Below are 55390 nucleotides of genomic sequence, written 5' to 3' on the forward strand. Positions count from 1 at the left end.
CCCCCCCCCCCCCCCCCCCCCCCCCCCCCCCCCCCCCCCCGCTCCCCCCCCCCCCCCCCCCCCCCCCCCCCCCCCTCCCCCGCCCCCCCCCCCCCCCCCCCCCCCCCCCCCCCCCCCCCCCCCCCCCCCCCCCCCACGACTGGTGATCCGAGCATCAGGGCCACCGCCAGGGCCGAGCCCGCCGCCTGCAAACGCTTCATCGCATCTCTCCTCGTTGCCCGCGACCGGCTTGTCGCTCTCCCCCCGTGAGGATACCAATGCAACAAGGCCGCCCTCAACTTGTCAACTGTTTGGTTGGAAATGCCCGCAAAACGATCAGGCGACACCGTGCCGCAGCGGCGCGACCCGGTCGCCACACGCAAGAAGCTGCTCACCGCGGCGCGCGAGGAGTTCGCCCGGCACGGCTTTGCCGGCGCCCGCGTCGACGAGATCGCAGAGCGCGCCGGTGTCAACAAGCAGCTCGTCTACCACTATTTCGGCGACAAGGACGCGCTCTATCTCGCCGTGCTCGAATGGGTTTACGCCGATATCCGCGAGCAGGAACGTCAGCTCAATCTCGAAGGCCTGCCGCCGGGAAAGGCGATCCGGAAACTGATCGAGGCCTCGTTCGATTACCTCGCGACGAACCCCGATTTCATCGTGCTTCTGAACGACGAGAACCGCGGCGGTGCCCGCCACGTCCGCGGCTCGACGCGGCTGGAGGCGATGCATTCGCCGCTGGTGAAGAGCGTGTCCCACATCCTTCACGAAGGCGTCCGCGCCGGCATGTTCCGCAAGGGGATCGACCCGATCCAGCTCTATATCTCCATCGCGGGCCTCAGCTATTTCTATCTCTCCAACACGCCGACGCTGTCGGCGATCTTCGGCAAGGACCTGTCGAGCCGGGCCGCGCGCCGCGCCCGCCGCCGGCACGTCGCCGATCTCGTGCTGCATTCGCTCCGGCCATAATCAACCAACTGGTTGAAACTTCCCTCCGGGACGGCTAGGCTTGCGACCAGCGGCAAGGTGGCCGCTGACAGCAGGGGGTAACCGGTGACAGGAGACGGCGCCCGCAATACGCGCAGCTTTGCGATCGTCCTAATCGTGCACTTCGCCGTGCTGGTGCTCTGGCAGGTGCTGGTCGATGCCTTCCACGTCCCGAAGTTCATCCTGCCCTCGCCGCTCGCGACAATCCAGACGCTGGGAACCGCGAGCTACGCCTGGGGCGCCAACACGCTGGTGACGGCGATCGAGATCCTCGGCGGCTTTGCGCTCGGCGCCTTCGTCGGCGTGACGCTGGCCGTCATCTTCAGCTGGGCGCCGCTGATCAGCCTCGTGCTGCTGCCGCTGTTCGTGACGCTGAACATGATCCCGAAGGTCGCGCTTGGTCCGCTCCTCATCGTCTGGTTCTCCTACGGCATCGTGCCGAACATCCTGATCGCCTTCAGCATCTGCTTCTTCCCGATCCTGCTCACCACCGCGCGGGGCTTGCGCGAGGTCGAGCCGGATCTGCTCGACCTCGTCAAATCGCTGCGCGGCTCGCGCTGGACGCTGTTCCGCAAGATCCAGCTGCCGGGATCGCTGCCTTACATCTTCTCCGGAATGAAGGTCGGCGCCATCCTCGCGGTCGCCGGCGCCATAGTCGGCGAGTTCATCGCCTCCGAGCGCGGGCTCGGCTACCTCATGATCCAGGTGCAGTCGTCGCTCGACACGCCCGCGATGGTGATGGCGGTCGTGCTGCTCACCCTGCTCGGCGTCGCGCTTTACGGCTTCGTGCTCGTCCTCGAACGCATCTTCGTCGTCGGCGACGCAAGACAAACTTGAAGATCAAGGACCAAAACCATGCTCCTCACCCGCCAGAACCTGCCGAAGACCATCCCTGATATCGCTGCGCTCGACGATCTCCTGTGCCGGCCGACCCAGGCATTGATCGACGACCTCGCCCCGGTCGACGGCGACATCATGATCCTCGGCGTCGCCGGCAAGATGGGGCCGACGCTGGCGGGGCTTGCCAAGGCCGCAGCGCCCGATCGCCGTGTCATCGGCGTCGCCCGCTTCAGCGACGCCGGCGTCAAGGACTGGCTGCACGCGCGTGGCGTCGAGACTATCAATTGCGACCTAATGGACGAGACCGCGATCCAGGCGCTGCCGAAGGCGCCCAACATTGTCTTCATGGCCGGCCGCAAATTCGGCGCTGAGGGCGATCTCTCGCTGACCTGGGCGATGAATGCGCACGTGCCGGCACTGATCGCGCAGGCCTTCCCCTCGTCGCGGATCGTGGCGTTCTCGACCGGCTGCATCTATCCGTTCGTCCCCGTCGACGGCAAAGGATCGGGCGAGGACATGGCGCCGAACCCGCCCGGCGAGTACGCCCAGTCCTGCGTGGGCCGCGAGCGCATGTTCGAGTATTTTTCGCGCAAGTTCGGAACGCCCGGGCGGCTATTCCGCCTCAACTACGCGATCGACATGCGCTATGGCGTGCTGCACGACATCGCCTTGAAAGTGCTCACGGGCACGCCGATCGACCTCAGCATCGGTCATGTCAATTTCATCTGGCAGGGCGATGCCTCATCGCAGGCGCTGCGCTGCCTCGCGCATTGCACAGCGCCGACCTCGCCGATCAATGTCAGCGGCCACGAGATTTTGGCGGTGCGCGACCTCGCAGCAAGATTCGGCGCCAGGTTCGGCCGTATGCCGGTGCTGACAGGAAACGAAGAGCCGACCGCGTGGCTGACCGACACGTCCAAGGCAGTCGAGCTTTTCGGCCTGCCGATCGTCGACACCGAGCAGCTGATCGCCTGGACGGCGGATTGGGTGTCGCGCGCCATGCCGAGCCTCGGCAAGCCCACCAAATACGAGGTGCGCGATGGACGCTACTGACGATCCGCGCATCATCCGGCTTGGCGTCGAGGATGCTGCGGCGGGCCTCGCGCTCTCGACAGAGGCGCACTGGAACCAGAATGAAGACGACTGGCGGTTTTTCCTAAGCGACGGCGTCGCGTTCGGCATCCGTGATGGCGCGCAACTGGTCGCGACCGCAGCACTCCTGCCCTACCCCGGCGACAACGCCTGGATCAGCATGGTGCTGGTGACGGCAAGCCATCGCCGACGCGGTCTCGCCACGCGGCTCGTCGACGCCTGCCTGGCGATGGCGCGCGAACGCGGCCTGACGAGCTGGCTCGACGCAACCCCGGACGGTGCTGCCGTCTATGGGCCGCTCGGGTTCACGCCGACCCTGCAATTGCGCCGGCTCAAGCTGGTGAAATCGGCATCCGCGTCCGGGCAGGCACCTTCGTCCGCGACACTCGACGCGCTCCGCGCGCGCGACCGGCGCGCCACGGGCCTCGATCGAACCGCCCTGCTCTCCAACTTCGCGCAGCGTTCCGGCTCGCGCATCGTCTCCGCGAACGGCGCCATCGCGCTGGTTCGCGACGGACGTACCGCCCGCCATATCGGCCCGCTGCTTGCCGACGACGCGGCAGCCGCGCTGACCCTGGTCGATGCCATCGCGCGATCGGAGACCGGACCGCTGCTGCTCGATGCCGTCGCGTCGCAAGCCGCGTTCCCTGAAGGATTGACCGCATCCGGCTGGATCATCGAGCGCCCGTTCCAGCGCATGCGGTTCGGCCCCGCTAAGACCGCGGGTGAAGACATGCCATTCGCCGTCGCCGGCCCTGAATTCGGATAGGACATCATGCACCACAGCCAGATCAACAGCGAGATCCGCAAGCTGATCGCCGACGGCACCGTGCTGCCGGCGCATCCCCTCGCGCTCACCGCCGAACGCCAGCTCGACAAAAAGCATCAGCGCGCGCTGACGCGCTATTACATCGAAGCCGGCTCCGGCGGCCTTGCGGTCGGCGTGCACACCACGCAGTTCGCGATCCGTGACGTCGGCCTCTATCGTCCCGTGCTGGAGCTCGCCGCCGAGACGGCGGCGAACTGGACCAAGCGTCCGCTGGCGCTGGTCGCGGGCCTCGCCGGTCCGACTAGGCAGGCCACCGCTGAAGCCCGCACCGCGCGCGACATCGGCTATCACGCAGGGCTCCTCAGTCTCGCTGCGATGAAGAGGGCGTCGGAGGACGAGATCATCGCGCATTGCGCAGCGGTCGCAGCCGAAATTCCGCTGGTCGGCTTCTATCTTCAGCCGACGGTCGGCGGCGTGGTCCTGTCGAGCCGGTTCTGGCAGCGCTTTGCCTCGATCGACAATGTCATCGCGATCAAGATCGCGCCGTTCAACCGCTACCGGACCCTTGATGTTTTGCGCGGCGTCGCGGCAGCCGGCGCGCTCGACCGCGTTGCGCTCTATACCGGCAATGACGACCACATCCTGCTCGACCTGATGCTGCCGTTCGACCTCCGCGACAACGGCGTCACCACGCGCACTTATTTCAAAGGCGGCCTGCTCGGCCACTGGTCGGTGTGGACGGCGAGCGCGATCAAACAGTTCGAGCGCTGCAAAGCGGCACGGCACAAGGACAGCGTGCCGGCCGATTTGCTCGCGCTCGATGCCCGCGTCACCGATTGCAACAGCGCATTCTTCGACGTCGCCAACGATTTTCACGGCTGCATCGCCGGCTGCCATGAGGTGCTGCGACGGCAGGGCCTGATGCAGGGCCTGTGGTGCCTCGATCCGAACGAGGGCCTGAGCCCCGGCCAGAAGGACGAGATCGAGCGCGTGTACCGCGAGCATTCCGACCTCAGCGACGACGCGTTCGTGGCCGCAAACTTGGATAAATGGCTGGCATGAGCTCAAGCCCCTTTATCAGCCTGCACGGCGTCCGCAAGGTCTATCGCAGCGGCGGCGCCGAATTCCTGGCGGTGTCCGACGTCACCATGGACGTGCAGGAGGGTGAGCTGGTCTCGCTGGTCGGCCCGTCCGGCTGCGGCAAGACCACCGTGATGAAGATTTTGGCCGGCTTGCACGACGCCGACGGCGGCACGGTGAAGATCGGCAACGCCAAAAGCCCGTTCGATCCGACCCGCGACATTGGCATGGTGTTCCAGCAGGCGTTGCTGCTGAAATGGCGGACCATCCTGGACAACGTGCTGCTGCCGGCAGAGATCGTCGGTCTTCCGATGAAGGCCGCGCGCGAGCGGGCGCGCGATCTGCTCAATCTGGTGGGTCTTGCCGGCTACGAGCAGAAATATCCGCGAGAGTTGTCCGGCGGCATGCAGCAGCGCACCGCCATCGCGCGCGCCTTCATTCACGACCCGAAACTGATCCTGATGGACGAGCCGTTCGGCGCGCTGGACGCGCTGACGCGCGAGCAGATGAATCTAGAGATGCTGCGGATCTGGCGCGAGAGCGGCAAGACCATCATCTTCATCACGCACTCAATCCAGGAGGCCGTGTTCCTGTCCTCGCACTGCGCCGTGCTGACGGCGGGACCTGCGAAGATGGCCGATTATTTCCCCATCGACCTGCCCTTCCCACGGGCTCTGCCGCTGAAGACGACGGACGCGTTCGGCGCCTATGCGCGCCGGATCTATGAGAAGCTGGGGCTGGGGGCGGCTTAATTCAGCGCACGATAGATGCCATAGGGTGGGCAAAGCGACTTGTCCGCCGTAGCTCGACGAGCGAAGGCGGAAGCGTGCCCACCATGGCGAGTCAAGCAAGCAGTGGTGGGCACGGCGCAAGTGCGCCTTTGCCCACCCTACGGGAGTTTGCGCGATCAAGCCTTGTTGCGCATCTTGCCGAGCAGATAATTGTCGTAAAAATTCTCCGCGATCTGCGTGTAGAACAGCAGCTCCTTCATATAGGCGTCGTGGCTTTCCTTGGTGCGCTTGAACAGGTCGCTCTTGATGGCGAGCTCGTTCAGATGGTCCTGGGTCGCGGTGTAGCAGGCCTCCAGCACCGGCTGCGGAAACGCCTTCAGCTCCGCGCCATTGGCGATCAGCCGCTTCAGCGCCGCCGGATTCACGCTGTCGTATTTCTCGAGCATCCAGGCGCCCGCGGCCGACGCGGCCTGGTTGACGATCGCCTGGTACTGCTTCGGCAGCGACGCCCACTTCTCGTCGTTGACGATCATGTGCAGCATGGCGCCGCCTTCCCACCAGCCGGGGAAGTAGTAATATTTGGCGACCTTCTGGAAGCCGAGCTTCTCGTCGTCATAGGGGCCGACGAATTCGACTGCGTCGATCGTGCCCTTCTCCAGCGCCGGATAGATGTCGCCGCCCGCGATCTGCTGCGGGACCACGCCGAGCCGCGCCAGCACATGACCACCCATGCCGGCGATGCGGAATTTCAGGCCCTTGAGATCGTCGACGGTCTTGATCTCCTTGCGGAACCAGCCGCCCATCTGGGTGCCGGAATTGCCGCAGAGGATGGCGTGCGCCTTGAACGGCTTCAGCGCCTCGTTGGTGAGGTCGGCGCCGCCGCCGAAATGCCACCAGGATTCCTGATGGCGATGGTTCATGCCGAACGGCGCGCCGGTGGCATAGGCCAGCGCCGGCTCCTTGCCGATGTAGAAATAGAGCGGGGTCTGCGCCATGTCGACAGAAGCGGTGCTGACCGCATCGAGCGCCTGCAGGCCGGGAACGAGCTCGCCGGCCGCGAAGGTCTGGATCTGGAATTTGTTGTCGGTGGCCTCGGCAACATATTTCGCAAAAGTCTGAGCGGTGCCGTAGATAGTGTCCAGCGACTTCGGGAAGCTCGAGGTCAGGCGCCATTTGATCTCGGGCGCGCTTTGCGCGATCGCAGGTGCGGCAACCAGCGTCGTCGCGCCGGCAACCGCGCCGCCCTTGAGGAATGTACGGCGTTTCATGATGGTCTCTCCCTGAACTATGTTTCAACGTATCGGCTTGAGCGCGATCTTCGCAGACCATGGCCTGTTGCTATAGCGGAGTTCAACTAGTGAGCGGTAGCCCGGATGGAGCGCAGCGCAATCCGGGAATCTTCCCAAATTTCCCGTGTCGCTCTCAGAGCAGCTTGGCGCTCACAAACAGCGCGCGCACGGCGTTGGTCGCCTGCACCACGAGCATGGCGTTCTCGGCGGCACCTTCGAGCGCCGCGACCGCGTCTTCATGCAGCGAGCGGAATTCCATCCACTCGACCGATTTGAAATTGGTGAGGAATTGATAGGCCTGGCCGACGGTCGCGATCGCCAGCGTGTCGCCGTTCAGCTTGATCTTGAACGTCGTGCGCAGCGGGGTCTCGGAACTTTGCGGATCACTCATGGGCTGCTTCTGGACGATGACGGCTTAACGAAAGGAAAACGGCAGCCCCGCCGTAGCAGGCCAATATCCGGAGCAGATATCAGGACTCGGTGCTCGCGCGCTGCGAGGCGGTCGCCGATGGGGTCAGCCTCGGCACCACGACCAGACGGTTGAACTCACCGTTGTCGTAGGCTTTCATGAATCGATCATAGTCCTTGATCGAAACGCAGCCGTTGGAGTCGCCACGAGGCCCGAGCATGTAATTGTGGGTGAGCAGGCCGACGCGGCCGAGCGCGCTGGTGCCCTCGGCGGGCGTCAAGCGCAGTGCGCGGACGCCGTGAAACAGTTTTTCGCGCGGCTTCAGGTCGTAGGTCGCAGGCGGGGTCGCGCCAACCATGCGCTGGTCGACGTGCTCCGGGTCGTCCATCAGCGCGCCCATGCCGGAATGCGCTTCCAGCGCGATGCCGCTCGGCAGGTAAAGCGCCTTGGCCGAGATGTCGTAGACCGCGGTGCGCGAATCGTAGCCAAGCGCGGCGAGATCCGGCGCCTTGCCGAACAGGCCGCTGTCGGGCGTCAGCGAGGCCAGCCTGATCTTGTCGGTGAATTTTTCGAAGAAATTGCGGTTGTCGACCCGGGGGTTGGTCTCGGCATAAGCCTGGCTCGAGGCAATCTGGGCGGAGATGTCCGCCTGGGGCGGGCGCGAGCGCGGCATCGGGATGGCGTCAGCACGCTGCGATTGTCTCGTCTCCTCGGACATATGCCGGTCGTCATCGGTCAGGGTCGAGCGCCAGTCGTCGCCCTGGAGCTTCTGGGCGAGCATCGCCTTGGCATCGCGCAATTTGAGCTGGACTGCATTGACCGCGGAGCGCTCCAGCGTTCGCAGGCCGAGCTCGCGGGCGGGCGGACTGCTGGAAGCCGAAGCGAATCGATCATCGAACGAAGGCGCATTGGCCGGCGGCAGTGCGGCGGTGACCAGCGAGGCCGAACCGCCGATATCCGCGACCCAGGCGGCAGCGCCCAGTGCCAGCGCGACGGCGGCCAGAGACAGCAATATCGTCTCGGCTCGCCCAATACGGCGGCGCGACAATAGCCCCTCGGCTCGTGCCCGGTCGGAAACCATCAGATCCCCAAAATCGACCCCCGAGGGGACCCACCCCCACCCGGAGATTCTCTACCAGCTACCACATTGGGAGCCAAAAGTTAGGCATAATCGCGGCCGGCAAGGGCCCCGGCAAGCCATTCCAGGGTATCCCAAGGTATCTTATGACCGATCCGTTCGATCTAGAGCGCTTTGTCCGGGCCCAGGACCCGGTCTATGGCGACGTCCAGGGGGAGCTGACCCGGGGCCGAAAGCAGAGCCACTGGATGTGGTTCGTCTTCCCGCAGGTCGCCGGTCTCGGCTTCAGCGCCATGTCCCAGCGCTACGCCATCACCTCCCGCGCCGAGGCCCAGGCCTATCTCGCCCACCCCATCCTCGGTCCGCGCCTGATCGAATGCACGCGGCTCGTGCTCGCCGTCGAGGGCCGGACCATCAACGCCATCCTCGGCGCGCCCGATGATGCCAAATTCCGCTCGTCGATGACGCTGTTCGACGCGGTGTCCGATGAGCCCGTTTTCGACGAGGCGCTCGCCCGGTATTTTTCGGACAAGCGCGATCAGGCAACGCTCGATATCCTCGCGGCCCTTGACCGACAGCCCAAGTGACCGCAGCCACCAGCGTAAACCCGGGATTAACATCGCCTGCCTATTGTCCGTGCAAATAATTTCCCGCGCCAGTTGCCGGACAGAATCATGAAAATCGGTACGCTCCTGACCACCGCCATCGTCTCGCTCTCGACAGTGGGCGGCGGCCTCGCCGTCTACGTCGCCGTGACGAAATACCAGACGATGGAACGGATCACCGAAGCGCAGGGGCGGCTGGCGATCGTCCGCGCCGTCAGCGACATCCCGCGCTACCTCAATCCCGAGCGCGGCTTTTCCACCAACATCCTCTACGGCCCTCCCGCGGTCGACCCGGCGCTGCTTGCCGAGCAGGACAAGCTGCGCAAGCAGACCGATGCCGCCCGCGACAGGATGAACGCGCTGCGCAAGGACCTGCCCGGCCCGTTCGATGACGGCAACACCACCGGCGGCAACATCGACGCCATCAATTCGAAGTTCACGGCGCTGCGCGAAGCCATCGACAAGGCGATGGCAGGCCCGCCGGAGGCGCGCAAGGATGCCGCCAAGAAGATCGTCGCCGACAACGCCGTGCTCAACGCCGGCGTGACCGCGCTGCTCAACGAGCAGGTTCGCCGCATGGCGATCCTCAACGGCGATGCCTACCGGCAGGCCAGCTACGCCAACATCGCGATGACATTGCGCGACGTGGGCGGCTTCAACTCCAGCCTGCACAAGAATCTCGTCGGCGGCAAGAAACCGGCGACCGATGCCGAGAAGGCCGAGATCAGCCGCTCGCAGGGCCGCAACGATCAGATCGTGATGTCGCTGCTGGAGTTGCGCGGCAATCCCGCAACGCCGGCGAACGTCGCCGCCGCGCTGGAAAAATTCAACGCGATCTACATCGAAGAGTTCGGCCGCGAGCTCAAGCTGGTGAAGGAGGGTGCGGTCACCGGCAAGTACGAACACGACATGGACACCTATTACACCGCCACGCAGCGCGGCCTCAGCACCATTATCGAGGTCCGCGACGCCTTCTACGACAACGCCGAGCAGATTCTCGCCGGTGCCTCCACTGCGGCCCACACCAGCTTCACCATCGCACTCGCGGGCCTCCTCGCCGTGCTGATCGCCAGCGCCGGCCTCATCGTCACGGTCCGCCGCCGCGTCTGCGCCCCGATCGTCAACCTGACCACGCGGATGTCGCGGCTCGCCGACGGCGAGGTCGCGGAAGAGATTCCCGGCGCCGAACGTTCCGATGAAATCGGCGCGATGGCCGCAGCCGTCCGGGTGTTCAAGGACAACATGATCCGGGCCGACAGCCTCGCGGCGGAGAAGCAGGCCGAGAACGACGGCAAGATGCGCCGCGCACAGGCGCTCGACGGGATCACCCGCGCGTTCGAAGCCAAGGTCACCGAGCTCGTCGGCGGCTTGTCCCGCGCTTCAGCCACCATGGAAAGCACGGCGCAGTCGATGACCTCGACGGCTGCCCAGACCAACAGCCAGGCCGCCGTCGTCGCCGCCGCCTCACAGCAGACATCGAGCAACGTGCAGACGGTCGCGAGCGCCACCGAGGAGCTGACCTCTTCGATTTCGGAGATCGCCCGTCAAGTGGCCCAGTCCACCGAGATCGCGGCCCGCGCCGTCGACAACGCCCGCCGCACCGGCGACACCGCCCGTGCGCTGGCCGAGGGCGCGCAGAAGATCGGCGACGTCGTCACGCTGATCCAGAGCATCGCCGAGCAGACCAATTTGCTGGCGTTGAACGCGACCATCGAGGCCGCCCGCGCCGGCGACGCCGGCCGCGGCTTCGCGGTAGTTGCTGCCGAGGTGAAATCGCTGGCGGGCCAGACCGCCAAGGCCACCACCGAAATCTCCGAGCAGATTTCGGCGATCCAGGCCGCGAGCGACGAGACCGTCACCGCGATCCGCAACGTCGCCGACGTCATCGGCGAGATCGACCAGATCGGCACCGCGATCGCGGCCGCGATCGAGGAACAGGGCTCGGCGACCAAGGAGATCGCCCGCAGCGTCCAGGAAGCCGCGCGCGGCACCCAGGAGGTCAACACCAACATTTCAGGCGTGCAGCGCGCCGCCGACGACACCGGTACGGCCGCGCGGGAGGTGCTGGGCGCAGCCGAGCAGCTCTCGTCCCAGTCACGCGATCTCGCCGGACAGTTCGACCGCTTCCTCGGTGAGGTCAGGTCGGCGTAAGGACTTAGTACGGCGGCGCCTTGCGCGCCCGCTGCGCCTTGGCCGCCTCGATCCACCATGCGAGATCGTCGGCGAAGCGCGGGAACGAGCGTTCCAGCGCTTTGCCGCCCTCGCCGATCGGTTCACCCGCTTCCGACAGCGTCTGTGCGATCGGGCCGACGCCGATGGTGCTCGACACCACCACCATGCCCATCTCCGACAACGTGCCATGCCAGGCGGTCGAGGCACGCGCGCCGGACAGGCGGCCGGCCGAGTAGCTCACGATCGCGGCTGGGCGCCAGAACCACTCCTCGAGGAAGTGGTCGGTAAGATTCTTCAGGCCCGGCTGGATGCCCCAATTGTATTCGCCAGTGACGAAGACGAAACCATCGGCGCCGCGGATCTCTCCGGCGAGCTTCTCCAGCGCCTCGGGTGCGGAGCCCTTGGGGTATTCCTTGTACATGCGATCGAGCATCGGCAGGCCGATCGCCTTGGCGTCGATAAACACGACGTCGTCGCCGCGGGCGCGCAGGCGATCGATGACGAAATTCGCCAGGCGTATGCCCATGCGGTCGGAACGGTAGGAACCGTAGAGGACGAGAATGCGATTGCTCATGGGCAGCAGTCTAGCACGGATCATCAGGCCGGCCCTCAACGTTTTGACGCGCTAAGTTCGCCGTCCGGATTCAAGCGTTTGCGACGGTGTCTCGCCGAACTGGTCGCGATAGCTTCTGGAGAAGTCGCCGAGATGCCAGAAGCCGAACGCCAGCGCGACGGCCTTGACACTATCGGCACCCGCGAGCAGCCGCTGACGCACCAGCCACAGCCGCCGCAGGCGCAAGTAGCGGTGCAGGCTCATTCCACGATAGCGGCGGGCGACGTCGTGCATGGTGCGAACGGACAAGCCGAGTTTGCGCGCGATCTCGTCGCTGTAGATGGGCAGCGAGAGGTCGTCGGAAAGCAGCGCGCGGATGTCCTGAAAGACTTTGAAGTTGCGCTCGTCATTGGGGCGCAGGGTCCATCGCGCGGGAACGATACTTTCGAAAATTGCGTCCACAGCGCCGAGCAGGGTCTCCTTCATGCCGGCCGCCTTCAGCGGCAAGTCGGGCGAGGCGACGGGCTCCGACGCGGCTTCCAAGACTTCCCGGACCACACCGCGAAGCCGGCTCAAGCCCGCAGCGGTCGTTTCGAAGATGTTGAAGCAGAGGGTTGCTTGTGGCCAGCCGCGATCCGTCACCTCCGGCCTGAACACCACCGAGGCGATTTGCCGCTGCACCTCCTCGATGATGGTGTAAGCCGCGCCGCCGCTGCCGATGACGATAACGGGTCGTATACGCCGCGCGCCGTTGAATCGAACGGTCACGTCCAAATCGTCCATCGTGAATCCGATCGCGGTACAATTCTCGACGAGCTGTGCGTCGACGACCCGCGGAAATGCCCGCGTCAAATTCAGGTCGCAGCCGGGTAGCGACAGAATACTCTGCTCGGCCGAAATCCTCCGTACAAAAGGCGTGAACTCGAAGTCGAGCCCTCGTATGGCGTTTCGAAATTCATCGACGTCGGAAGCGAAATACCTTTGGCGCCAGCGTCGGCGGATCATCACTTCTATTCATGGCAATATGAACTTCGCGTCGCAACACACGCGTCCGGCGACGATGCCGGCCCGCTTCTGCGCTCCGTGTGCCTTAAGTCTGAAAGAATCACTTCGAACTATGCCGACCAGTTGGCGAGCGTCGAAGTCCAAGGACAAGGCGGCGCATCAAATCTCGCCAATTTTCGATAGCGTTTTCCGTGTGGCCAGCGGTGCAGATATACCTAGACGAGCAAAATCCAAACTTCAAATTAACGTCTGTCGGGCGGAATAGGTGCAGTTCGATAGTCCAAATTAATTTTAGGTCAGGCCCCTGCCATGATGGCAAATTCGCCTGCTGATATTCTTGCTGAATTGGAAGAGGTGGTCGCAACCTACCCACCGCACCGTTGCGCACGCATTCTCGCCGGCATGGTGCAGTTGCTCACTGGCAGCCGCGGCCAGTGCCGGGAATTGCTCGTCAACGTGGTCGACGGTGTTCTGCTGCGATTGACGGAACGGGTCGAGGCCAGCGCACTGGTTCAGCTCAGCACGGCGCTCGCGGAACTTGACATCGCGCCTCCCGAAACATTGTGGCGTCTCGCCTCGCACGATAGTCCGGACGTGGCATGTCCTGTGTTGCTCAAGTCGCGTGCACTTTCCGCAGCCGATCTCGAGGCTGTCATTGACTCCCGTGGCGAGTGGCATCGACGCGCGATCGCCGCGCGCAGCGACATCGCGCCGACGGTGACTGAGGCGCTGATCAAGCACGGCGGCCCGATCTGCCTTGACCTGATCAAGAACCAGGGAACGAAATTCTCCGACGCAGCCTATGCAGCGCTAATTGCCAAGGCCGACCAGGACGGCGAGATCGCGAAGGCGCTGGTGCTCCGGCCCGGCACGCCCGATCTGGTCGTGCGCAAGCTGCTCTCCGCCCCACCAGCCCGGAAGGCACCCGCCCCGTCCGCCGCAGCGCCGGTGCCGGAAGCGGAGCCGGCTCCGCCAAAGCGGCCTTGCCGGGCCGACTACGCGGGCGCGAGGCCCGAGATCGTCGCCCTCAACCGCATCGGCAAGCTCAACGATTCCACGGTGAACCGCTTTGCGATCCGCGGCGAGACGGCCAATTTATTCACGGCGCTGTCGGTGCTTTCAGGGGCGCCGCTCGAAATTATCGAGCATGTCGCGAGCGATGACGATTGCGAGGGGCTGGTCATGGCGTGTCGGGCGTCGCGGCTAAACTGGCAGACCACCCTTACCATCCTGAGCAACCGCAGCGGAAAAAGGCTCTCCTATTCCGAGCGCGAGCGCGCGCAACGGATCTTCGAGACGCTGCTTCTGTCCACCAGCCAATGGACAGTGCGATGGGGGCAAATAGTAGCAAACGCCAGCACAGGCGACCCGGGAAATCGCAGCCCGAAGATGGGGGTTAGCCGATGAAGTTCGACGGTCGCAAAGCGATGCGCGTAAAAATGGATCACAAGCAGCCTGTCAATCTAATGGGCTCGGACGGCACTTGGCGGCGCAGTTGCGTTTTGCTCGACATATCGCAAAGCGGTGCAAAGATCGAGGTCGAGGGCACGCTCGACGTGCTCCAGGCCAAGGAATTCTTCCTGCTGCTGTCCTCGACGGGGCTCGCCTACCGGCGCTGCGAACTGGTCTGGATCGACGGCACCACGGCCGGCGTGCACTTCGTCACCGCAGACGGCAAGAAGAAACCGGCAGCCGCTGTGCAGGCTGCCGCTCAGAGCAAATAGGCCCAAGGATTCATCAGCCCGATCCAACTCCAGCATGATTCAGGTCAACCTTGCAGAACGCGCGAACTATATCCCGCCCCGTCAAAGGCGACGGCGGCATCCGAGAGAAGGAAGCGGCACGCCCATTCGTGCATGTGCTGGCTGACTCCTCGGAAAAATTGTCGAGCGTCTGTTCGATTCTCGAGCAACGGTTTGCCGTCGCAGGCGAACGGCTCGACGCAGAAGCCAAGCTGTCCCAGATGCCGTTCGCGATCGTCATCCGTGCGGAATTGCGTGACGTCCACACCATCGCGGCCATCAAGAAACGAGCCATAAAGTTCGCAAAGGCAACGAAGCGCATCTTCCTGGTCGAGCACCCCTCTCACATGAGTATCTCGCAGGCCTACGCGCTCGGGGCCACGCTCGTCCTTCCCGGGACGATCGACAAGATCAAGCTGCTGGCAGCGCTGGCTGATTCCGCCGAAGAGGCGTCTGCTTCCTCAGGTCAGGCGCCGCAGCAGGACAATGCCGTCGAGGCCGCGGCGACGGCGATCGCGTCGATGTTCACTGCCGTCGCGCTCGGCGAGCCCATCGATGTCGACGGCACGAAGGAAGCCGGCCGCAAGATCGCTGATCGCATCACCCAGCATGGCTTGTCCGAGTGGCTCACCACTGTGCGGCGCCACCACGAGGGAACCTACCAGCACTGCCTGCTCGTGACCGGCGTTGCGATCGACTTCGGACTGAGTCTCGGTGTGGGCCGCGCCGATCTCGAGCGGCTGTATTCGGCGGCCATGTTCCACGACCTCGGCAAGGCCCGGATCCCGCTTGCCATCCTCGACAAGCCCGGCCGTCTCGATCCGGCCGAACGTGCCATGATCGAGACTCACCCGATTGCGGGTTACGATTTCCTGAAAGACCACGACAATATCTCACCGGAGATCCTCGATGCCGTGCGGCATCATCACGAATTTCTTGACGGCAGCGGCTATCCGGATGCACTCGGGGCCGAGAGTATTGGCGACATCGTGCGGATTCTCACGATCTCGGACATCTTCGCGGCCCTGATCGAGTATCGGCACTACAAGCCGACGCTGCCACGCAGCGAAGCCTATGACATCCTATGCGGGATGAGCGGAAAGTTGGAGAAGGCGCTGCTGACCGCGTTCAGGCAGGTCGCTCTCACGAGGTAAGCGCAGCAACCCGTCTCGACCCCAGTCTAGTGCGCGGCGCGATGTCTGGTGCGGCGCGGAACGGTCCGGCAGGCGAGCCCTTCGGCCAGCAGCTTCATGTCCTCGTGCCGGCCGCTGCGGATCAGCCGACCGAACTCTTCGGGTGTGAAAGGAAGACTTGGATCATCATCAATCGGACGCCGCACTCGCGGGCCGAAGAACCGTCGAACCAGGCTAGCGAGCCGCCGCATGTCAATTCCCTCGCGCCAGCATCAAACCTTTCAGTCCCCACATTGTTCCTCCCGCGCGATCGAGATTGCAAGAGGCCGCCAAGCGGTCCGCACCAAAAAAATTCGCGAGAGAATAATCTCCTCTGCCTGCGCTACTCGGCGAATCCGACGTAGCGCACGAAATCGTCGTTGCCCTCGCGATCGGAGCGCACCGCGTTCGCGGCAAAGTTGTCGTCGGGATAGCCCATCGCGACGCAGGTCATGATCACCTCTTCCTCCGGAATGTTCGCGACCTCGCGCACGATGTCGGAGCGCATGATTCCCTGCCCGTTGATCACCGAACCGAGCCCGCGGTCCCAGGCCGCGAGCACGATGCCGTAGCAGAGCGCGCCCAGGTCGAAATGGCAGACCGCGCCGGGATCGAGCACGCGGTCATAGGTCAAGACCAGCGAGACCGGCGCGTCGAACTGGCGGAAGCCGCGCAGCACCCAGTCCTGACGCATCGGCTTGTCGTCGCGCGCGATTCCCATCGCGCCGAACAGTTTCTTGGCGACGTCGACTTGCCGCGTCCGGTGCACCCCCTGGTATTCGCCGTGGCTGACGATGTCGCGCTTGACCTTGGCGCCGGCAACCATCTCCTCCATGTTGCGTCGGCGCAGCTGTTCCAGCGGACTGCCTGTGAGCACGTGGACATGCCAGGGCTGGGTGTTCATCGACGACGGCGCACGCTTGGCGGTGTCGATGATCGCCTCGATCACCGCGCGCGGCACCGGCTCGTTCCTGAAGCCGCGCACGCTGCGGCGCGACTGGACCAGCGTTTCGAATTCCACCTCAAGACCTCCCTGCCCGTTCATCTCCGGCATGGCCACCTGAGAGCGGTTGCCGACGCGGCGCGCCATATCTATGCTAACCCGCAAGCAAGACCAAGAACCGTGTGAGGATTCCATGAAAGCCAACATGGCCGTACCGCTCGATCCCGTCATCGCCCAGATCATTCCGCTGCTGCCGATGCGCGATGCCACCACGATGACGCCACAGAGCGCCCGCGATTCCTTGCGCGCACTGGCTGCCTCGCGCGCGGCGATACCGCCGCCACCGGTCGACATCGTCGCGGATATCAAGGTGAAAGGCGGCGCCGGTCCGCTCGATGCACGTGTCTACCGCGTCGGCACCACGCCGGCGCCGACCGTGGTGTTCTTCCATGGTGGCGGCTGGGTCGCAGGCGACCTCGAGACCCACGACCGGCAGGCCCGCAACCTTGCGATCGAGACCGGCGCCGTCGTCGTCTCCGTCGACTATCGCCGCCCGCCCGAAACGCGCTTTCCCGGCGCGTTCGAGGACGCCTTTGCCGCGGTGAGCGACGTGTTTGGCCGCGTCGCGGAATTTGGCGGCGATGCACAACGCCTCGGTGTTGCCGGCGACAGCGCCGGCGGCAATCTCGCCGCCACCACCGCAATCGCCTGCCGCGACGCCGGCATCAAGCTCGCCGCGCAACTCTTGGTCTACCCCGTGACCGACGTCCTCGGCAGTTATGCGGACGCGCGCGAGAACGCACGCTTCCCCTCGCGCGCCGAGAATGCCGAAGGCTACTTCCTCTCGCGTGCTGTGATGGAGTGGTTTTGCGGCCATTATCTCGCCGATCCCTCGCATGCCACCGACTGGCGTGTCTCGCCGCTGCGCGCGACTTCGCTTGGCGGCGTCGCGCCCGCGATCGTCACCACGGCCTGGTTCGATCCTCTGCGCGACGAGGGCGCAGCCTATGCACGGGCGCTGGAAGCCGCCGGCGTGCGGGTGAAGCATCACGAGGGCGCCGGCCTGATCCACGGCTATTTCGGCCTCGGCGACGCCTCCGAGGTGGCGCGAGCCGAAGCACAGCGCGCACGCGCGGACTTCAAGGCGCTTCTCGCGCGCGGCACCTGAGGGCGATGTCCGGAGCAGCAGGATCGACCGCCGCGCCGGCCGGCGTTCAGACCTTCGCAGCGGGCACGTCGAAGAAGCCGGTCGCCTGAACGAGGCGGCCATCGTCGCCGAAGCGGCCGAAACTCTCGCCCGTGACGAACACGCGACCGGCGCCGTCGTACATCGTCCAGCGAAACAGCCCCTGATCATGGTGCTCGAGGAAGCTGTCATTCCTGAAATGCGCGCCAGGAAACTTAAGCTGGGTTTGACCGATGCGCGCCATCAAGGCGTCACGTCCCTCAATCTGCGAGCCCGGATCGGTATACACGCAGTCCGCGGCCACGCTTTGCTCGAGCAGCCGACGCCGCTCGTCCTCATCGATGGGTCCCCACGCCGCCTGATAGATGTTCCAGGTCTTCAGTCGCGCTTCATCGTTCATCTCGCAGATCCTCTCATGGCTTCATGCCGCTTCCCGCAAATTGACAATTATTGATATTTTGTCAATATGGCCGACGTTCCGTTCCGACGCCCGTGAGGCTCATGGCTCGTTCTAGCATTTCGAAAGAGGAGCGTGCCGTCGCGGCTGCGACGGAGGTCTTCTCCCGCTACGGCCATGCCCGCACGACGATGGGTGACATCGCCGCCAAGGCGGGAATGTCGCGGCCGGCGCTCTATTTGCTCTTCCCCGACAAGGATGCCGTGTTCGCGGCGGTGATCCAGCGAATGGACGAGCAGAAGCATCGGGAGATCAGGGCCGCAATCGCGCGCCTCGACGGCCTTCACGCCAGGCTGCTCCACGCCTGTAAATCCTGGGGATCGCATGGCTTCGACCTGATCGAGGCGCATCCCGATTCGGCAGATCTGTTCGACCTGCGTTTCCCGGCAGTCCGGAAGGTCTACGACAACTTCCAGTCTTTGGTCGCCGACCTCATCCGCGATCAGGTGAAGGCCGCTGGGATCGCGGACGAGCCGGAGGTGCTGGCGCGATGCCTGGTGTTCGGCATGCGGGGATTGCGCGAAACCGCCAGGAACGGCAAGGAGATGCGGCGGCTGATCGCCGTTCAGGTCACCATGCTCGTCAGAAGCATCGATGATGGCAGTTGAGCTGCGAAGAGCCGCCTATCTCCCCGCCCGTTGCGCGTCGGTGTGCCCCCATGTTTGGTCCCAATCCTGACCGGCGGCATCGACGACACGGCCGTCGGCTTCGAAGAACTTGTTCGGCACCTGGAAGATCGCCAGGATCAGGGCGCCCTCCGGGCACCAGGCAGCATGCCGGCTGCCCGCCTCGCGCCAGATGAATTCGCCGGCCTTGCAGGCAATCCCCTTGGCCGGCCCCTCGCCGTCGACGAGAGCGCCCTCGATGACATAACTCTGCTCGACGCCGACATGCTCGTGATCGGGCAGCACCGATCCCGGCGCAAAGCGCATCAACGCGGTCATCAGACCGCTGCTGCGATCGAACAGCAGCGTCTTGGCCTCGCAGCCGGGAAAGCGCGTCTTCTGCCATTCCATGTCTTGCGGCCGAACCAGGTGAGAATGCCGGTCAGAAGCGGCATCCGGCATGTTCGCAGTCAGGGTCTCCATCACGATGCTCCCTTCGGCTAAACTCGCCCGAAGCTAGCAGGATCGCCCGTCCCGGTCAGCGAGCAGTGCAGCAGGCCGTCGGTCCCGTCGCACCCGCGGTCGAAAAATCGCCAGGAAGACCGGACGGCGGGCGCTCATCCAGCTTGATTGCGCCACGATTCCCGGCTCCAATCCGCGCGCCATTTCTGGTTTAGGGAGACAATCATGATGAAGCGGATTTTCCTGGCTGCGATCGTTGCCACGTTTGCGGCGGGTTCGGCCTTCGCGGAGGACACCTGCGAAAGCAAGGCCGTCGGCAAGGACGGCAAGGCCCTGGCTGGTGCGGCCAAGACCTCGTTCATGAAGAAGTGCAAGGCCGACGCCTGCGCGCCCAAGGCCGTCAGCGCCGAGGGCAAGCCGCTCGCGGGCGCCGCCAAGAACAGCTTTATGAAGAAGTGCGAAGTCGGCGCCTGACCACTGCGACTCTGGTGCTCATTTAGCGAGCAACGGTTCCACAAACTCGTCATGCCCGGGCTTGTCCCGGGCATCCACGTTTTTCTCTCTGAATAACAGAGGCAAAGACCGTTTGCCTCTTCTCGCACGCGCTGAGCGCGCAGAGCAAAATCGTCGCCACCCTAGACAGAGTGCCTCGGCTAGCGGAACATGCAGCGCTGAGCGAACCGGGGCGTACCAACGAATCTTCCAGCAAAGGGTGGTCGAGATGTTGCAGTTTCGAGTGCGTGATTACACGATGGCGATAATGAGCGTGCTCTTCGCGTTGCTCATCAGTTTTGACGTCGCGAACGCGCGGGGCCCGGGACTGCCCAACGTCATGGTGCTTGCAACCGGCGGCACGATCGCCGGCAGCGGGGCGAGCAGCACCACCGTCGTCGGCTACACCGCCGCCACGGTGGGCATTGAGACGCTCCTGAATGCCGTCCCCGAACTGAAAACGGTCGCCAACGTCAAGGGCGAGCAGGTTTTCCAGATCGCCAGCGAGAACATGAACAATGACTACTGGCTCAAGCTTGCCAAGCGCGTCAACACGCTGCTCGCGCAGGACGACGTCGATGGCATCGTGATCACGCACGGGACCGATACGATCGAGGAAACCAGCTATTTCCTGGACCTCGTCGTCAAGAGCAAGAAACCTGTCGTCGTCGTCGGCGCGATGCGGCCGTCGACGGCGATCAGCGCGGATGGGCCGATCAACCTCTTCAACGCGGTGATCCTCGCGGGCAGCGACGAGGCTGTCGGCAAGGGCGTGCTCGTTGCTCTCAACGATCAGATCAACGCGGCTCGCGATGTCACCAAGAACAACACCTCGACGGCCGACACCTTCCGCACGCCGGAACTCGGCTTTCTCGGCTACATGCAGGGCAACAAGCCGTACTTCTATCGTCAATCGACGCGGCGGCACACGGCAGATTCGGAATTCGACGTCTCTAGCCTCGATGTCCTGCCGCAAGTCGACATCGTCTACGGCTACGCCAACATGAACCGGGTCGCGATCGACGCGTTTGTCGCCGCCGGAGCCAAGGGGATCGTGCATGCCGGCGTCGGTGACGGCAGCCTTGCCCGGCCCGCGGTCGAACCGGCGCTCGACGAGGCCCGCAAGAAGGGCGTCGTGATCGTGCGCAGCAGCCGTGTCGGCAACGGCATCGTCGCACGCAACGGCGAGGCCAAGGACGACGAGCACGACTTCGTCGTCTCGGATACGCTTAATCCTCAAAAGGCGCGTATTCTGCTGATGCTGGCGCTGACCAAGACGACCGACACCAAGGAAATCCAGCGGATGTTCTTCACCTACTAGACCGTCCGGTCCCTACTCCCGCTTGAAACGGTAGTCAAAGGCGGCGCCGAACGGCTTGATCAGCCCGACCGTCGGCGCCGGAAAATGGACAGGCAGGATCAGCGTGTCGGTGTCGGCGACGGAAGCAAAGAACTTTCGCCGCGACACCGCCGACTGCTTCGCATCCCAATCCGGCTTGGCCGACCAGTCCGGCTCGCGGCACTGGATCTGGTGATGCATGAGATCGCCGGCGACCACCGCGCGGCGCCCCTTCGAGAAGATGTTCACGCAGCAATGGCAGGGCGAATGCCCCGGCGTCGGCGTCAGCGTGACGGTGTCGTCGAGCGCGTAATCGTCATCGACCAGCAGCGCTTGGCCTGCCTCGACGATCGGCAGGCAATTGTCGCGAAACACGGTACCAGGCGGGTTGCTGCCCTTGGCGTGCTCGGCCTCCCAGGCCGCATATTCACCCTTGTGGAAGACGTATTTCGCATTCGGGAACGTCGGCACCCAACGACCGTCGCGCAAGCTCGTATTCCAGCCGGTGTGGTCGATATGAAGATGCGTGCAGAACACGTAGTCGATCTGCTCGAAGCCGATGCCGAGCGCGAACAGCTCGTTGCGCCAGCGCGCCTTGCCGGGGAAATCGAACGGCGGCGGATGGCCCTTGTCCTCGCCGGTGCAGGTGTCGACCAGGATGGTGTAGCGCGGCGTGCGCACCACGAAGGTCTGATAGGTGATCACCATCATGCCGCGCGCGGCGTCGAACACCTCCGGCTCCATCGTCGGCAGATGGTGCTTGAACACGCCCTCGTCATAGGCCGGGAAAAAATCCTGCGGCCGCCGCCACGGCCCCTCCCGCTCGATCACCGCGTCGATGGTGATGTCGCCGATGCGCAATTGCTTCATGGCTATTTCGCCCCCGCCTTTTGAAGCAGCGTAGCGAGAGCCCCTGAAACGTGCAAGCAAGCGAATGGATTGCAAATCTCTCGATCCGGCTGTAGCCCGGATGGAGCGAAGCGTAATCCGGGAAGGTGCTCGCGTGGTTCGCTATCGGCGCAATCTTCTCCCAGGTGGGACCTTCTTCTTCACAGTGACGCTGGATGATCGACGATCATCCGCGTTGGTGGATCATGTTCACAAGCTGCGCGGCGCATTTCGTATGACGCGCGCCGACAGGCCATTCACGATCGATGCAATCGTGGTCCTCCCCGATCATCTGCACGTCATCATGACGCTGCCGGACAATGACGCTGATTTTCCCGGCCGATGGCGGCGGATCAAGAGCTCCTTCACGCATCAACTCGCCGCTTCAGGCGCTCCCATCTCCCGCAACCATCGAGGGGAGTTCTCTCTGTGGCAAAGGCGGTTTTGGGAGCACACCATTCGCGACGACGCCGACTTCGAACGCTGCGCCGACTACATCCATTACAATCCAGTCAAACACGGTCTTGTCGCATCACCGATCGACTGGCCGTATTCCTCGCTCCATCGCTACGTCCGCGAAGGCCTGCTTCCGCTTGATTGGGGAGGATCTGGAGAGATTGCTGGCACCTTCGGCGAACGCGAAGACTGACCCGAATTACGCTTACGCTCCATCCGGGCTACAAGATTTCAATGGGCTCCTGTAGCCCGGATGGAGCGAAGCGCAATCCGGGGCCGGACCACCCGCATCGTACGTCTGCCCGCGCCGCTCGAATCCCGGATCACGCTTACGCTCCATCCGGGCTACCGCCGATCACTACGACCGCAATCCCGGCGCTTCCTGCCCCGTGCGCGCGACATATTCGGTGTAGCCACCGCCGAACTGGTGGATGCCCTCGGGCGTCAGCTCCAGCACGCGGTTCGACAGGACGCTGAGAAAATGCCGGTCATGCGAGACGAACAGCATGGTGCCCTCGAAATCCGACAGCGCCGCGATCAGCATCTCCTTGGTGGCGAGGTCGAGATGGTTGGTCGGCTCGTCCAGCACCAGAAAGTTCGGAGGATCGAACAGCATCTTCGCCATCACGAGGCGCGCCTTCTCGCCGCCCGACAGCACGCGGCAGCGCTTCTCGACGTCGTCGCCGGAGAAGCCGAAGCAGCCGGCGAGCGCGCGCAGGGAGCCCTGCCCCGCGGTCGGAAACGCATATTCGAGTGACTCGAACACCGTCTGTTCGCCGTCGAGCAAATCCATCGCATGCTGCGCGAAATAGCCCATCTTGACGCTGCCGCCGACCGCCACGGTGCCGTCGTCCGGCTCGCTCGCACCCGCAACGAGCTTGAGCAGCGTCGATTTGCCGGCGCCGTTGACGCCCATCACGCACCAGCGCTCCCTGCGGCGGATCATGAAATCGAGCCCGTCATAAATCCGCTTGCTGCCGTAGCCCTTGAAAACCTTCTTGAGCGCGACGACGTCCTCGCCGGAGCGCGGCGCCGGCGGAAAGTCGAACGCCACCGTCTGGCGGCGGCGCGGCGGCTCGACCCGCTCGATCTTGTCGAGCTTCTTCACCCGGCTCTGGACCTGAGCCGCATGAGATGCGCGCGCCTTGAACCGCTCGATGAACTTGATCTCCTTGGCGAGCATGGCCTGCTGGCGCTCGAATTGCGCCTGCTGCTGCTTCTCGCTCAGCGCCCGCTGCTGCTCGTAGAACTCGTAATTGCCGGCGTAGGTGGTGAGCGAACCGGAATCGATCTCGACCACCTTCGAAATCACGCGGTTGATGAACTCGCGATCGTGCGAGGTCATCAGCAGCGTGCCTTCGTAATCGTGCAAGAACTTCTCCAGCCAGATCAGGCTTTCGAGATCGAGATGGTTGCTCGGCTCGTCGAGCAGCATGACGTCGGGACGCATCAAGAGGATGCGGGCCAGCGCCACGCGCATCTTCCAGCCGCCGGAGAGCTTGCCGACGTCGCCGTCCATCATCTCCTGGCTGAAGCCGAGGCCGGACAGCGCCTCGCGCGCACGGCCGTCGAGCGCGTAGCCGTCGAGCTCCTCGAACGCGTGCTGCACCTCGCCGTAGCGGGCGATGATCTCGTCCATCTGGTCGGCCTTATCAGGATCGGCCATCGCGGTCTCGAGCTCGTGCAGCTCGGCCGCCACCGCACTCACCGGCCCAGCCCCGTCCATGACCTCGGCCACGGCGCTGCGGCCGGCCATCTCGCCGACGTCCTGGTTGAAATAGCCGATGGTGATGCCGCGATCGGTCGAGACCTGCCCCTCGTCGGGCGGTTCCTCGCCGGCGATCATCCGGAAGAGCGTGGTCTTGCCGGCGCCGTTCGGGCCGACGAGGCCGATCTTCTCGCCCTTGTTGAGGGCGGCGGACGCTTCGATGAACAGGATCTGGTGGCCGGCTTGCTTGCTGACGTTGTCGAGGCGGATCATGGGGTCTTTTTGGGGGATTGTTGCGTTGCAGCGTCATAGGCCATGCGGGCCGCCAGGGGAAGCCCGGCCGGACCCGGATCAGCCCCGCGCGCCGCCGAATTCGCGCAATTCGACCCGCAGCTTAGGCCTTGTAGACCTCCACGGTCTGCATCATGCCCATCTCCTCATGGTTCATCATGTGGCAGTGGAGCATGTAGACGCCGGTGAAATCGATGAAGCGGGAGCGGAACACGACCACGCCGCCCTTGCGCTCCACGATCACGGAATCCCGCCATTCCGGCACCGCCAGCGGCTTGCCATTGGCCGAGATCACCTGGAACGGGTTGGTATGGATGTGGAACACGTGGTCGTCATGCTCATGCGTGTTGACGATGGTCCACTCCTCGACCGCGCCGAGCTTCACCCGCTGATCGATACGGCTGGGGTCGAACTTCTTGCCGTCGACGAAGAACTCGAATTCCTGCCAATGGCCGGCGGCGTCGGCCTCCGGCGCGGTGGCCGACAGCACCACCTTGCGACGGTTGGTGATCTCGGAGTCCTTGATGGTCGCGAGCGGCGCCGGCGGCAAAGCGCGCGGCAGCTTCATGTCCATCGGCGCGCCTGACACCACGACCCGCGCCAGCGGTCCCACCGGCGAAGGATGGCCCTGGTCGTACTGCGCCGCGTTGAAGGCGTAGGTGCCGGGGCTCCCTGCTTTCACCAGAATGTCGGCGCGCTGGCCGGGCGCGATCAGGACCTGCTTGAGCGGCTGCATGGCGCCGAGCTGGATGCCGTCATAGGCGATCGCTTGCAGATCGTGCTTCTCGAGATCGAGCAGCATGTCGTCCTGGTAGGCGGCATTGAGGATGCGCCAGCGCTGCACCTCGCCGGGCCGCATCTCGATCATTGGCCGGCGCTGGCCATTGATGGCGAGAAAGCGCGTCGCGGTCTCGGGAAACAGCGTCTCGAAATTCTCGACCATGCCGTTGGCATCGTAGACCACCTGGGTGAGCACCATGAGGCGTTCGCGGGCGGTCGCGATCTCTGGAACGTCGGCGAAATCGCCCTCGATGACGATCGCGCCGACCATGCCGGAGGACATCTGGATGTCGGCGCTGCCGTGGTGATGCGGGTGATACCAGTAGGTGCCCCTGGTGTGATCGGCCGGCAGGGTGATTTCGATGTTGTAGCTGCGGCCCGGCGCCATCGAGCGCATGACGTTGTCGGAAATTCCGCTCGGGCTGGTATGCGCGCCGTGGAAATGGAAATTGGTGTTGTTGAACTGGTGCGGATGGCTGATGTCGGCCGGCAATCCATCGCGGTTCGGCGGCAGATCGTTGATCATCTTGATGCGCAGCGTGTCGCCGGGCTTCATGCGCAAGGTCGGTCCGGGGCTGCCGCCTTCATAGGATCTGACATAGAGCCGAACGCCGCCGATCTGGCGATAGGCATAGCCGACGCGCAAGGTCGTGCTCAGCACGCCATTGACGGACCGCCGCACCTCGGGCTCGACCAGCGGCTGATCCATGGCGGGAACGGGCGTATCAGCGATCATTCCCATGGTCGGCGACATGTCCGCGGTGTGGGACATGCCCGCATGGTCGTGCGCGGCGTGCTGGGCATTTGCGGCACCTGCGAACAACGACAACGCGCCCGCTTTGAGACCGCAATCCAGCAATTGACGGCGCGACAATGTCGTCGTGCCCATGGTGCTGGTGACTGAAGACGCACCGTTCGGATCCTGCTGCATTTGAATTGCGCCCCCTGTTGCCGGACCGTCTTCCGTTCGATTCGACTTTAAAGCAAGCACCAAACCACAATTCGATCTGCGAGCGCACTACATTCATCGGTTGTAAACCTCCTCACCCGTTCTATCGTCGCATGATGCATCGTGACGGATTCGCACTGGTGCTCGCCTATGCCCTCTGGACATCACATGCTGGCCGCATCCCGATGTTCTCGAAACTCTGTACAAGGATATGATCATGGGGCCTTCGCGACGCGAGTTCGTGAAGTGGTTGTCGGCGGGAGGCATCTCGGTCAGCCTGTCACATCTGGCGTCCGCAGCGGGCGTGCCCTTCGCAGCGCACGAGACGCTGCCTGGACGCGGCAAGTTCAATCCTGCGACAACGGGCGCCGGCCGCGTCGACGGCGTCGCCAAGGTCACGGGCGCAAAGCTTTACGCCTCCGACTTCCGCGCCAACGATCTGGCGGGCTGGCCGCAAGCCACCTCGCACGCCATCCTGGTCCGCGCCAACGACGCCACGCATGTCTACACCGGGCTGGACCTCGGCCGCCTCGGCGGCGCGCTCAAGCCGTCGGTGGTGGTGACTGCCGCCGATCTCGACCGGATCGGGACGCAGGTGCCGGAATTCTATGCGGGCGACCTGTTCTGTCCGATCGGCAAGACGCCGCTTTATCTCGGGCAGCCGGTCGCGCTTTTGATCTTCGAAAAGTTCGACGCCTTCGACCAGGCGCGTCTCGCGCTGCGCGACGGCACGTTCGTCCAATTCGGCGAGGAGACCGGGCCTGTCGTGGTGCCCGATTACGGGGCCTTCCGCTTCACCCGCGTGGCAGGCCCCTCGCCTGACAAACCGGATGTCTATTCGCCGCTCCAGGCCGGCTGGGTCTCGCCCAACAAGGTGCAGAGCGCGGCGCTGCCGGTGTGGTCGCCGCTCGCGAAGGACATGCCGGCGGATTACGCCAAGGCGGCGAAACATGGCGAGCAGATCCGTGCCGAGCTTGCCGCGGATGACGCCTCGATGCTGGTGCTCGACCGCGAGTTCGAGACGCAATCGGTCGACCCGATGTTCCTGGAGCCGGAATGCGGGCTCGCCTGGTACGACGGCAAGGGCGGCAATCTCGAACTGCTGCTTGGCGTCCAGTCACCTTACGAGGCGGCGGAGTCGATCGCGCATCTGTTCGGCAAGGCCCGCGCGCCCTACAAGCCGGCGCACATCAACGCGCAGTTCGCCCACGTCGGCGGCGGCTTCGGTGGCCGCGATCACACGCCCTTCATTCTCTATGTTGCGCTCGCGGCGGTCTGCTTTCCCGGCAAGCCGGTGCGGCTGGCGCATGACCGCTACCAGCAATTTCAGGCCGGCATCAAACGCCACGCGATCAAGATGCGCTCGCGCATCGGCATCGATCGCGCGACCGGCAAGATCAAGGCGTTCGCTGCCGATCACGTGCTTGACGGCGGCGGGCTCGCCCATTTCTCGGCCAGCGTCGCCATCGTCGCAGGCACCGGCGCGATCGGCATCTACGACATTCCGAAGGTCGACGTCAGGACCGTCGCGGTGCACTCGCGCGGCGTGAGCGCGGGCTCGATGCGGGGCTACGGCATCCTGCAAGCCATGACGGCGCTGGAGGTCCTGATCGACGAAGCCGCGTCCGAGCTCAAGCGCGATCCGATCGATTTCCGGCGGCGCAACGCGCTGCCCCAGAACGGCCGGACCATGACGGGCAATCCCTACATCGTCTCGGTGCGCACGCCCGAAATCCTCGACAAGCTCGAGAAGCACCCGATCTGGCAGCAGCGGGCGCAGTTCAAACAGACCTCGTCGGATCGGCTGGTCGGCACCGGCGTTGCCTGCGTGACGAAAGACTATGGCTCCGGTGCGGACGGCTCGCTCGGCCGTGTCGAGCTTGGACCTGACGGCAAGATCGTGATCTTCTGCGATCATGTCGAGATGGGCAACGGCATCGGGACGGCGCTGGCGAACCGGGTCGCAAGCCATCTCGGCGCCATCGCCGACGAGGTCTCGGTCGCCCGCGTCGACAGCTATGACGTGCTCGGGCTGGTCACATCCGGCGATCCCTCCACCATGGACCAGAAGACCCAGGATGCCGCGGAGAAAAACCCCCGCTGGGTGCCCGCGATCAGCTCGCCGACAAGCTCCTCGATCGGCGCCCATGTCGGCACGCATTCCGCCGCGGAAGCCGCCCGCGTCATTTTCCGCTTCGGCCTGTGGCCCGCCGCGCTTGAGCTGTGGCGCATCGCAAAGACCGATCCGCGCGCGGGGCAATGGGCCAGCGCAAGCTGGCAGAACGGCCAGCTCACCATGCCCGGGCTCGAACCGCTCGGCCTCCCTGCGCTCGCGGCGACGGCTCATTCGCGCGGCTTCGTCACCGGCGCGGTTGCGCACAGCTTCTCGCGTTGGGCGTGGTCGCGGGCACGCTTCCCGCTGTCCGGCGAGCAATACCGTGCCGAGATCGACGCGCTGGCGATCCGCAAAGGCAACGGCAAGTTCGAGCGGATCAACCGCACCAGCGTCAAGTTTCCGCCGACCGACAACAACCGGATCGGCACCGCCTACACCTCGATGTGCGGCACGGTCGTCCGCGTCGAGATCGAGCGCGCAACCGGGAGCTTGCGCATCGCCAAGGCCTATAGCGTGCTCGAATGCGGCACCGCGCTAGTGCCCGAGGTGGTGATGGGCCAGGCCCAGGGCGGCTTCGCCATGGGCGTCGGCTACGCGCTGCTTGAAACCCTGCCCCCGTTCGAGGGCGGACCGGGCAACGGCGAATGGAATCTCGGGCGCTATCTGGTCGCACGCGGCTCCGACCTGCCGCTCCGCGATCTCGAGATCGAGATGCTGAAGCCGCTAGTACCAGACGAAGCGCCGAAGGGAATGGCGGAGGTCGTGATGATCCCGATCGTGCCGGCGCTGATCAACGCCATCCACGACGCCACCGGCCATCGCTTCCGCGCGCTGCCGGTCACCGCAAGCCTATTGAAGGGAGTGCTCGCGTGACGACCCTCAGCCTCACCATCAACGGCCAGAAGCACGGTCCGATGGACGTCCGCGACGATCTCTCGATGAATGATTTTCTGCGCGAGATGCTGGGCATGACCGGCACCAAGTTCGGCTGCGGCGCCGCGCAATGCCTGAGCTGCGCCGTCATTGTCGATGCGCCCGACGGCACCAGCACCACCAGCCCGACCTGCGTCGCGCCCGCCGTGAATTTCGACGGCAAGTCGATCCGCACCGTCGAGGGCCACGCCAAGGACGGCGAGCTCTCGACCCTGCAAAAGGCCTTCATCGCGCATTTCGCCTTTCAGTGCGGCTATTGCACCGCCGGTTTCCTCAATGAGGGCCAGGTCTTGCTGGAGCGCCTGTCGCGGACACCGGTCGCGCGCGAGGCGCTGGAGCAGACCATCGCTGACGCGCTCGACGGTCATCTCTGTCGCTGCACCGGCTACGTCAAATATCACGAGGCGGTGCGCGACGTGATCCTCGCCGACTCGAAGCGCTACCTCATGGCCACCAAGTGACACGCATCATGATCTCCGACGTGCGGTTCAAGATGATTGCCGTGGTCGCCGCGCTCGCCGGCAGTCTCGGTGCGGGCTACGCGGCGTCGGAGACGGCAAGCCACGCCCTCGCCTCGCCCGAGAGCTTTGCTTCGATCGGCGACACGGAGAAGCGTTCGGCCGCAATCTTCACCGAGCTCGGCAAGGTGCTGACGCATCCGCGCTGCACCAATTGTCATCCGGCCGGCGACAGGCCGCACCAGGGCGACAGTGCCCGCCTGCATCAGCCGCCGGTCACGCGCGGCGCCGACGGCCACGGGCTCGAGGCGATGCGCTGCAACACCTGCCACCAGAAGGCCAATTTCGAGCCCGGCCGCATGCCCGGCCATCCCGACTGGCATCTGGCCCCGCGCGAGATGGCCTGGGAGGGCAAGACCGTTGGCGAGATCTGCGAGCAGATCAGGGATCCCGCGCGCAATGGCGGCCGCAAGGTGGAAGACCTGATCGACCATATCGGCAAGGACACCCTCGTCGGCTGGGCCTGGAAGCCCGGCTTCGGCCGCTCGCCCGTGCCGGGCACGCAACAGCAGGCCGGCGCGCTGGTGGAGGCCTGGGTGAAGACCGGAGCGGCGTGTCCGGCGCGGTGACGACGTCGAAGCGGTCCGTTCCGCGAACGGAGTTCAGTCGAATTTGTAGTTCATGCCGAGCGTCATCATGTCATGGCGCTGCTTGACCATCTCCGACGGCACCGCTGCCCCCGAGGGGTTCACCACGCATATCGCACCACGCCCTTGCCGGCGTAGCTGCGCGTCACGCTGGAGAACTCGCCTTCGAATGTCGCGGCGGTCGACCAGCCGTTCATCCATCTGGTTTCGGCGGATGCCGTGACCAGCGCGGACTCGGAAGCCTGCGCCGCGCCGTTGACGAAGAAGCTGGCGCCCGGCAGCGTCTGGAACGTCGCACCAATGCCGCGCTCGGGATTGAAATCATGCGCCCAGGCCACGCGGCCGCGCAGCGTCAGCATCGCGCTCTGCATGGCAAAGGATTTGTCGGCGCGCAGACCGAGTTCGCTGCGGGTGTCGGTCACGCTCTTCGCATTATAAGCGAGTGCAAAGGTGTTGGCGCCCGAGACGACACCTTCCGCATAGGCCGGCAGGTCGAAGGTGGTGAACTGGCCTGCCGCATACGGCGTGAAGCCAATCCCGCCGATCACGGGCACCACGAAGCGGTAGCCGCTCTCGACACGGCCGGACCAGGCATTGGCATTGAACTGCGCGCGCAGGCGATCGATGCCGGCGATGGTGATGGTGCGATCGGTGGTGATGTCCTGCCAACCATAGGCCAGCGCGCCGGAGAGATAAGCCGCGCCCACCGTGTGGCGCACGAAGGCGCCGGCCTGGAACAGGTCGGAGCGTCCGCCGCCACCGTTGACGACGCTGAAATTGGTGCCGCCGCCGGCAAGTGCAAAGCCGACCAGCGTGTCGCGCGAGATGCGATAGTCGGCGCCGACAGCGGTGCCATAGAGGCTGCTGCTGGTGTTGTTCGAGCCGGCGATCGAGTTGCCGTCGGTTTTCTGCGAGCCGCCGAAGCCGGCCGCCCACACGCTCCAGCGCTGCTGGAACGGCACCGCAGCTGGTGCCTTGGTATAGATCGCCGCCAGCGCGTCGTTCGGGCTGCGCTTCCTCGCGGCATAGGCCAGCGCTTGCTCATCGGCATAACCGGTTGCGTTGCCGCCGGCGGTTGCACCGTCACCGCGTCCGGCGATGAACGGATCGGTCATCACGCCCATGAACAGGTTCATCGCATTGAAGGTGGACTGCTGCGAGCCGGTCGCGGTTTCGCCGGAGACCTGCGTCAGGGCGGTGGCGAGACCGGAGCCGGTCAGAGCGAACAGCGCGTTGAAGCCCGCCGGCATGTTGGCGCCGGCCAACAGCGCATTGTCGATTCCGGCCGCGACGTTCTTCTGGTTGATATTGGCGTTGGCGGGCAGGTTCGGCGACAGCAGGCCGGGATCGACCGTCAGAAAGACCTCGTTGCCGACATAACTCACCCGCGCATTGCGGGCGAAACTGTTGCCGGCGAGAACGCCCGCCGTGTCGAAGGTGCCGTTGACGGTGCCCGCGATCATGATGGTGTAGGTGGTGGTTGCGCTGATGCGCGCCAGCGGATCGACCGTGACCTTGCCCGCGAGGTTGGCGATGCCGGTCACAACCGTCATGTCGCTCGATGCGCCCGATATCTGCACCAGATAGGTCGATGCCGCCGTCATCGTCAGGCTGCCGCTGACCGTCAGCGTGCCGATCGAATTGCCAGGCGCCAGTGTGCCGCCGTTGACGTTGGTGTTGCCGACCGTGCCGATGCCGCCGAGCGTGCCGCCGGCGTTGACGATGACGCCGCTTGCCGAGGTGATATCGCCGTTGACCGCCAGCGTGCCGCCGTTCACGGTGGTCGCGCCGGTGTATGTGTTGATAGCGGACAGCGTCATCGTGCCGGTACCAACCTTGACGAGTGAGGCGCCGGTGCCGCCGACAGCGCCACCGTCGGCAATGACACCGGTGACGTTGGTGGAGAGGTTGTTGCCGCCGACCGTCAATTCGTTCTGACCAAGGCTGAAGAGCCCGGCGCCATTGATCGAGCCGGCGCTGAGCTTGTGATCATTGTTGGGCCCTGTCGAGTCGCTGAAATCCGTAACGCTCGAAGCGCCGTTGGTGATGGCGGCGTTGCCGCCCGTCGCGAAGTTAGCGAATTCCAGGCTGCCGTTGTTGATGATGGTGGCGCTGCCGCCTGTGCTGGTGTCAGCGAATTGCAGCCCGTTGTTGTTGATGATGGTGGCGCTGCCGGCCGTGCTGCTGTCGTTGAAACCGATCGTGATGCCGTTTGCAGTGTTAGTGATGGTGGCGCCGCCCGCCGAGCTGCTGCCGTTGAAAGCGATGGAGCTCCGGAAGCCGCTGTTGGTGATCGTGGCGCTGCCGCCCTGAACGCTAATGCCGGCACCGCTGAAAGTGAGAGTTTGAAGGAAGTTGTGGTTGTCGAGAACATAGTTCGAGGCGCCTGGACTGAAGGTCCAACCGCCGACCGTGGTGTCGGCCGAGAGCGTCAGCGCGGTCGTGTTCGAGCTGCCAAACAATGCGGTGCCGACTGGCACCGTCGCCGGGGCCCAGTTTGCGGCGGTGTTGTAGTCGGCAGTGCCAGGGTTGGCCAGCCAGGTCGCATCCTGTCCCAACGCCGGGACCGCGATCCCGACCAATCCGGTTGATGCCAAAGCCAGCAGCGCGGCCCGTCCGTTCGAAAACCGTCCAAAGCCCGACATTGCCCCACCTGACATCTTGTTGTGAATGCTGCTGCTGTTTTGCAGCCGCGTCGTCGAACCGAGCTTGACCTTCATGACGTAACTCCAGAAACGCTCTTGTTTGCCGTGTCGACGACCGGGAATGTCTCGCGACCGGAGCACGAAACAGAAAAGCGTTGCATGGCTGGATCCTTGAAAACGGCAAACAATCGTCACGGCGCGACGATTGCGAGGCGGGGTGGTATATCGGCAACGTGTTCTGCACGCGCTTAAGTTCTGCGGAGGCCCGCTCAACTATGTCGTTACGCAGAGAGAATCCGTCTTCCCAGTCACCGCGCCGAATATCGCGTCACACGAGGGGTCTGAGAACTACCTAGAAAGGTGGTTCGCTGCGATTTATGAGCGCCGGCGCATCGACTCCGCGGATCGGTTTGCAATCCAGCAGCGCCGTCAATCGCACGACAGGCATATCGGCTCAGGTTGGGAATGCGCGCCCTCGTTGCTCGAAACATGTCCGCAGATGATCCAGGCGGCGGCGTGCACGATGAGGAATGCGGCGGCGACTGCCAGCAGCCAGCCCGTTTCATTGTGGGCATGGGATCGGGCCGCCAATCTTGTTTGCGTCGCTCTGCTCGTCACCATTCTTGTTCTCCGGACGTTTTTTGGCTTCGTTTCCGAGCAAATGCTCACATTGGCGTATGACGCGGCTCGCCAGGCGGCGCCGCGACGCATGCAGTGCCGAGATGATGAAAGCGACGATGCCGTGCTCTTCTGACTCGACGAGCCGATCAGAAACCCGGCAGGCTGGCCGGATCATGAGATTTCCATGCAGATCAACTTCGGAGAACGACGGAAATGCATACAAAAGCGGCTTGATCAGGGAACGCTAACGCCCGGGGCGGATCGACACCCTTGCCGGTGATGCTGCGCAAAGGCTGAGAGTGTAATCAGCACCGCGGATGACAGGGCGAGGAAAAAACCGCGCCGCCGTCGCCTCTCCGTCCGGCCTTCGCCAGGCCTTTTAGGCCGGCGCGCGCCCGTCGTTGCACGCATCGTCGATCTCCCAATCTCGTTACGCTGAGAGAATCAGTATTCCCGGTAACCGGGCCGATATCGCGCCATTTTGTGCATCTGAGAACTACCTGGAAAGGTGGTTCGCTGTACTTTATGTATGCTCGCGCAGGTCGGAGGCCTCTGGGGTCGCCTCTGAGCTCGGCGACCTGCGCAATCTGGAAATGACATGCATCTCTCCACGGATCCCATCGATCCGCTAAATCAAGACGTCTATGCGCTCTGGGATCAGCTGGCCGACTTCTCGGTCGCCGACAGTGACGCCGCGCTGACCCACCTGCTGTCCGCACTGCGCACCATGTTGTCGGCACGCAATGTGCTGTGGGGCGTGGTCGTGCGATTGCCTTCGCCGAAGCGGACCGATCCCCTGCTCGGCTGGCGTCCGCGTCTCGTCAGGGTGCTGGACCCGATACCGGCGGTGGCGGCATCCGTGCAGAAGCAGTACGATACGCTCTGGTCCGACGAGGTCGACCTGTCCCAGATATTGTCAATGTCGGGCGACGAGCCGTTCCGCGTCCGCCTGCTGTTCGAAACGCTGCCGCCGGAATGGTTCAAGGGCAAGCACTATCGGCGCCACTATCTGGACGTCGGCTTCGCCGACAGCATCTCCGTGCGCATTGCGCTCAATGACGATTTGAGGATTCGCCTGTTCGTATTTCGTGATGCGCAGCAACCCCGCTTTACGGCACAGGACGGCCAGCGTCTGGGCTTCGTGATGCGCGCCTTGAGATGGTTTCACCGTCAACAATTGCTCAGCCACGGACTGCTCATCGCCAACGCGCCCCTCACACCCGCTGAACGCCGCGTGTTGCTCGGACTGCTCGCCGGGGACACGGAAAGGCAGATCGCGCAGAAGCTCGAGCAAAGTCCGAACACCACGCATTTCCACGTCAAGTCGATCTACGCCAAGTTCGCCGTGCGCAGTCGCCAGTCCCTCGCCGCGCTGTGGCTCGGCAGGCTGCGATAACGGCTGAAGCCGCAGGGCTGCCCTGGATGCCCTTCCCTTTCTGGCTCGTCTCGGACCTCGCTGAGATGCAGGAAGATGAATACGACAGCGATCGTTGGTCACGTTGGCGCTCGTAGACTTGCCGAGGACAGCCAATTCTCGATTCGATGCGCACTTTCGGTTAGTCCCGCTGCGCGGATCATGGCTTCCCGAAGGGGGCCATGGGGCAGCCTGTTTGCATCGCCTTCGAGGCGGTTAGCCTCGAGCATAAGCCTATTCTGCAACGACAATTTGGGTTGTACGGCTTTGGTGCGCATAGTGCTCTCCGGGTAGGAGGCGGGAGCGCGATACTCTCAGTCACCGATAGATGCCGATGGCGGGGCGGTGATCGGCTGAGTCTACGCCCTATATGTGGGTTAAGCCACTGATGCCTTGGACAAGCTGAGCGATTGCGACAAAGAAAGGCAGGACGGGGCTAAAATCAAACCGGGCCACTGAGGTGGGAAACAGGCCAGCGCCCTATCGAGGCCGAAATAGGCCGCTCTGAGTTTCGAAATTCCGCCTAAACGAAAACGCCACCAAGCCCAATAATGCTCAGTGGCGCCACGTTGGAACTGGAAACCGCAATCCTCCAGTAGACATTGGTCGGACCGCCGGCGTTTAGGTTCAACGCGGCCTCACTGTTGCTCGGGTTTGCAATGGAAAGCGGCCTTCTTGGCAGGCGCAGCTTCGATTAATTCAGTTATGCCATCGAGCGTAATTCGGTCGGTGATACGTGATGCTATGTACTTGTACCGCGCAATGCGCTGGTCGATCTCGTCACATTTCTCACACATAGCTCACCGCGATTGTCAAAGGCGGGAGCGTGCAGGACTCTCTGTCACCGATAAAAGCCAAGGACCGGGCGGCGATCACGAGACTCTAAACCAGATACTCAGTTCCAGATACAGGAACGAATTTGGGCCACTTCTAAATCAATTTGGGCCGGTAGCGTGGGAAACCGGCTCAACGAGGCAATCTTAGAAGTGATCGCCAGCTCGGAATTTGCAGGTCATGGTCCGCCTTGGGTCACCTGACGAGATCGCCGTCCGGGTCTAGAATGCAGACCTCCGGACATCCTGCCGTGGCAGGCCGCGCTGTCGCCGCGCTTCACGCAGGAGCGCCGAGGGCGAGAACACTGAAGGGATGGAGTAATGCTTGCGGTCGAGTATTGGCGGGGTCAGCATGGAAGGGATCGGGTTTCATGACGATTTCAGGCCGGGCGGCCCATTGGGAGAACGTATACGAGAGCAAGGGCGAACGCGAGTTAAGCTGGTTCCAGGAGAGCCCGTCGCCTTCGCTCGAATTGATCGCACTGGCCGCCGCAGAGCTTACCTCACCGATTGTTGACATCGGCGGTGGGGCGGCTCGGCTGGTCGATGCGCTGCTGGCGGCTGGATATGCAGATCTGACCGTCCTTGATCTGTCCGACGCGGCGCTCGCGGCCTCGCGTGCACGGCTCGGTGCCGCTGGCGACGCCGTGCATTGGACCGTCGCCGATGTGACGACATGGCAGCCAGCGCGCCATTATGACATCTGGCACGACCGTGCAGCGTTCCATTTTCTCACCGCGCCGGAAGAACAAGCGGCTTATGTCGCGTGCGTCCGAAGAACCGTAAAAATTGGCGGTCATGTCATCATCGGCACATTCGCAATCGATGGTCCGGAGAAATGCAGCGGCTTGCCCGTGACACGTCACACCGCTGACAGCATCACCGCACTGCTCGGCGCCGGCTTCACATTGACAGATCATCGGCGTCATAAGCACGCGACGCCGTGGCAATCGGTACAGAATTTCCAGTTCAGCAGCTTCATCAGATCATGCTGAATTTCACGCTGCAGCCCACGTCTGCAGGGCCACAACTTGCGAATTGCACAGATCGCTCGCTTCGGGCCAAAAGCCGCTGTCGTCAGGCGGCCAGCGTTGATACCCTAGTGGATGGCTGCCAGGGCGTTACGACAATGAGGATGACCGTTACGAGGGCACCTGAAACATAGAGAATGGTTCTGACGCTGCCGCCTTTGGCCGCGTTACCCACGCGCAAATAGACCGCAACGTGGATCAGACGAATTGCGACATAGACCCATACAAGCGTTGCAAGCGTGACGGGTCTTACCCCTGCCAACGTAGCCAGGACTCGGGACGACAAAAGGCGGCAGCGCCTCCACTGCGTTCATGTGGACGCGATCGATCCGGTACAGCAGGTTATCGTCATCCAACGGCAAGACAGGTCCGGAGAGTGCCCCGGCCCTGCCTTTGGAGAATCCTGAATAGACCGCCAGCAAAATTGACAGGAGGCAAAGGGCAAGCACCCCGACAATGCTAAGCCAGTAGGCTGTCATAAGGACCTCCGCAAATGCGATCACGTCGCATAGGTTACGCGGATATCATGCCTCGCGGGCTATCCGCTCGGCGAACCGTTTCAGGTAGAGCGGCCAACCCTGATCGCCTTCAACGCCTTCGCTCACGCCTTCCCAACCTTGGCCATGACGTTCGAGGTGACGGTGCTCAAGTTCCAATCGAGTCCGGCTTGGCGTCTCGGCAATGAACCGCACCTCCCATTCACTGGTCTTGTCTGGATCGGTTTCGATTTGCCAGCGCGGGCTGATGTCCCAGCTTAGAAGCACGCGATTCGGCGGCTCAAAAGCCAACACACGCGCAGCGGCATTCGCTGCCGTCGACACCTCGATCATAGATGTGACCGCCGACCCGGGGCTCGAACACGGTCTCTGCGATGGGCACGGAGAGCAGATTGTGCTCGCGTGGTTTGAAGCTGCCGAAGTCTTCCGTAAAGACCTTAAACGCGCGCTCGATAGGCGCCTCAACCACGATCGACTGTTTGATGGGTGCCGCCGATACACGGATGCTCATTTCTGGTCCTCCACTGATTTTTCTACGGCCACTTTGTACGCAGCCAGTGTGCTGCTCCAGAACCGGTCAAGCCAGGCGCGCATCTGGCTGAGCCCCGCTGGATCGATGTGATAAATGTTGCTGGCTCCCTTCGGCTCGGCACGAACCAAATGAGATTCGCGCAGCACCTTCAGATGCTGAGAGACGGCTGACTGGGAGACAGTCAGTTCACGGGTGAGTTCAACGACAGTGCGCGGCCGCGCGCCCAGCAATGCGAATATTCGTCTGCGGGTCGAATTGCCCAGAGCGGCCAGTTGCACGCTGTCTTTAGCCATGCTTCGCCGAAGGGTTGCCGTTACGGTAGCGGATCTATCATTAGCCACAACTAATGATAAGCATAAACTAATGATCTCGTCAAACGTGCTGATATTGGGCCAGACGTCAGCTTGGGCTCACTTGCCGACCTCGCCGCGGTCGCACGTCAGGCCTGCGTTACCCTCTCGGCAGACATCCGAGATCTCTGAGTAACCGTTCTGGGCCCGCCTCATCAGCTTGAGCGATGCCGCCAATCGCAGGCTGCGCTTCCCAGCGAGTGCGATGCCTTCGAGCTCGCCGCGAGATAGTAGAAGAACGCATCGCCGCCAAGGATGCGGCCGTCCATCGCGCTCATAGATCGGCTGCTAACGGCTCTCGCCCTGGCGAACGAGAGTCTCTCGAAAGAAATTGATGATGCTGGCGTTGAACTCGCGATGGAATGCCGTCCTGTCGAAACCCGGCGGGTCAGTACAGAAGCGAGGAAGCTTCTCCGCGAACTCTGCCGTGCATGGCGACAGGAAAGCAAAATGACCGGCAGGCACCACGCGCACTTCCTTTTTGCCGGGCAGCGACTGAGCAACGAGCGCTGAGTTTTTCGGGTCTACGCCTGCGCCGCCAAACTCTGATCGCCAGATCAGCAGCGGGATTGTGATGTCTGCCAAGCGGTCGGCGGGAAAGGCGAAGTTAATTGCCGTATCGGCGAGCACTGCGGCTCGGATACGAGGTTCGTGAGGCAAGCTGCTGGGTATGTCGCCGCTACGGAGTTGCTCGCATGCCCGCGTTCGGTTCGCGTCCGAGCAGTAGAGCGCAAATCTCCGGAGATCGGGATTGCCGCCCGCCAACACCAATCCGGTATAGGCGCCGAGCGAAAACCCAAAGAAGCCGATCCTGGAGGAATCAATCGCAGCCCGGTCTTTCCAGTCATTCAAGATGAAATCAAGCAATCGGATAATGCTGGCGGGCCGGGTTGCCAGAATGGAAAGGCTGTCTCGTTGCGAGGAATCGTTTCCATTGTCACCCGGAAGGTTGATCGAGGCGACGACAAATCCAGCGTTTGCCAGGGCCTGCACCGTGTCATCGTGTTGTCCGAACCAACCGCCGCGTCCGTGCGAGACGATCACGAGTGGCAAGTTCGTTCCTGTGACGGGACAGTCCTTCGTACCTTCAATCGATTCAATGAATTGGACAGTGAGTTTGCCGAGGGGCACTCGTTGCGCCGCTGCTGCGCAAGGGTACCATATAGCGCCAGCCAGATTTGGATCGGTATCCAGAAGCTGAACACCGGCAGCTTGCACAGGCGACATCAAGCAGCCGAGTACGGCAGCACAGATCCAATACAGTTTGGCCATCAGTGCCCCCATTCGCCAGCGAACTCTCGGATCAAACTTGGCCGAACTGTGCCGCATTGACTGCCGCTACCAGCCTCGCGCAGCTTGCACGTCGGTCCGCCTCCCGCTGATCCGCAAGCAAGCAAGATGAAAAGACCAATAAAACGCAGGGAAACGCGCCCATCGCAGCCCCGAACAACATGTGCGCAGCGTAGGTAGAGCTTGCCAAAAGGCAAGCTTCGGCTCTGTGACGTTGTTCACAATTATAATCTGGCTGGTCGTCCGAACGTCTGCAACGGGTTACAAGCCGACATCGCCGCGAGTCGCAGGGTTAGATACAGGCCCTAACGTTTGCTGGCAAACAGCTTGCGCTGCGCAAGATTAACGTAAGAATCGGGCCAATCGACCTCTCTCTTAGATTCCGGAAGAGATTGCCTCCGGTCGGCATACTCGAAGTACAGCGTCCCGTGGACACCTTGCGCATCGCGCTTCAAAATGGGGCGCTCCCATACGGGCGACAATATTCGCAAAGCCTGCTCTTCCCCAGCGCGTTCGGTAAAGTCCTCAATCAACTCCATGTCTTGGCCCGGGCCGGGAAAGATAGCAGCGAACTCATCATCGGTCGCTTGAAACAAGCTGAACGTCGCGTTGACCGCGCGATCTATAATCTGAATGTTCTTCAAGCTCTCCTCCCGGAATCCACGACCATAGGCTCTCTAGTACCGATGCACCGAAGTCCGCTGCAGGCCAATACCAGAACTGAACTGGCCCAATCTCCTGCCCCAACCTATAGTGCTCGTGCAATGGTCGCCATAAGCTGTGAGAGCCGCTCCGGCCCTGTAAACCCAAGGCAGCGCATCGAAACTATCGATGTGCTTCGCGGCCTGGCGTTGCTCGGCGTCCTTGCTATTAACGTCGTCACTGAATTCCGCGTCTCAATCTTCGAGCAGTTCTTACCCGCCGGGCGACCGGCACCTCCGTTTGACCGCGCGGTCGAGACAGTCTTGATGCTCGCGGTCGATATGAAGGCATTTGCCCTGTTCTCACTGTTATTCGGAGTTGGACTTGCCATTCAATATGAGCACCTCTCGACCAACCCGCATCGCGCGCTTCTGTTGTTTCGCCGTCTGATCGCCTTGCTGATGTTTGGACTGATTCACCTTTTCCTGATCTGGAATGGTGACATTCTTACCGAATATGCGATCGCAGGGTTAGTCGTCCTACCATTCCTGTTTGGCCCCCGCTGGCTGCTTTCATGCGGCGCGGCGACATTCCTGGCGCTGTATTTGGCCATGCAGGTGTGGTCCCCTCCTGGATTGTTTCCCAGCTTGGCTTCGTTGCAACGCCATGTGCTTGAAGCCAATCAGGTCTATGCAGGGGGCAGCTTCGGGCAGGTGCTGGCGTTCCGGGTCAGCGAAATCCCAGTGATCGTTCCTCTCCACATCTACGTATTCCCGCGGACGATAGGGCTATTTTTGATTGGTGCCCTCGTCTGGCGCAGCAATGCCTTGAGGAAGCGAGATCGTCCACTCCTGTTCTTGACAGCAATCAGCTGTACTGGGCTAGGCGCAGTCTTGATCCTCCTAAGAGTAAGCGGCGTCGTAGCGGGCGTCGGTCTCGGCGCACTGGCCACTCCCACCGGCACGATCCTGCTGGCTTTCGGCTACGGTGCAATGATCATCGCCGTCGCCGATCTGGCGAACGGCAAGCGATTGCTGGGCTGGGCTGCGCCGCTAGGGCGCATGGCATTCACGAATTACCTCGCTCAGTCCATGATCTTTGGCTGGATTTTCTACGGATACGGCCTCGGGCTATTTGGGCAGCTCGGGGCGGCCGAAGCACTGGCTATCGGGCTTTTCGTCTACGTCTGCCAGGTATTTGTCAGCGGTTGGTGGTTAGACCGGTACAGGTACGGCCCGGTCGAATGGTTATGGCGGACACTGATGTACGGCATACTGCAGCCGATGTCTCATGATCGTCTGACCAGCTCGAGCAAGCGCCCAGCCTAGGTCTGCCAGGGGTCAAAGGCTGCCCTCTTCAGCCAGCATAACCTTGGTCGGGTCACTTGCACGAAGCGGACATCGCCGCGCTCTGGGCTGAGGTCAGCCACGGGCCAGAAGCGGGCATCGCCAAATGAGCCCCCGCTCAAGCCTCATCGTGCAAGGATGGATGAAGTTCACTCCCCTCAGGACGGTGCATCGCTCGGAGGTCGACGACCGGATGGCATTCGGCTTTGAACTTTAGGAGCTGATGCTTGGAGGAGTTCGATGGAGCGCTTGATTAGCGCGACCATCGCGGCAGGACTGATAAGTGCAAAAGTGCTCAAAAGTTCCCGTGCAAACCGGCGGATCATCCACTCCCTCGGGGGCCGCGCGGCTAGGCCAGCGGTCCGCTAAGGGCCATGCCGTCAGCGGACGTATCAAGCAGTTGCGGTGAGTAGGTGAGCCGCTATCGGGAACGATAACCCGCTACTACCCACGTATTTTCCCAACTCCAACTTGGTATCTTCGGCCAGGTGTTCGCGAGCCACCTCGCTTGCTTGCGATACATGACTGGCCAGTGGCGAACCCGCAACATAGCTAGGTACAAATCGTTCGACGGATGGAAATTCGATGGCACCGACCCTCCGTTGAACCGTGATATCCTGAAAGTTCGCAGCAGCGACAAGTCGGCTCAGCTCATCGGCATCGGCGAGTCCAAATGGAGCTCGCATGATTGTGGCCGCCGCTGGACCGATGTGGCGCTCCAGTATTTTGGCTAAAGATTCAAACCCGGGACTTTGATCGATGCCGCACCACACCATGAGGGCGAGCCTTCCCCTTGAAGATAGAACTCTGCGCATTTCGCGCAAAGCAGCTGGTCTGTCGGCGAAGAACTGGAGGCCGAGTTGGCAGTACGCAATATCAAACGCGCTGTCAGCGGACGGCAGTTTGTCTGCACTGGCCTCCTGCCATTGAACCGAGGCAGCGTCATCGGCCATCCCGAGCGATCGTGCCACGTTCAACATGCCAGGATTGAGATCGATGCCCGTCACGATCCCGGTAGGGCCCACCTTCACCGCCGCGAGGCGCGCCACTATTCCAGTGCCGCAAGCAATATCGACTACGCGTTCGCCCAGCTTCGGCCGAGCGAGGTCTATCAGGACGGGGGCCCATGGCCCAAACACAGCCGGGACCAACTCCCGTTCGTACACTTCGGGCGCACTACCAGCGACCTGCCACTGACCTTGCTGCTCCATCAGATGATGCCAAAAGGACGTTCGCTCCTGCGCTTATAGCTCAACACAGCGATGTCCGCCACGGGTGGTCAAAAGCGCGTCCGCTCCCTCAGCGAAGTGCAGGCTCTTTTCGAGCTTGACGGCGAAATAGTTGCGAGGGGCGGCGGTGCAATCACAGCCCGATGGCATCGCTCCGCATCTTCGATCTGAAGTCGAAGATTTTCCAGTTCTGAGAGCCGGCAATAGAGGTCGTTGAGCCGAGAGGCCAGCTCAGCTTGAAAGTCCTGCATGATCGCCCCCATTACTCAAATTCGCTACCGAACCGCGAATTAAAGCAGCGGTCGTGCGCGGCTTCATTAAGGCATGTGAATCCCGTTGCGATCCCGATGAGTTCCGAGTATCGGAACCCGACCGTCCACACCCTCGGGGGGAGCTCGATGCGTCGGACTCCGCGGTGGGTCAATAGCGCCGGTTTCGGCCGTGGGCAGTCAGGGCGGGCGGTCTACCCTCAACTTCGGACATGAGCGGGCACCGCAAGCGCGATTGCGATGGGGCCACTTCCAGACTTCGCCGATGGGTATATAGAATCATCGTCCACCCTGGAGAACGGCCAAGTGGCCCGAATAGAAACCTTCGTATGGATCGTAACGACCTTCATAATCATTTTAGCCACCGCTCCACTACGGGCTTTGGCAACACCGGAAGCGTCTGCATGCGGGTACCTCGCTAGTCAAATTGATAAGGCGCAGCCAGGGCCGTTGTTTTTGCCCAGCTATCCGACCGTGGAATCGGGGCCTCTCCATGGCGCCGCATACCTCTATGACAATGCGGTGGCCGTCATCGCGTTGGTCGGTTGCGGTGAGCGAGACAAAGCAAGTCGGATGGGCGCGGCGATCCTCTGGGCCGTCGATAATGACCGGACCTGGCATGATGGACGGCTCCGAAACGCTTACGCCGCGGGTGTGGTGGCGAATGGCTCCGCCAAACTTCCGGGTTGGTGGGACAATAATCGGAACGAATGGTTGGAGGATCGATATCAGGTGGGAAGCGATGTTGGTAACATGGCATGGGCCATGTTGGCGTTGCTGTCGATTGATGATGTGAACACCGGCTCCCCGTTTCGCGATGGTGCAGCGCGGCTTGGCGCTTGGGTCGCGCAATGGGCCGATACGCGCGGTACTGGCGGTTTCACGGGAGGTACGTTTGGGCACGAACCGACGCCGGAAGTGCGGACGTGGAAATCGACTGAACATAATACTGACCTCGCCGCCGCGTTTGGCCTTCTTGCGATCCGCACAGGCGATTCGCGCTGGCGCGATAAGGCAACGGTTGCCGAGTACTTTGTAAATACGATGTGGGATCCGGGGTGCGTCTGTTTCGCCGCAGGAACCGCTGAAGACGGTGTCACGCATAATCCGATTTTGGCTCTGGATGCCCAGATCTGGCCTTTAACAGCGCTTCACGGAGCGGCCGGGAAATTTGCATCGGCAATGACGACCGCCGAACAGCGAATGAGTGTCGGCGGAGGCTTTTCTTACGGTGAAGACCGAGACGGTGTGTGGACCGAAGGTACGAGCCAAATGGCTCTCTTGATGAAATTGCTCGGCAAGACGAAGAGGGCAGAATCGCTGATCGCTGTCATCGAATCCCAGAGGTCGCCCGATGGTGGGTTCTATGCCACGACTGTCCGCGCGTTACCGACGGGGTTCGTGTTGGACACCGACCCGACCAAGCCGCGAAACTATTTCCGATTGTCACATCTTGGCGCAGCTTCGTGGGCTGCCCTTGCGGAACGTGGGTTCAATCCCTTTACGATGACAAAAGGACTTCCCTAGCTGAGCCGCAGTGCTTCTCGTCTCGGCCGTTTCGATCTGTCCTGATTTCGATATGTCCGCTTGGGGGTCACTTGCCGACATTGCCGCGGCTCGGACGTCAGGCCTGTTGAGCCTCTCGAGCGGAGATCCCAAATCTTTGAGTAACCGCCCTACGCCCGCCGCATCAGCTTGAGCGAGGCCGCGAGCCGCAGGCTGCGCTTGCCGGCGAGCGCGATGCCTTCGAGTTCGCCGCTGTCCGCCGTGCAGGTTCCGGAGAAGCCGATCCCGACCTCATAGCCGCCGAACACGGGGTTCTCGCCTTTTGCCGGCGTATGCTCCTGGTTGAGGATCTCGCCCTTCCAGCGGCCGTCAGCCGAGGAATAGGAGCCGAGATAGTAGAAGAACGCATCTCCGCCGAGGATGCGGCCGTCCATCAGCAGCATGACGCCGGAGAGCCCGGCATCGACGCCGTCGAGCGCGCGCAGATGGATCGCATAGAGCCCGTTCACCACCCCGCCTGGACCGATCGTCCCCTGCGGCGGCAACCCCTCGTCATCGAGCCGCGTGAGATTGGCCCAGAAACCGGCGCCCGGCATCGTGTCCGCGCTGCCCGCGAGACGGATCTGGTTGCCGACGAGTCGGCCGCGCGCGCCGATCGCGGCGACATCAGCCCCCATCAGCGGCTTGTAGTTGGGATCGTCGTTGTGCCGTTCGGTGATGACTTCGGCGATGATCTCGCCGTCGCGCTCGAAATAGCTTCCGAGATGCGCGAAGGCCGAATTTCCGCCCAGCAGCTTGCCATCATGCATGCACATGATGCTGCGGCCGAAGGCATCGTTGACGCCGTATTCAACCTTGTAGAGCCCGTCCAGCAACGCAAGTGACCCGCAAAATCATAAGGAAAGCACGCGCTACCTAGCACTGCCATCGCATCAAGACCATCGGGCTTTTTCGCGCAGGGCCATTCGCGAAGCCACGCCCTGCCATGATGCCATCATGCGCCTGTTTTGCCCGACGGCGCAAGCAATTTCGGCAATTCCGCATATGGCGATTTCACACCATTTGCAGGCCTGTGATTTCAACCACTTGGCTACTGTGCATGGGGTTGTTTTTCGAGTTTTTTTGTTTGGCCGGTCGCGAACGGTCCTTGCGCACTCACCAAAGCCGGCTTCGAACCCGCCGGCCGAGGCGCTACGGCATGATCCGGAAAAATGCGCAGCGGTTTCCCGAAAAGATCATGCTCACAAATAAATCTACAGCGCGTTCATCGGGCTTTAGAAGCACAGCGTGGTGACGAGCTTGCCCTGCTTGTCCTTGATCGCATAGGGACAGCGCAGCCGCTCCAGCGCCTGCTTGGCATCCTCGTCGCCGAGCGCTGCGGCGCGCTCGTAGTAGGATTTCGCGGCGTCCTTGTCCTTTGGCCCGCCGCGGCCCTCCTGCGCGAAGGCGCCCATCCGCTCCAGCGCGCCGGGATGGTTTTGCGCGGCAGCCTTTTCGAACAGCGCGCGCGCCGCGGCGTCGTCCTTCGCCCCGCCCGTGCCTTCGGAGAGCATCATGCCGAGCTGGTACTGCGCCTCCGCGTTGGTCTCGGCGGCCTTGCCCAGCAATGCGCGCGCCTGTGCCGGATCGGCCGGCGCGGCACCGCCGCTGCCGCCAAGCGCGGCGAGATTGCTGATGCCGCGGGGATTGCCGGCCTGCGCCGCCTTCTCGAACAATTTCCGCGCCTGCGCTTCGTCCCTGGCGACGCCGGAGCCGGTACCGTAGGCCACGCCGAGCTCGACCATCGCCGCACTCGATCCCTTGTCGGCAGCTTTGCGCCAGGCTGCCATCGCGTCCGCCGGTTGCCGGTTGGCCGCATAGGCGCGGCCGAGCGCGAACATCGCGCGCCGCGACGACGACGCGGCCTGCTTGCAGAACTTGATGGCGGTCGCAACGTCGGAGGCCGCAATCTCGGTCGCGCCCCTGACGTCGGCCGGCTTGTCGGGATCGCTGGGATCGGCCGCGACCCGGTCGCACAGCACGAGGTCGGCCGATTGCCCATGCGCCGACAACGGCACCGCAAGCGTGAGAAGGATGGCAACGAGGAAAGTCCGCATGGACGCCAGGTTGCGTCGCAGTCTCGGCAAATTCAAGGCTCGAGTCCCGATTGGCGCAGCACGGGGACCACCTCGGGCGATGCCAGATAGCGCAGCAGCCGGTCAGCGGCGTCGGCGTTCTCGGCGTTTGTCATCCGACCGGCGGAGAACACGGCCGGCGTTTGCAGATCGTGCGGGATCGGGCCGACCACCTCGATGCCTTCGACCTGCTTCAGCTCGCTGATCTGCTGCACCGCGAGGTCGGCCTCGCCGCTCACGAGCCGCTCCGCGGTAAAGCCCTGCTCGACGATGGTGGCCTTGGCGTTGATCTCTTCCGCGATCCCCATCTGCGCGATCAACCGGGCGAAATAGACCCCGCTCGCCCCCAGTCGCGAATAGGCCACCGACCGCGCCGCGAGCAGCGTGTTGCGCAGTGCGGATGCCGTGGCGATGTCGGGATGTGCCTGCCCTGCCCGCACCGCGATGCCGACGAAGGAGCGCGCGAGATCGGCAGCGCTCTCGGCGATCACACGGCCCTCGCCGATCATCTCGTCGAGCCCTTCGCGGGTGAGGATGACGAGATCGGCGGCCTCGCCGTCGCGCAACCGTTTGAGCAGCGCCAGCGTCGGCGCGAAATCGGCATCGATGTGGACGCCGGTCGCGGTCTCGTACGCGGAGGAGAGGCTGCGCATCGCGCCCATCAGGCCGAGCGTCGAGAGCATGCGAATTGTTTCCATCAGCGATTCCCGTGACGATCAGGCGCGGTGCATCAGCTTGAGCGCGGCGGTCAGGCGCAGGCTGCGCTTGCCGGCGAGCGCCGTTGCCTCCACCACCGCCTCTTCGGCATCATAGGTGCCGGAGAAGCCGATGCCGACCTCGTGGCCGCCGAAGATCGGATCGTCCTTGGCCGGCGTGTGCTCCTGATTGAGGATCTGGCCCTTCCAGCGCCCGTTGGCGGCGGTGTAGCTGCCGAGATAATAGAACGATGCATCGCCGCCGAGGATGCGGCCCTTGTTGAGCAGCATCACGCCGGTGAGACCGCCGTCGACGCCATCGAGCATGCGCAGATGCACCGAGTAGAGCCCGTCGGCGATACCGGCCTCGCCGACACCGCCGGCGATCGGCATCTCGTCTTCGGTGATCGGTGTCATCAACGACTGAAAGGGTACGCCGGGCAGCTCCTTGAGCTCGCCCTTGAAGCGATAGAGATCGCCGTCGGCCCAGCCCTTGGCAAGCAACGTCGCATCGTCCGTGCCCGCCATGGCGCGATAGTTCGGATCGGGGTTGTGGCGGACGGTGTTGATCACGACGTCGACGCCGGCTTCGGTCTTCACGTAGGTGCCGATATGGGCGAAGGCCGAATTGCCGCCGAGCATCTTGCCGTTGCCGGCATGCATCACGCTCCGGCCGACCCGGTCGCCGAGCTGAAATCTCACCTTGTAGAAGCCTTCAAACACCAGCCGTCCCCGGCCCTGCGCGCACCCAGACGCACTCTATCCCGCTTTCGGCGGCGATGGACAAGTTTCCGGCCATGAGGTCCGATGAGTCTCCGCAACGGCTGTCAGCAAAATGAAAAATCCGCCGAAGCCTTTCGGCTTCGGCGGATCGAAGTCCAACCCGGGCCAGCCCCCCAGCCCGGGCCGGGAGGATCTTAGGCGGCGGCCTTCTTGTCGGCCGGCACGGAGGCGATCGTCTTCAGGATCTGCGAAGCGATCTGGTATGGGTCGCCCTGCGAATTCGGACGACGGTCTTCCAGATAGCCCTTGTAACCATTGTTGACGAAGGAGTGCGGCACGCGGATCGAAGCACCGCGATCGGCAATGCCGTAGCTGAACTTGTTCCAGGGCGCGGTCTCGTGCTTGCCGGTCAGACGCTTGTCGTTGTCCGGGCCGTAGACGGCGATGTGGTCCATCAGGTTCTTGTCGAAGGCCGCCATCAGCGCCTCGAAGTACTCCTTGCCGCCGACCGTACGCATGTACTCGGTCGAGAAGTTGGCGTGCATGCCGGAGCCGTTCCAGTCGGTGTCGCCGAGCGGCTTGCAGTGGAACTCGATGTCGATGCCGTACTTCTCGGTCAGGCGCAGCATCAGGTAGCGGGCCATCCACATTTCGTCAGCGGCCTTCTTGGAGCCTTTGCCGAAGATCTGGAATTCCCACTGGCCCTTCGCGACTTCCGCGTTGATGCCTTCATGGTTGATGCCGGCAGCCAGGCAGAGGTCGAGATGCTCTTCGACGATCTTGCGGGCGACGTCGCCGACGTTCGAGAAGCCGACGCCGGTGTAGTACGGACCTTGGGGCGCCGGATACCCCGAGGCCGGGAAGCCGAGCGGACGGCCGTCCTTATAGAAGAAGTATTCCTGCTCGAAACCGAACCAGGCGCCGGAATCGTCAAGGATGGTGGCGCGCTTGTTGGTTGGGTGCGGGGTCTTGCCGTCGGGCATCATGACTTCGCACATCACGAGCACGCCGTTGGTGCGGGCGCCATCCGGGAACACCGCGACCGGCTTCAGCACGCAATCGGAGCTGTGGCCTTCAGCCTGCTGGGTGGAGGAGCCATCGAAGCCCCAGAGCGGAAGCTGCTCGAGCGTCGGGAACGACGCGAATTCCTTGATCTGAGTTTTGCCGCGCAAGTTCGGAGTCGGCGTATATCCGTCGAGCCAGATGTACTCGAGCTTATACTTGGTCATTGAGCCTCTCTGTAGATGATGCGAAAGGTGGGGGCCGCAGGCCCCCGCACGATTGTTTACCCGGCCAACATCGGCCGACCCTTTCCAAGCATTTAACGTGCCAAAAGGCCGCAGCGCGGGAGGTTTTCCACCGCCGCCGGCCCCCTCTTCCCTCCCGGCGGATCGGCCAGTGCGCCTGCGTCATAGCGGCGCACCTTTGCGTGAAGCTGCATCGCAAAAATCCCGCGGAAATCGCCCGATTTTGAAGCAGGCCGGCCCGGGCCTAAGGTTGCCGGCTAAACGCGCATCAACGTCGGGCAATATTCGCCAAGACTGCGACCGTCGCCCGCAACCTTCGCAACGGCCCACGCGTTAGCCACCCGAGCGCTGCCTTAGAGGAAGCAGAATGCAGTCTGCCTACAAAATAGGCCAAGGGTGATTTCCTTTTCAGCACTTTGCATTTCGGAATGCACGGCCGATATGGGGATTCCAGTAACCACAAGCCAACGAGTCGGGCGCACCATGGAGGCCAGCGCTGCGATCTCGGGAGATACCGCAATGATGAACAATGGACTGAGTCACGGATCTGCACAGATCTACCAATTCCCTGTCGGGGGCCGCTCGGCTCTCGGGGGGCGCCGCAACGGTGAGACCCGCCTTCCCGCCAACCACGCCTCGCTCCCCGTGAACGAGACGATTTGCAGCGGCAGCTGGTACCATCAGGAAGCAGTCGATGAAGCCAAGCCGAAATGGGATCGCTGATGCCTGCGTTCGGTTCAATACCGCCGCGGTCTCTCGATGCCCGGCGTCAGTTCGAAAAAGGGTCGAAACAACGGTGTTTCGGCCCTTTTTGATTCCGGACCTGATTGCGGGATCATATGGTCGCACAGGCGTTCACCGACCGCTTCAGATGCGTGACAAGACACCTCCATGAAAGACTCCCCTACCCGCCATCTCGCGCTGCAAGGCGCCAGCAATTTTCGCGACCTCGGCGGCTATCCGACCGCAGATGGCCGTATCACGCGATGGCGGCAGATCTTCCGCTCCAACCATCTCGGCCAGCTCACTGCTGCCGATATCGAGATCGTCCGCGCGTTGGGCGTGCGCAGCGCCTTCGATTTTCGCGGCGTCGAGGAACGCGCGGCGGGTGTCTGCGTGGTCAACGAGATCGCCGTGCATTCGCTGCCGATCGAGCCGACAGTCGTGGCTGCGCTGCGCGCCGAGCTCGGCAGGGGCAGGTTGACCGCGCCGGTCGCGCTCGAACTCATGCGCGAATCCTATCGCAACTATGTACGCCACAACACGGCCAGTTTCCGCAACCTGTTCGGGCATCTCCTGGAGGACCGCGCGCCGCTCGTGATCCACTGCACCGCCGGCAAGGACCGCACCGGCTTTGCCAGCGCGCTGATCCTGCATGCGCTCGGCGTATCTGATGACGTCATTGCCGAAGATTATCTGCTGACCAACCAGCACTACAAGCGCGACGCATCAAACGTCTCCGATCTTCCCGCCGATGTTCTCGACGCGATCGGCAACGTCGAGGCCTCGTATCTTGCGGCTGCTTTCGAGGCCGTCGGTAGCGAGTATGGCGATCTCGAAACCTACTTGCGCGACGGTCTCGAGCTCGGCACACCGGAGCGGATCGCACTGAAGGCGCGCTATCTGCAATCGTAGGCGGCCGTAAATCTTAAGCGGCCGTGCCGGGAGAACAATGATGCAAGGCAAGGTTCTGATCGTGACCGGCGCACTCGGCGCGCTCGGCAAGGTGGTCGCCGAGACCGCGCTGGCACGCGGCGCGCGCGTGGCCGGCATCGACCATGCGCCATCTCAAATCTCCGCGATGCCTGAGCGCATCGAGATCGGCGGCGTCGATCTGTCCGACGCAGCACAAGCAAAGACGGCGGTCGAGGCAGCGGCGAGACACTTTGGCGGGCTCGACGCGTTGGTCAACATCGCCGGTGGCTTCGCCTTCGAGACCGTCGGCGACGGCGACGTCAAGACATGGCAGCGCATGCATGCGCTCAACGTGCTGACGGCACTCAACGCCTCGCAGGCGGCCCTGCCGCATCTGGCCGCGTCCAAGGCCGGCCGCATCGTCAATATCGGGGCCATGGGCGCGCTTCAGGCCGGCTCCGGCATGGGCCCCTATGCGGCGTCGAAAGCCGGCGTCCACCGGCTCACCGAGGCGCTGGCGAGCGAGTGGAAAGGCAAGGTGACCGTGAACGCGGTGCTGCCCTCGATCATCGACACCAAGGCCAACCGCGCCGACATGCCGAAGGCCGACTTCGCCAAATGGGTGACACCGCAGGAACTCGCCGAAGTCATTCTGTTCCTCGCCAGCGATGCCGCCAGCGGCGTCACCGGCGCGCTGATCCCGGTTGGCGGGCGGGTGTAATCAATCCGGCACCAAGAGCCGGAGATTGCCTCTGAAACGGATGCTCTGCTTGCCGGCGAGCGCGATGCCCTCGCCGTACGCGGTCTCGCCATTGTAAGTGCCACTGAAGCCGATGGTCACGACCTTGCGGCCCCACACCGGGCGCTCGTCGAACGAGGGGGAATGCTCCTCGTTGGTCAGCTCGCCCTTCCACTTGCCGTTGGCCGAGGTGTAGCTGCCGTAGGCGAAGAAGAATGAGTCCCCGCCCCGCATGGTGCCGTCGCGCATCACCATGACGCCTTGGTTGCCGCCCTGGACGGCATCCAGCATTTCGATGCGGATATGATAGAGCCCATTCCTGATGGTCATCTTCGTGAAGCGCCCGATTGTCCCACCCGCAGGATAGCCGGATCATCTGTTCCCGATCAAATGGCGCAGAACTCTAAGTCCATTCCGGGGCTAAACTGACGCAGACTGATTCTCCGATCGAACGTGACATTCGGAAGCTTCCTTTGGAAACCACGCTCTATCTGCCTGTCAAACGCTTCCTCGAAGAGCTCGGCTTCACGGTCAAGGGCGAGATCGGCGGCTGCGATCTCGTGGGCCTCAGCGCCGGCGATCCTCCGGTGGTGGTGATCGGCGAGCTCAAGCTGACCTTCAATCTCGAGCTGATCCTTCAGGCGGTCGATCGTGCACCGGCCGGCGACGAGGTCTGGATTGCGGCAAAGATGTCAGCGCGCGGCAAGGGACGCGAGACCGACGCACGCTATCGCAATCTCTGTCGCCGCCTCGGCTTCGGCATGCTCGGGGTGACCGACCGCGGTCAGGTCGAGGTGCTGGTGAAGCCGCCGACGGCAGCCCCACGCCGGGAGCCGAAGGTCCGTTCGCGCCTGGTCGCAGAGCATCAGCGCCGCCAGGGCGATCCGGCGCTGGGCGGCAGCACGCGCGCGCCGATCATGACGGCCTATCGGCAGCAGGCACTGGCCTGCGCCTCGGAGCTCGCGGCAGGCCCGCGGCGGGTGAGCGAATTGCGCCGGCGCTGTCCCGATGCCGGCAAGATCATGCTTAACAATGTGTATGGCTGGTTCGAACGCACCGAGCGGGGAATCTACGGGCTGACGGAAGCTGGCCAGGCGGCGCTGAAACGCTGGCCACAACAGCGGGTTGCGGATGTTGCCGGTCTCCCGTCACTACCCTGACACCCAACCGGTGCATAGCTGAGATGCCACACCGATTTCATATTGCAATGCAACATAGACGGCACTAGGTATCGCGGCATCGAAACGAGGCCGTTATGAACGCAGACTGGAATACCAAATATGGCACGCGGCGCGTGCGCCACGATCCCCCGACCTTAGACGAGGCGATCTTCGCCGCCGTCGGCATCACCGATGATCAGGAGCAGCAGGCCGAGATCGCCGCAGCCTTGATGGGCATGCCGCTCGATGTCGTCCAGGCCGAGGTCAAGAAGCAGGTTCGCACCAACAGCCGCATCACCTCGACCCGCGTGATCGCCGGCGAACAGGGTGCGCAGCGCTCGGTGGTGGTCGAACGCCGTGTCGTGCGCCGCTTCGGCAACGACAAGCGCACCGGCACCTGACGGCCTAGTCCCTACATACAATACAAAAGCGGACCGGTTTTGCCGGTCCGCTTTTTTGATTCCAATCGGATTTTTCAGGTCAGGCGGCGCGATTGCCGTAGATGCTGGAGATGATCTTCCAGCAGGTCGAGTTGAAGCTGATAAGAGCGCGGCCGGCCCTGAATGGCGAGGCCGCGAGATCAGCGAGTTCGTCCTCAGGCGCCTTGGCGAGATCGATCGTGCCGGTCGATTCGCCATGACGGAATTGCAGATGCGCCCCGAACTTCCTGGCGAGCGCGCGCATCGGGTGATTCTCGGCGCCGGTGGTGATGCGCAGGCGCTTGTAGCCTTTCCAGCGCGCTTCCGCGATCAGGCGGCTGAACAGCACGGTGCCGACGTTCTGGCGCCGCGCCGAAGCTTCCACGCTGAAGGCGACCTCGGGCAGCGAATCGCCCTCGGGCGGATGCAGCTCGGCCGCACCGCGGACCACGCCATCGACGATATAGGCGACAATAACGGTGCCGTCCTCGGCACAGCGGGCGGCGTAACGCTCGATAAAACTGTCGTCGAGAAAACCGTTGAAGCGGTCGTGCCGGCTTTCGGCATCGAGCCTCAGCAGGTGATCGCGCAAAAGCGGCAATTCTTCCTGCTGGCTCAAGGTCCGCACGTAGCCCTGAACGGACTTCGGGCGGTTGGTTACTTCAAGTCCAAAATCTGCTGCGAGTGACAAGTCAAAACTCCTCTTGGTGTCCCTCGAGGAGGCGTTCGAATCCCTAGGCCTCCAATATTGTGCATCGCAACAAACTTTTCAAGACCGGAACCTGCCCAAGTTTCGGGCACGGGGGCCACTAATTCGTTAATGGAATCAAGCCCCCGTATTCACACGAGGACCAGCTGGGTCTGCGTCACCACGGCAACCAGCTTGCCGTCCTCGGTCTCCAGCCGGGTGGTCCAGACCTGGGTCCGCCGGCCTCTGTGGACTGGGGTGGCGGTCGCGATCACCGTTGTTCCCTCCTTGGCCCCGCCGATGAAATTGGTCTTGCTCTCGAGCGTGGTTGTGCCCTTGGCGTCCTCCGGCAGATTGATCACGGTGGCCGCTGCGCCGACGGAATCTGCCAGCGCCATCACGGCGCCACCGTGGATGGTGTGATGAAGCGTGCAGAGATCAGGCCTGACCGTCATCCGCGCCACCACGCGATCTTTCCCGGCCTCGACGAACTCGACGCCCTTGAGTTCGGCAAACGGCATCTTCATTGCTTTAATTTTCTCGAGCGGCGTCATCGGATCTCCTCCCAAATCATTCTGCTCACAGGGTGAATTGCTCTTCGCGGCAAAGCAATGACGGGGAGACAGCGTTCGTACCTCACGTCACCGCATTCACCACCTGATACTCCGGCCGCCGCCAAATTTCGCCCGCGATCACCTCCTCGATAAACTCGGCTGCCCGCACGATCTCGCCCTCGCCGATATACAGCGGCGTGATGCCAAACCTCATGATGTCAGGCGCGCGGAAATCGCCGATCACGCCACGGGCCATGAGGGCTTGCATCGCGGCATAGCCGCCGTCGAAGGCGAAGGAGACCTGAGAGCCGCGGCGCTGATGCGTGCGCGGCGTAACAAGCTTCAAGGACGGACAGCGGCGTTCGACCTCGGCAATCAGGAGATCGCCGAGGGCCAGCGAGCGGGCCCGGACCTCGGCGATATCGACGCGGTCCCAGACGTCGAGCGAAGCTTCCAATGCCGCCATTGCCAGCACCGGCGGCGTTCCCACGCGCATGCGCTCAACGCCACCTGCCGCCGCATAGGCAAGCTCGAACGCGAACGGCCTTGCATGCCCCATCCAACCCGACAAAGCGGCGCGCACGCTGTCGGCGTGGCGCGGCGCAACGTAGAGGAAGGCCGGCGCGCCGGGGCCGGCGTTGATGTATTTGTAGGTGCATCCAGCGGCGAAATCCGCGCCGGTGCCTGCAAGGTCAACTGGCAGCGCGCCGGCCGAATGCGCGAGGTCCCAGACCGTGACGATGCCGAGCGCATGCGCTCTTGCAGTCAGCTTCGCCATGTCTTGGCGCCGTCCGGTGCGGTAATCGACCTCGGTGATGTAGAGCACCGCGATCTCCTCCGACAACGAAGCCTCGATCTCCTCCGGCGCCACCAGGCGCAATTGATGGCCGCGGCCAAGGGTCGCGATCAGGCCTTCGGCCATGTAGAGGTCGGTCGGAAAGTTGCCGGTGTCCGATAGAACGACCTTGCGCGACGCGTTCATGTCAAGCGCGGCGGCG

59 protein-coding genes (1 of these 59 only partly in view) are annotated in these 55390 nt (G+C 63.2%); 29 read left to right on the forward strand and 30 right to left on the reverse strand.

Features of this window, described 5'->3' with window-relative positions; all coding sequences use genetic code 11:
* The 7 genes from AC0L23_RS02015 to AC0L23_RS02045 form a co-directional block, all read left to right on the forward strand.
* The coding region (locus tag AC0L23_RS02015) for a hypothetical protein (protein WP_473356761.1) at positions 1-249 on the forward strand (249 nt) is incomplete at its 5' end.
* Between the two features lie 51 nt (positions 250-300).
* Positions 301-948, forward strand: a complete 648-nt coding sequence (locus AC0L23_RS02020; protein ID WP_018454547.1) for a TetR/AcrR family transcriptional regulator — start codon at positions 301-303, stop codon at positions 946-948.
* Between the two features lie 84 nt (positions 949-1032).
* On the forward strand, positions 1033-1803 hold the full coding sequence (locus AC0L23_RS02025; RefSeq protein WP_026232760.1) for an ABC transporter permease: 771 nt from the start codon (positions 1033-1035) through the stop codon (positions 1801-1803).
* 18 nt (positions 1804-1821) lie between these two features.
* Entirely contained in the window at positions 1822-2859 is a 1038-nt protein-coding gene (locus AC0L23_RS02030) for an NAD-dependent epimerase/dehydratase family protein (RefSeq protein WP_085353565.1), read from the forward strand.
* A complete protein-coding gene (locus AC0L23_RS02035; protein ID WP_085353566.1) occupies positions 2846-3667 on the forward strand; it encodes a GNAT family N-acetyltransferase in 822 nt (273 codons plus the stop codon). The genes AC0L23_RS02030 and AC0L23_RS02035 overlap by 14 nt, the downstream gene beginning before the upstream one ends.
* 6 nt (positions 3668-3673) lie before the next feature.
* Entirely contained in the window at positions 3674-4729 is a 1056-nt protein-coding gene (locus AC0L23_RS02040) for a dihydrodipicolinate synthase family protein (protein WP_085353567.1), read from the forward strand.
* A complete protein-coding gene (locus AC0L23_RS02045) occupies positions 4717-5499 on the forward strand; it encodes an ABC transporter ATP-binding protein (protein ID WP_018454552.1) in 783 nt (260 codons plus the stop codon). Before AC0L23_RS02040 ends, AC0L23_RS02045 begins: the two co-directional genes overlap by 13 nt.
* Before the next feature lie 155 nt (positions 5500-5654).
* On the opposite strand, the gene AC0L23_RS02050 is transcribed toward AC0L23_RS02045, so the two are convergent.
* The 3 genes from AC0L23_RS02050 to AC0L23_RS02060 all read right to left on the reverse strand — a co-directional run bounded on the left by AC0L23_RS02050 (position 5655) and on the right by AC0L23_RS02060 (position 8188).
* Positions 5655-6746 carry a TRAP transporter substrate-binding protein gene (locus tag AC0L23_RS02050; RefSeq protein WP_018454553.1) on the reverse strand — a complete coding sequence of 364 codons (1092 nt, stop codon included), beginning with the start codon at positions 6744-6746 and terminating at the stop codon, positions 5655-5657.
* Between the two features lie 154 nt (positions 6747-6900).
* Positions 6901-7158, reverse strand: coding sequence for a hypothetical protein (locus AC0L23_RS02055; RefSeq protein ID WP_007609546.1), 258 nt, complete (start codon positions 7156-7158; stop codon positions 6901-6903).
* 79 nt (positions 7159-7237) lie between these two features.
* Positions 7238-8188: a DUF2778 domain-containing protein gene (locus AC0L23_RS02060; protein ID WP_085354381.1), complete on the reverse strand. Its 951-nt coding sequence runs from the start codon at positions 8186-8188 to the stop codon at positions 7238-7240.
* Between the two features lie 212 nt (positions 8189-8400).
* Here AC0L23_RS02060 and AC0L23_RS02065 point away from each other — a divergent pair, with 212 nt between their 5' ends.
* A complete protein-coding gene (locus tag AC0L23_RS02065; protein WP_018454555.1) occupies positions 8401-8841 on the forward strand; it encodes a DUF1810 domain-containing protein in 441 nt (146 codons plus the stop codon).
* Between the two features lie 87 nt (positions 8842-8928).
* Positions 8929-11010, forward strand: a complete 2082-nt coding sequence (locus tag AC0L23_RS02070; RefSeq protein WP_085353021.1) for a methyl-accepting chemotaxis protein — start codon at positions 8929-8931, stop codon at positions 11008-11010.
* 4 nt (positions 11011-11014) lie between these two features.
* Here AC0L23_RS02070 and AC0L23_RS02075 read toward each other — a convergent pair whose 3' ends face one another.
* Positions 11015-11605 carry an NADPH-dependent FMN reductase gene (locus tag AC0L23_RS02075; RefSeq protein WP_085353019.1) on the reverse strand — a complete coding sequence of 197 codons (591 nt, stop codon included), beginning with the start codon at positions 11603-11605 and terminating at the stop codon, positions 11015-11017.
* Between the two features lie 51 nt (positions 11606-11656).
* A complete protein-coding gene (locus AC0L23_RS02080; RefSeq protein WP_244559928.1) occupies positions 11657-12589 on the reverse strand; it encodes an AraC family transcriptional regulator in 933 nt (310 codons plus the stop codon).
* Positions 12590-12898: 309 nt separating this feature from the next.
* On the opposite strand from AC0L23_RS02080, the gene AC0L23_RS02085 reads away from it, so the two are divergent.
* From AC0L23_RS02085 to AC0L23_RS02095, 3 genes are read left to right on the forward strand one after another with little or no spacing between them, the layout of a single operon-like run.
* Positions 12899-13996, forward strand: coding sequence for a DUF2336 domain-containing protein (locus tag AC0L23_RS02085; RefSeq protein ID WP_085353018.1), 1098 nt, complete (start codon positions 12899-12901; stop codon positions 13994-13996).
* Positions 13993-14313 (forward strand): PilZ domain-containing protein, encoded by a 321-nt coding sequence (locus AC0L23_RS02090; protein ID WP_085353016.1) that lies wholly within the window; start codon positions 13993-13995, stop codon positions 14311-14313. The genes AC0L23_RS02085 and AC0L23_RS02090 overlap by 4 nt, the downstream gene beginning before the upstream one ends.
* A gap of 50 nt (positions 14314-14363) precedes the next feature.
* Positions 14364-15485: an HD-GYP domain-containing protein gene (locus tag AC0L23_RS02095; protein WP_085353014.1), complete on the forward strand. Its 1122-nt coding sequence runs from the start codon at positions 14364-14366 to the stop codon at positions 15483-15485.
* Between the two features lie 26 nt (positions 15486-15511).
* Here AC0L23_RS02095 and AC0L23_RS02100 read toward each other — a convergent pair whose 3' ends face one another.
* Both AC0L23_RS02100 and AC0L23_RS02105 read right to left on the reverse strand, forming a co-directional pair.
* Positions 15512-15715 carry a hypothetical protein gene (locus tag AC0L23_RS02100; protein ID WP_018456356.1) on the reverse strand — a complete coding sequence of 68 codons (204 nt, stop codon included), beginning with the start codon at positions 15713-15715 and terminating at the stop codon, positions 15512-15514.
* 131 nt (positions 15716-15846) lie between these two features.
* A complete protein-coding gene (locus tag AC0L23_RS02105) occupies positions 15847-16524 on the reverse strand; it encodes a nitroreductase (protein WP_085384034.1) in 678 nt (225 codons plus the stop codon).
* A 127-nt stretch (positions 16525-16651) separates the two neighbouring features.
* Between AC0L23_RS02105 and AC0L23_RS02110 the strand changes: the two genes are divergently transcribed.
* Entirely contained in the window at positions 16652-17614 is a 963-nt protein-coding gene (locus AC0L23_RS02110; protein WP_162496293.1) for an alpha/beta hydrolase, read from the forward strand.
* A gap of 46 nt (positions 17615-17660) precedes the next feature.
* Here the strand turns inward: AC0L23_RS02110 and AC0L23_RS02115 are convergent, their stop codons facing one another.
* The gene (locus AC0L23_RS02115) at positions 17661-18032 is read right to left on the reverse strand and encodes a nuclear transport factor 2 family protein (RefSeq protein WP_085353010.1); all 372 of its coding nucleotides are present in this window, start codon (positions 18030-18032) and stop codon (positions 17661-17663) included.
* A 101-nt stretch (positions 18033-18133) separates the two neighbouring features.
* Here AC0L23_RS02115 and AC0L23_RS02120 point away from each other — a divergent pair, with 101 nt between their 5' ends.
* Positions 18134-18697 (forward strand): TetR/AcrR family transcriptional regulator, encoded by a 564-nt coding sequence (locus AC0L23_RS02120; RefSeq protein WP_085353008.1) that lies wholly within the window; start codon positions 18134-18136, stop codon positions 18695-18697.
* 15 nt (positions 18698-18712) lie between these two features.
* On the opposite strand, the gene AC0L23_RS02125 is transcribed toward AC0L23_RS02120, so the two are convergent.
* Positions 18713-19177 (reverse strand): cupin domain-containing protein, encoded by a 465-nt coding sequence (locus AC0L23_RS02125; protein WP_085353007.1) that lies wholly within the window; start codon positions 19175-19177, stop codon positions 18713-18715.
* 204 nt (positions 19178-19381) lie between these two features.
* On the opposite strand from AC0L23_RS02125, the gene AC0L23_RS02130 reads away from it, so the two are divergent.
* Both AC0L23_RS02130 and AC0L23_RS02135 read left to right on the forward strand, forming a co-directional pair.
* Positions 19382-19630 carry a hypothetical protein gene (locus tag AC0L23_RS02130; protein WP_035962662.1) on the forward strand — a complete coding sequence of 83 codons (249 nt, stop codon included), beginning with the start codon at positions 19382-19384 and terminating at the stop codon, positions 19628-19630.
* A 61-nt stretch (positions 19631-19691) separates the two neighbouring features.
* Complete coding sequence (locus tag AC0L23_RS02135) at positions 19692-20969, forward strand: type II asparaginase (RefSeq protein ID WP_283807068.1); 1278 nt, start codon at positions 19692-19694, stop codon at positions 20967-20969.
* Between the two features lie 12 nt (positions 20970-20981).
* Here the strand turns inward: AC0L23_RS02135 and AC0L23_RS02140 are convergent, their stop codons facing one another.
* The gene (locus tag AC0L23_RS02140) at positions 20982-21857 is read right to left on the reverse strand and encodes an MBL fold metallo-hydrolase (RefSeq protein ID WP_085353004.1); all 876 of its coding nucleotides are present in this window, start codon (positions 21855-21857) and stop codon (positions 20982-20984) included.
* A 133-nt stretch (positions 21858-21990) separates the two neighbouring features.
* Here AC0L23_RS02140 and AC0L23_RS02145 point away from each other — a divergent pair, with 133 nt between their 5' ends.
* Positions 21991-22524: an REP-associated tyrosine transposase gene (locus AC0L23_RS02145; RefSeq protein ID WP_085353002.1), complete on the forward strand. Its 534-nt coding sequence runs from the start codon at positions 21991-21993 to the stop codon at positions 22522-22524.
* 165 nt (positions 22525-22689) lie between these two features.
* On the opposite strand, the gene AC0L23_RS02150 is transcribed toward AC0L23_RS02145, so the two are convergent.
* A complete protein-coding gene (locus AC0L23_RS02150) occupies positions 22690-24312 on the reverse strand; it encodes an ABC-F family ATP-binding cassette domain-containing protein (RefSeq protein ID WP_085384027.1) in 1623 nt (540 codons plus the stop codon).
* Between the two features lie 121 nt (positions 24313-24433).
* Positions 24434-26041 (reverse strand): multicopper oxidase family protein, encoded by a 1608-nt coding sequence (locus AC0L23_RS02155; protein WP_085362182.1) that lies wholly within the window; start codon positions 26039-26041, stop codon positions 24434-24436.
* 235 nt (positions 26042-26276) lie between these two features.
* Here AC0L23_RS02155 and AC0L23_RS02160 point away from each other — a divergent pair, with 235 nt between their 5' ends.
* The 3 genes from AC0L23_RS02160 to AC0L23_RS02170 are packed head-to-tail and all read left to right on the forward strand — an operon-like array spanning position 26277 to position 30195.
* Positions 26277-29048: a xanthine dehydrogenase family protein molybdopterin-binding subunit gene (locus AC0L23_RS02160; RefSeq protein WP_085384033.1), complete on the forward strand. Its 2772-nt coding sequence runs from the start codon at positions 26277-26279 to the stop codon at positions 29046-29048.
* Positions 29045-29569: a (2Fe-2S)-binding protein gene (locus AC0L23_RS02165; protein WP_007591800.1), complete on the forward strand. Its 525-nt coding sequence runs from the start codon at positions 29045-29047 to the stop codon at positions 29567-29569. Before AC0L23_RS02160 ends, AC0L23_RS02165 begins: the two co-directional genes overlap by 4 nt.
* An 8-nt stretch (positions 29570-29577) precedes the next feature.
* Positions 29578-30195: an Isoquinoline 1-oxidoreductase subunit gene (locus AC0L23_RS02170; RefSeq protein ID WP_085352997.1), complete on the forward strand. Its 618-nt coding sequence runs from the start codon at positions 29578-29580 to the stop codon at positions 30193-30195.
* Positions 30196-30314: 119 nt separating this feature from the next.
* Here the strand turns inward: AC0L23_RS02170 and AC0L23_RS02175 are convergent, their stop codons facing one another.
* Both AC0L23_RS02175 and AC0L23_RS02180 read right to left on the reverse strand, forming a co-directional pair.
* Complete coding sequence (locus AC0L23_RS02175; RefSeq protein ID WP_473356762.1) at positions 30315-32933, reverse strand: autotransporter outer membrane beta-barrel domain-containing protein; 2619 nt, start codon at positions 32931-32933, stop codon at positions 30315-30317.
* 487 nt (positions 32934-33420) lie between these two features.
* Positions 33421-33654: a hypothetical protein gene (locus tag AC0L23_RS02180; RefSeq protein WP_143274232.1), complete on the reverse strand. Its 234-nt coding sequence runs from the start codon at positions 33652-33654 to the stop codon at positions 33421-33423.
* Positions 33655-34077: 423 nt separating this feature from the next.
* Between AC0L23_RS02180 and AC0L23_RS02185 the strand changes: the two genes are divergently transcribed.
* Positions 34078-34875: a helix-turn-helix transcriptional regulator gene (locus AC0L23_RS02185; RefSeq protein WP_085352993.1), complete on the forward strand. Its 798-nt coding sequence runs from the start codon at positions 34078-34080 to the stop codon at positions 34873-34875.
* 1222 nt (positions 34876-36097) lie between these two features.
* On the forward strand, positions 36098-36721 hold the full coding sequence (locus AC0L23_RS02190) for a class I SAM-dependent methyltransferase (RefSeq protein WP_085352991.1): 624 nt from the start codon (positions 36098-36100) through the stop codon (positions 36719-36721).
* An 82-nt stretch (positions 36722-36803) separates the two neighbouring features.
* On the opposite strand, the gene AC0L23_RS02195 is transcribed toward AC0L23_RS02190, so the two are convergent.
* From AC0L23_RS02195 to AC0L23_RS02220, 6 genes are all read right to left on the reverse strand, one after another.
* Positions 36804-37043 carry an MAPEG family protein gene (locus tag AC0L23_RS02195; protein WP_317244436.1) on the reverse strand — a complete coding sequence of 80 codons (240 nt, stop codon included), beginning with the start codon at positions 37041-37043 and terminating at the stop codon, positions 36804-36806.
* A gap of 238 nt (positions 37044-37281) precedes the next feature.
* Complete coding sequence (locus AC0L23_RS02200; RefSeq protein WP_317244437.1) at positions 37282-37587, reverse strand: SRPBCC domain-containing protein; 306 nt, start codon at positions 37585-37587, stop codon at positions 37282-37284.
* The gene (locus AC0L23_RS02205; RefSeq protein WP_317244438.1) at positions 37535-37765 is read right to left on the reverse strand and encodes an SRPBCC family protein; all 231 of its coding nucleotides are present in this window, start codon (positions 37763-37765) and stop codon (positions 37535-37537) included. Before AC0L23_RS02205 ends, AC0L23_RS02200 begins: the two co-directional genes overlap by 53 nt.
* Entirely contained in the window at positions 37762-38079 is a 318-nt protein-coding gene (locus AC0L23_RS02210; protein ID WP_085352989.1) for an ArsR/SmtB family transcription factor, read from the reverse strand. Before AC0L23_RS02210 ends, AC0L23_RS02205 begins: the two co-directional genes overlap by 4 nt.
* Before the next feature lie 345 nt (positions 38080-38424).
* The gene (locus AC0L23_RS02215; RefSeq protein ID WP_026233144.1) at positions 38425-39408 is read right to left on the reverse strand and encodes an alpha/beta hydrolase family protein; all 984 of its coding nucleotides are present in this window, start codon (positions 39406-39408) and stop codon (positions 38425-38427) included.
* 323 nt (positions 39409-39731) lie between these two features.
* Complete coding sequence (locus AC0L23_RS02220; RefSeq protein WP_085352988.1) at positions 39732-40070, reverse strand: hypothetical protein; 339 nt, start codon at positions 40068-40070, stop codon at positions 39732-39734.
* A gap of 120 nt (positions 40071-40190) precedes the next feature.
* Between AC0L23_RS02220 and AC0L23_RS02225 the strand changes: the two genes are divergently transcribed.
* Positions 40191-41396, forward strand: a complete 1206-nt coding sequence (locus tag AC0L23_RS02225) for a DUF418 domain-containing protein (RefSeq protein ID WP_085352986.1) — start codon at positions 40191-40193, stop codon at positions 41394-41396.
* A gap of 410 nt (positions 41397-41806) precedes the next feature.
* Here the strand turns inward: AC0L23_RS02225 and AC0L23_RS02230 are convergent, their stop codons facing one another.
* On the reverse strand, positions 41807-42625 hold the full coding sequence (locus AC0L23_RS02230) for a methyltransferase domain-containing protein (protein WP_085352985.1): 819 nt from the start codon (positions 42623-42625) through the stop codon (positions 41807-41809).
* Between the two features lie 593 nt (positions 42626-43218).
* Here AC0L23_RS02230 and AC0L23_RS02235 point away from each other — a divergent pair.
* Positions 43219-44439, forward strand: a complete 1221-nt coding sequence (locus AC0L23_RS02235) for a hypothetical protein (RefSeq protein ID WP_240543387.1) — start codon at positions 43219-43221, stop codon at positions 44437-44439.
* Between the two features lie 149 nt (positions 44440-44588).
* On the opposite strand, the gene AC0L23_RS02240 is transcribed toward AC0L23_RS02235, so the two are convergent.
* From AC0L23_RS02240 to AC0L23_RS02260, 5 genes are all read right to left on the reverse strand, one after another.
* Positions 44589-45293, reverse strand: a complete 705-nt coding sequence (locus AC0L23_RS02240) for a GrlR family regulatory protein (protein WP_018456325.1) — start codon at positions 45291-45293, stop codon at positions 44589-44591.
* Between the two features lie 399 nt (positions 45294-45692).
* On the reverse strand, positions 45693-46514 hold the full coding sequence (locus AC0L23_RS02245; protein WP_085352983.1) for a tetratricopeptide repeat protein: 822 nt from the start codon (positions 46512-46514) through the stop codon (positions 45693-45695).
* Positions 46515-46546: 32 nt separating this feature from the next.
* Entirely contained in the window at positions 46547-47230 is a 684-nt protein-coding gene (locus tag AC0L23_RS02250; protein ID WP_085384882.1) for a substrate-binding domain-containing protein, read from the reverse strand.
* An 18-nt stretch (positions 47231-47248) separates the two neighbouring features.
* Positions 47249-47950, reverse strand: coding sequence for a GrlR family regulatory protein (locus AC0L23_RS02255; RefSeq protein ID WP_085352980.1), 702 nt, complete (start codon positions 47948-47950; stop codon positions 47249-47251).
* A gap of 194 nt (positions 47951-48144) precedes the next feature.
* Complete coding sequence (locus tag AC0L23_RS02260; protein WP_018456321.1) at positions 48145-49179, reverse strand: glutamine synthetase beta-grasp domain-containing protein; 1035 nt, start codon at positions 49177-49179, stop codon at positions 48145-48147.
* A gap of 540 nt (positions 49180-49719) precedes the next feature.
* Here AC0L23_RS02260 and AC0L23_RS02265 point away from each other — a divergent pair.
* From AC0L23_RS02265 to AC0L23_RS02275, 3 genes are all read left to right on the forward strand, one after another.
* On the forward strand, positions 49720-49920 hold the full coding sequence (locus AC0L23_RS02265; protein ID WP_371261365.1) for a DUF2735 domain-containing protein: 201 nt from the start codon (positions 49720-49722) through the stop codon (positions 49918-49920).
* 168 nt (positions 49921-50088) lie between these two features.
* The gene (locus AC0L23_RS02270; protein ID WP_085352978.1) at positions 50089-50832 is read left to right on the forward strand and encodes a tyrosine-protein phosphatase; all 744 of its coding nucleotides are present in this window, start codon (positions 50089-50091) and stop codon (positions 50830-50832) included.
* 40 nt (positions 50833-50872) lie between these two features.
* Positions 50873-51553, forward strand: coding sequence for an SDR family oxidoreductase (locus tag AC0L23_RS02275; RefSeq protein WP_085353066.1), 681 nt, complete (start codon positions 50873-50875; stop codon positions 51551-51553).
* On the opposite strand, the gene AC0L23_RS02280 is transcribed toward AC0L23_RS02275, so the two are convergent.
* Positions 51554-51901: a GrlR family regulatory protein gene (locus tag AC0L23_RS02280; protein ID WP_018456317.1), complete on the reverse strand. Its 348-nt coding sequence runs from the start codon at positions 51899-51901 to the stop codon at positions 51554-51556.
* 143 nt (positions 51902-52044) lie between these two features.
* Here AC0L23_RS02280 and AC0L23_RS02285 point away from each other — a divergent pair, with 143 nt between their 5' ends.
* Together AC0L23_RS02285 and AC0L23_RS02290 are read left to right on the forward strand one after the other, a co-directional pair.
* Complete coding sequence (locus AC0L23_RS02285; protein ID WP_018456316.1) at positions 52045-52731, forward strand: DUF2161 domain-containing phosphodiesterase; 687 nt, start codon at positions 52045-52047, stop codon at positions 52729-52731.
* Between the two features lie 95 nt (positions 52732-52826).
* Positions 52827-53132, forward strand: a complete 306-nt coding sequence (locus AC0L23_RS02290) for a hypothetical protein (RefSeq protein WP_007591844.1) — start codon at positions 52827-52829, stop codon at positions 53130-53132.
* 79 nt (positions 53133-53211) lie between these two features.
* Here the strand turns inward: AC0L23_RS02290 and AC0L23_RS02295 are convergent, their stop codons facing one another.
* The 3 genes from AC0L23_RS02295 to kynU form a co-directional block, all read right to left on the reverse strand.
* Positions 53212-53841 carry a GNAT family N-acetyltransferase gene (locus AC0L23_RS02295; RefSeq protein WP_085352977.1) on the reverse strand — a complete coding sequence of 210 codons (630 nt, stop codon included), beginning with the start codon at positions 53839-53841 and terminating at the stop codon, positions 53212-53214.
* A gap of 149 nt (positions 53842-53990) precedes the next feature.
* Positions 53991-54392 (reverse strand): PaaI family thioesterase, encoded by a 402-nt coding sequence (locus tag AC0L23_RS02300; RefSeq protein WP_085352975.1) that lies wholly within the window; start codon positions 54390-54392, stop codon positions 53991-53993.
* A gap of 82 nt (positions 54393-54474) precedes the next feature.
* Positions 54475-55390: the 3' portion of a kynureninase gene (gene kynU, locus AC0L23_RS02305; protein ID WP_085352973.1), read on the reverse strand. It continues 287 nt past the right edge of the window; 916 of the gene's 1203 nt are visible here — the last part of the coding sequence; the start codon falls outside the window, past its right edge; it ends in the stop codon at positions 54475-54477.

The organism is Bradyrhizobium sp. MI1.4, assembly GCF_055811315.1.

What these genes read in the sequence shown, in the direction of transcription:
- AC0L23_RS02050 (WP_018454553.1), bottom strand. Translation starts at nt 6,746, where the DNA reads ATGAAACGCCGTACATTCCTCAAGGGCGGCGCGGTTGCCGGCGCGACG.
- AC0L23_RS02125 (WP_085353007.1), bottom strand. Translation starts at nt 19,177, where the DNA reads ATGGAGACCCTGACTGCGAACATGCCGGATGCCGCTTCTGACCGGCAT.
- AC0L23_RS02150 (WP_085384027.1), bottom strand. Translation starts at nt 24,312, where the DNA reads ATGATCCGCCTCGACAACGTCAGCAAGCAAGCCGGCCACCAGATCCTG.
- AC0L23_RS02055 (WP_007609546.1), bottom strand. Translation starts at nt 7,158, where the DNA reads ATGAGTGATCCGCAAAGTTCCGAGACCCCGCTGCGCACGACGTTCAAG.
- AC0L23_RS02040 (WP_085353567.1), top strand. Translation starts at nt 3,674, where the DNA reads ATGCACCACAGCCAGATCAACAGCGAGATCCGCAAGCTGATCGCCGAC.
- AC0L23_RS02090 (WP_085353016.1), top strand. Translation starts at nt 13,993, where the DNA reads ATGAAGTTCGACGGTCGCAAAGCGATGCGCGTAAAAATGGATCACAAG.
- AC0L23_RS02020 (WP_018454547.1), top strand. Translation starts at nt 301, where the DNA reads ATGCCCGCAAAACGATCAGGCGACACCGTGCCGCAGCGGCGCGACCCG.
- AC0L23_RS02300 (WP_085352975.1), bottom strand. Translation starts at nt 54,392, where the DNA reads ATGACGCCGCTCGAGAAAATTAAAGCAATGAAGATGCCGTTTGCCGAA.
- AC0L23_RS02290 (WP_007591844.1), top strand. Translation starts at nt 52,827, where the DNA reads ATGAACGCAGACTGGAATACCAAATATGGCACGCGGCGCGTGCGCCAC.
- AC0L23_RS02230 (WP_085352985.1), bottom strand. Translation starts at nt 42,625, where the DNA reads ATGGAGCAGCAAGGTCAGTGGCAGGTCGCTGGTAGTGCGCCCGAAGTG.
- AC0L23_RS02200 (WP_317244437.1), bottom strand. Translation starts at nt 37,587, where the DNA reads ATGATCGAGGTGTCGACGGCAGCGAATGCCGCTGCGCGTGTGTTGGCT.
- AC0L23_RS02190 (WP_085352991.1), top strand. Translation starts at nt 36,098, where the DNA reads ATGACGATTTCAGGCCGGGCGGCCCATTGGGAGAACGTATACGAGAGC.
- AC0L23_RS02035 (WP_085353566.1), top strand. Translation starts at nt 2,846, where the DNA reads ATGGACGCTACTGACGATCCGCGCATCATCCGGCTTGGCGTCGAGGAT.
- AC0L23_RS02210 (WP_085352989.1), bottom strand. Translation starts at nt 38,079, where the DNA reads ATGGCTAAAGACAGCGTGCAACTGGCCGCTCTGGGCAATTCGACCCGC.
- AC0L23_RS02175 (WP_473356762.1), bottom strand. Translation starts at nt 32,933, where the DNA reads ATGAAGGTCAAGCTCGGTTCGACGACGCGGCTGCAAAACAGCAGCAGC.
- AC0L23_RS02100 (WP_018456356.1), bottom strand. Translation starts at nt 15,715, where the DNA reads ATGCGGCGGCTCGCTAGCCTGGTTCGACGGTTCTTCGGCCCGCGAGTG.
- AC0L23_RS02130 (WP_035962662.1), top strand. Translation starts at nt 19,382, where the DNA reads ATGATGAAGCGGATTTTCCTGGCTGCGATCGTTGCCACGTTTGCGGCG.
- AC0L23_RS02110 (WP_162496293.1), top strand. Translation starts at nt 16,652, where the DNA reads ATGGCCGTACCGCTCGATCCCGTCATCGCCCAGATCATTCCGCTGCTG.
- AC0L23_RS02080 (WP_244559928.1), bottom strand. Translation starts at nt 12,589, where the DNA reads ATGATCCGCCGACGCTGGCGCCAAAGGTATTTCGCTTCCGACGTCGAT.
- AC0L23_RS02075 (WP_085353019.1), bottom strand. Translation starts at nt 11,605, where the DNA reads ATGAGCAATCGCATTCTCGTCCTCTACGGTTCCTACCGTTCCGACCGC.
- AC0L23_RS02045 (WP_018454552.1), top strand. Translation starts at nt 4,717, where the DNA reads ATGGCTGGCATGAGCTCAAGCCCCTTTATCAGCCTGCACGGCGTCCGC.
- AC0L23_RS02250 (WP_085384882.1), bottom strand. Translation starts at nt 47,230, where the DNA reads ATGGAAACAATTCGCATGCTCTCGACGCTCGGCCTGATGGGCGCGATG.
- AC0L23_RS02245 (WP_085352983.1), bottom strand. Translation starts at nt 46,514, where the DNA reads ATGCGGACTTTCCTCGTTGCCATCCTTCTCACGCTTGCGGTGCCGTTG.
- AC0L23_RS02120 (WP_085353008.1), top strand. Translation starts at nt 18,134, where the DNA reads ATGGCTCGTTCTAGCATTTCGAAAGAGGAGCGTGCCGTCGCGGCTGCG.
- AC0L23_RS02140 (WP_085353004.1), bottom strand. Translation starts at nt 21,857, where the DNA reads ATGAAGCAATTGCGCATCGGCGACATCACCATCGACGCGGTGATCGAG.
- AC0L23_RS02155 (WP_085362182.1), bottom strand. Translation starts at nt 26,041, where the DNA reads ATGCAGCAGGATCCGAACGGTGCGTCTTCAGTCACCAGCACCATGGGC.
- AC0L23_RS02225 (WP_085352986.1), top strand. Translation starts at nt 40,191, where the DNA reads ATGGTCGCCATAAGCTGTGAGAGCCGCTCCGGCCCTGTAAACCCAAGG.
- AC0L23_RS02260 (WP_018456321.1), bottom strand. Translation starts at nt 49,179, where the DNA reads ATGACCAAGTATAAGCTCGAGTACATCTGGCTCGACGGATATACGCCG.
- AC0L23_RS02280 (WP_018456317.1), bottom strand. Translation starts at nt 51,901, where the DNA reads ATGACCATCAGGAATGGGCTCTATCATATCCGCATCGAAATGCTGGAT.
- AC0L23_RS02065 (WP_018454555.1), top strand. Translation starts at nt 8,401, where the DNA reads ATGACCGATCCGTTCGATCTAGAGCGCTTTGTCCGGGCCCAGGACCCG.
- AC0L23_RS02070 (WP_085353021.1), top strand. Translation starts at nt 8,929, where the DNA reads ATGAAAATCGGTACGCTCCTGACCACCGCCATCGTCTCGCTCTCGACA.
- AC0L23_RS02030 (WP_085353565.1), top strand. Translation starts at nt 1,822, where the DNA reads ATGCTCCTCACCCGCCAGAACCTGCCGAAGACCATCCCTGATATCGCT.
- AC0L23_RS02180 (WP_143274232.1), bottom strand. Translation starts at nt 33,654, where the DNA reads ATGATCCGGCCAGCCTGCCGGGTTTCTGATCGGCTCGTCGAGTCAGAA.
- AC0L23_RS02160 (WP_085384033.1), top strand. Translation starts at nt 26,277, where the DNA reads ATGGGGCCTTCGCGACGCGAGTTCGTGAAGTGGTTGTCGGCGGGAGGC.
- AC0L23_RS02085 (WP_085353018.1), top strand. Translation starts at nt 12,899, where the DNA reads ATGATGGCAAATTCGCCTGCTGATATTCTTGCTGAATTGGAAGAGGTG.
- AC0L23_RS02205 (WP_317244438.1), bottom strand. Translation starts at nt 37,765, where the DNA reads ATGAGCATCCGTGTATCGGCGGCACCCATCAAACAGTCGATCGTGGTT.
- AC0L23_RS02170 (WP_085352997.1), top strand. Translation starts at nt 29,578, where the DNA reads ATGATCTCCGACGTGCGGTTCAAGATGATTGCCGTGGTCGCCGCGCTC.
- AC0L23_RS02270 (WP_085352978.1), top strand. Translation starts at nt 50,089, where the DNA reads ATGAAAGACTCCCCTACCCGCCATCTCGCGCTGCAAGGCGCCAGCAAT.
- AC0L23_RS02275 (WP_085353066.1), top strand. Translation starts at nt 50,873, where the DNA reads ATGCAAGGCAAGGTTCTGATCGTGACCGGCGCACTCGGCGCGCTCGGC.
- AC0L23_RS02215 (WP_026233144.1), bottom strand. Translation starts at nt 39,408, where the DNA reads ATGGCCAAACTGTATTGGATCTGTGCTGCCGTACTCGGCTGCTTGATG.
- AC0L23_RS02185 (WP_085352993.1), top strand. Translation starts at nt 34,078, where the DNA reads ATGCATCTCTCCACGGATCCCATCGATCCGCTAAATCAAGACGTCTAT.
- AC0L23_RS02265 (WP_371261365.1), top strand. Translation starts at nt 49,720, where the DNA reads ATGAACAATGGACTGAGTCACGGATCTGCACAGATCTACCAATTCCCT.
- AC0L23_RS02115 (WP_085353010.1), bottom strand. Translation starts at nt 18,032, where the DNA reads ATGAACGATGAAGCGCGACTGAAGACCTGGAACATCTATCAGGCGGCG.